The 57,671-nt window shown below is 72.8% G+C and carries 49 protein-coding genes (1 of these 49 running past the window's edge); 38 read left to right on the top strand and 11 right to left on the bottom strand.

Going from position 1 to position 57,671, the window contains the following annotated elements; all coding sequences use genetic code 11:
• From guaB to ABD106_RS06550, 16 genes are all read left to right on the top strand, one after another.
• On the top strand, positions 1-232 hold the final stretch of the coding sequence (guaB, locus tag ABD106_RS06625) for an IMP dehydrogenase (protein WP_343918623.1). 1,277 nt of this gene lie to the left of the window's left edge; 232 of the gene's 1,509 nt are visible here — the last part of the coding sequence; its start codon lies off the left edge, out of view; it ends in the stop codon at positions 230-232.
• A gap of 351 nt (positions 233-583) precedes the next feature.
• On the top strand, positions 584-1,450 hold the full coding sequence (locus ABD106_RS06620) for a DUF4097 family beta strand repeat-containing protein (protein ID WP_343918621.1): 867 nt from the start codon (positions 584-586) through the stop codon (positions 1,448-1,450).
• Entirely contained in the window at positions 1,447-2,157 is a 711-nt protein-coding gene (locus tag ABD106_RS06615; protein WP_343918619.1) for a PadR family transcriptional regulator, read from the top strand. Before ABD106_RS06620 ends, ABD106_RS06615 begins: the two co-directional genes overlap by 4 nt.
• A 34-nt stretch (positions 2,158-2,191) precedes the next feature.
• Positions 2,192-3,316: a GuaB3 family IMP dehydrogenase-related protein gene (locus ABD106_RS06610; RefSeq protein WP_343918617.1), complete on the top strand. Its 1,125-nt coding sequence runs from the start codon at positions 2,192-2,194 to the stop codon at positions 3,314-3,316.
• A 36-nt stretch (positions 3,317-3,352) separates the two neighbouring features.
• Positions 3,353-5,140, top strand: a complete 1,788-nt coding sequence (locus ABD106_RS06605; protein ID WP_343918615.1) for a glycerol-3-phosphate dehydrogenase/oxidase — start codon at positions 3,353-3,355, stop codon at positions 5,138-5,140.
• Positions 5,141-5,181: 41 nt separating this feature from the next.
• Positions 5,182-6,024: an SURF1 family cytochrome oxidase biogenesis protein gene (locus ABD106_RS06600; RefSeq protein ID WP_343918613.1), complete on the top strand. Its 843-nt coding sequence runs from the start codon at positions 5,182-5,184 to the stop codon at positions 6,022-6,024.
• Positions 6,025-6,033: 9 nt separating this feature from the next.
• On the top strand, positions 6,034-6,555 hold the full coding sequence (locus tag ABD106_RS06595) for a DUF3817 domain-containing protein (protein ID WP_343918611.1): 522 nt from the start codon (positions 6,034-6,036) through the stop codon (positions 6,553-6,555).
• A complete protein-coding gene (gene guaA, locus ABD106_RS06590) occupies positions 6,555-8,126 on the top strand; it encodes a glutamine-hydrolyzing GMP synthase (RefSeq protein WP_343918609.1) in 1,572 nt (523 codons plus the stop codon). Before ABD106_RS06595 ends, guaA begins: the two co-directional genes overlap by 1 nt.
• 48 nt (positions 8,127-8,174) lie before the next feature.
• Entirely contained in the window at positions 8,175-8,882 is a 708-nt protein-coding gene (locus ABD106_RS06585) for a hypothetical protein (RefSeq protein WP_343918607.1), read from the top strand.
• A 42-nt stretch (positions 8,883-8,924) separates the two neighbouring features.
• Positions 8,925-9,353, top strand: a complete 429-nt coding sequence (locus tag ABD106_RS06580; protein ID WP_343918605.1) for a YciI family protein — start codon at positions 8,925-8,927, stop codon at positions 9,351-9,353.
• Positions 9,350-9,748 carry a YciI family protein gene (locus ABD106_RS06575; RefSeq protein ID WP_343918603.1) on the top strand — a complete coding sequence of 133 codons (399 nt, stop codon included), beginning with the start codon at positions 9,350-9,352 and terminating at the stop codon, positions 9,746-9,748. The genes ABD106_RS06580 and ABD106_RS06575 overlap by 4 nt, the downstream gene beginning before the upstream one ends.
• A gap of 34 nt (positions 9,749-9,782) precedes the next feature.
• Entirely contained in the window at positions 9,783-11,003 is a 1,221-nt protein-coding gene (locus ABD106_RS06570) for an RNA polymerase sigma factor (RefSeq protein ID WP_343918601.1), read from the top strand.
• Between the two features lie 111 nt (positions 11,004-11,114).
• Positions 11,115-12,407 carry a SufS family cysteine desulfurase gene (locus ABD106_RS06565; RefSeq protein ID WP_343918599.1) on the top strand — a complete coding sequence of 431 codons (1,293 nt, stop codon included), beginning with the start codon at positions 11,115-11,117 and terminating at the stop codon, positions 12,405-12,407.
• Positions 12,404-12,859, top strand: a complete 456-nt coding sequence (gene sufU, locus ABD106_RS06560) for a Fe-S cluster assembly sulfur transfer protein SufU (RefSeq protein WP_343918597.1) — start codon at positions 12,404-12,406, stop codon at positions 12,857-12,859. Before ABD106_RS06565 ends, sufU begins: the two co-directional genes overlap by 4 nt.
• 72 nt (positions 12,860-12,931) lie before the next feature.
• A complete protein-coding gene (locus ABD106_RS06555) occupies positions 12,932-13,921 on the top strand; it encodes a bile acid:sodium symporter family protein (RefSeq protein WP_343918595.1) in 990 nt (329 codons plus the stop codon).
• A 74-nt stretch (positions 13,922-13,995) separates the two neighbouring features.
• Positions 13,996-14,394 (top strand): VOC family protein, encoded by a 399-nt coding sequence (locus tag ABD106_RS06550; protein WP_343918593.1) that lies wholly within the window; start codon positions 13,996-13,998, stop codon positions 14,392-14,394.
• A 62-nt stretch (positions 14,395-14,456) separates the two neighbouring features.
• On the opposite strand, the gene ABD106_RS06545 is transcribed toward ABD106_RS06550, so the two are convergent.
• Positions 14,457-15,425, bottom strand: coding sequence for a Bax inhibitor-1/YccA family protein (locus ABD106_RS06545; protein ID WP_343918591.1), 969 nt, complete (start codon positions 15,423-15,425; stop codon positions 14,457-14,459).
• A 134-nt stretch (positions 15,426-15,559) separates the two neighbouring features.
• Here ABD106_RS06545 and ABD106_RS06540 point away from each other — a divergent pair, with 134 nt between their 5' ends.
• From ABD106_RS06540 to ABD106_RS06525, 4 genes are all read left to right on the top strand, one after another.
• Positions 15,560-16,582, top strand: coding sequence for a glycerophosphodiester phosphodiesterase family protein (locus tag ABD106_RS06540; protein ID WP_343918589.1), 1,023 nt, complete (start codon positions 15,560-15,562; stop codon positions 16,580-16,582).
• 10 nt (positions 16,583-16,592) lie between these two features.
• The gene (locus tag ABD106_RS06535; protein WP_343918587.1) at positions 16,593-18,986 is read left to right on the top strand and encodes an ATP-dependent helicase; all 2,394 of its coding nucleotides are present in this window, start codon (positions 16,593-16,595) and stop codon (positions 18,984-18,986) included.
• Between the two features lie 76 nt (positions 18,987-19,062).
• Positions 19,063-19,518: an LpqB family beta-propeller domain-containing protein gene (locus ABD106_RS06530; protein ID WP_343918585.1), complete on the top strand. Its 456-nt coding sequence runs from the start codon at positions 19,063-19,065 to the stop codon at positions 19,516-19,518.
• The gene (locus ABD106_RS06525) at positions 19,515-21,125 is read left to right on the top strand and encodes a DUF5671 domain-containing protein (protein WP_343918583.1); all 1,611 of its coding nucleotides are present in this window, start codon (positions 19,515-19,517) and stop codon (positions 21,123-21,125) included. The genes ABD106_RS06530 and ABD106_RS06525 overlap by 4 nt, the downstream gene beginning before the upstream one ends.
• A 13-nt stretch (positions 21,126-21,138) precedes the next feature.
• Here the strand turns inward: ABD106_RS06525 and ABD106_RS06520 are convergent, their stop codons facing one another.
• From ABD106_RS06520 to ABD106_RS06505, 4 genes are all read right to left on the bottom strand, one after another.
• Positions 21,139-21,327, bottom strand: a complete 189-nt coding sequence (locus ABD106_RS06520) for a hypothetical protein (RefSeq protein WP_343918581.1) — start codon at positions 21,325-21,327, stop codon at positions 21,139-21,141.
• A gap of 218 nt (positions 21,328-21,545) precedes the next feature.
• Positions 21,546-23,216: a tripartite tricarboxylate transporter permease gene (locus ABD106_RS06515; protein WP_343918579.1), complete on the bottom strand. Its 1,671-nt coding sequence runs from the start codon at positions 23,214-23,216 to the stop codon at positions 21,546-21,548.
• The gene (locus ABD106_RS06510; protein ID WP_343918577.1) at positions 23,216-23,767 is read right to left on the bottom strand and encodes a tripartite tricarboxylate transporter TctB family protein; all 552 of its coding nucleotides are present in this window, start codon (positions 23,765-23,767) and stop codon (positions 23,216-23,218) included. Before ABD106_RS06510 ends, ABD106_RS06515 begins: the two co-directional genes overlap by 1 nt.
• Positions 23,764-24,774 (bottom strand): Bug family tripartite tricarboxylate transporter substrate binding protein, encoded by a 1,011-nt coding sequence (locus ABD106_RS06505; protein ID WP_343918575.1) that lies wholly within the window; start codon positions 24,772-24,774, stop codon positions 23,764-23,766. The genes ABD106_RS06510 and ABD106_RS06505 overlap by 4 nt, the downstream gene beginning before the upstream one ends.
• Before the next feature lie 191 nt (positions 24,775-24,965).
• On the opposite strand from ABD106_RS06505, the gene ABD106_RS06500 reads away from it, so the two are divergent.
• Both ABD106_RS06500 and ABD106_RS06495 read left to right on the top strand, forming a co-directional pair.
• Entirely contained in the window at positions 24,966-26,564 is a 1,599-nt protein-coding gene (locus ABD106_RS06500; RefSeq protein ID WP_343918573.1) for an ATP-binding protein, read from the top strand.
• Positions 26,561-27,235, top strand: a complete 675-nt coding sequence (locus ABD106_RS06495; RefSeq protein WP_343918571.1) for a response regulator — start codon at positions 26,561-26,563, stop codon at positions 27,233-27,235. The genes ABD106_RS06500 and ABD106_RS06495 overlap by 4 nt, the downstream gene beginning before the upstream one ends.
• Here the strand turns inward: ABD106_RS06495 and ABD106_RS06490 are convergent.
• A complete protein-coding gene (locus ABD106_RS06490) occupies positions 27,232-27,954 on the bottom strand; it encodes a VIT1/CCC1 transporter family protein (protein WP_343918569.1) in 723 nt (240 codons plus the stop codon). The two genes, ABD106_RS06495 and ABD106_RS06490, sit on opposite strands and share 4 nt — an antisense overlap.
• A 198-nt stretch (positions 27,955-28,152) precedes the next feature.
• Here ABD106_RS06490 and sucC point away from each other — a divergent pair, with 198 nt between their 5' ends.
• The 3 genes from sucC (at position 28,153) to ABD106_RS06475 (ending at position 30,548) form a co-directional block, all read left to right on the top strand.
• Positions 28,153-29,319 carry an ADP-forming succinate--CoA ligase subunit beta gene (gene sucC, locus ABD106_RS06485; protein ID WP_343918567.1) on the top strand — a complete coding sequence of 389 codons (1,167 nt, stop codon included), beginning with the start codon at positions 28,153-28,155 and terminating at the stop codon, positions 29,317-29,319.
• Positions 29,320-29,330: 11 nt separating this feature from the next.
• Entirely contained in the window at positions 29,331-30,230 is a 900-nt protein-coding gene (gene sucD, locus ABD106_RS06480; protein ID WP_343918565.1) for a succinate--CoA ligase subunit alpha, read from the top strand.
• Between the two features lie 126 nt (positions 30,231-30,356).
• Complete coding sequence (locus ABD106_RS06475) at positions 30,357-30,548, top strand: hypothetical protein (RefSeq protein ID WP_343918563.1); 192 nt, start codon at positions 30,357-30,359, stop codon at positions 30,546-30,548.
• 23 nt (positions 30,549-30,571) lie between these two features.
• On the opposite strand, the gene ABD106_RS06470 is transcribed toward ABD106_RS06475, so the two are convergent.
• A complete protein-coding gene (locus ABD106_RS06470) occupies positions 30,572-31,021 on the bottom strand; it encodes a nitroreductase family deazaflavin-dependent oxidoreductase (protein ID WP_343918561.1) in 450 nt (149 codons plus the stop codon).
• A gap of 89 nt (positions 31,022-31,110) precedes the next feature.
• On the opposite strand from ABD106_RS06470, the gene ABD106_RS06465 reads away from it, so the two are divergent.
• Positions 31,111-31,923 carry an MBL fold metallo-hydrolase gene (locus ABD106_RS06465; protein ID WP_343918559.1) on the top strand — a complete coding sequence of 271 codons (813 nt, stop codon included), beginning with the start codon at positions 31,111-31,113 and terminating at the stop codon, positions 31,921-31,923.
• A 58-nt stretch (positions 31,924-31,981) separates the two neighbouring features.
• Complete coding sequence (locus ABD106_RS06460) at positions 31,982-32,842, top strand: DUF559 domain-containing protein (protein ID WP_343918557.1); 861 nt, start codon at positions 31,982-31,984, stop codon at positions 32,840-32,842.
• Positions 32,843-33,334: 492 nt separating this feature from the next.
• Here the strand turns inward: ABD106_RS06460 and ABD106_RS06455 are convergent, their stop codons facing one another.
• The gene (locus ABD106_RS06455; protein ID WP_343918555.1) at positions 33,335-35,551 is read right to left on the bottom strand and encodes an NADP-dependent isocitrate dehydrogenase; all 2,217 of its coding nucleotides are present in this window, start codon (positions 35,549-35,551) and stop codon (positions 33,335-33,337) included.
• Positions 35,552-35,699: 148 nt separating this feature from the next.
• Between ABD106_RS06455 and ABD106_RS06450 the strand changes: the two genes are divergently transcribed.
• The 6 genes from ABD106_RS06450 to ABD106_RS06425 all read left to right on the top strand — a co-directional run bounded on the left by ABD106_RS06450 (position 35,700) and on the right by ABD106_RS06425 (position 44,317).
• Positions 35,700-37,286, top strand: a complete 1,587-nt coding sequence (locus ABD106_RS06450; protein WP_343918553.1) for a cell division protein PerM — start codon at positions 35,700-35,702, stop codon at positions 37,284-37,286.
• Between the two features lie 38 nt (positions 37,287-37,324).
• Positions 37,325-37,954 (top strand): phosphoribosylglycinamide formyltransferase, encoded by a 630-nt coding sequence (purN, locus tag ABD106_RS06445; RefSeq protein ID WP_343918551.1) that lies wholly within the window; start codon positions 37,325-37,327, stop codon positions 37,952-37,954.
• A complete protein-coding gene (purH, locus tag ABD106_RS06440; RefSeq protein ID WP_343918549.1) occupies positions 37,951-39,699 on the top strand; it encodes a bifunctional phosphoribosylaminoimidazolecarboxamide formyltransferase/IMP cyclohydrolase in 1,749 nt (582 codons plus the stop codon). The genes purN and purH overlap by 4 nt, the downstream gene beginning before the upstream one ends.
• 68 nt (positions 39,700-39,767) lie before the next feature.
• Positions 39,768-40,334, top strand: a complete 567-nt coding sequence (locus ABD106_RS06435) for a P-loop NTPase family protein (protein ID WP_343918547.1) — start codon at positions 39,768-39,770, stop codon at positions 40,332-40,334.
• A 294-nt stretch (positions 40,335-40,628) separates the two neighbouring features.
• The gene (locus ABD106_RS06430) at positions 40,629-42,512 is read left to right on the top strand and encodes an ABC transporter ATP-binding protein (protein WP_343918545.1); all 1,884 of its coding nucleotides are present in this window, start codon (positions 40,629-40,631) and stop codon (positions 42,510-42,512) included.
• Entirely contained in the window at positions 42,509-44,317 is a 1,809-nt protein-coding gene (locus ABD106_RS06425) for an ABC transporter ATP-binding protein (RefSeq protein WP_343918543.1), read from the top strand. Before ABD106_RS06430 ends, ABD106_RS06425 begins: the two co-directional genes overlap by 4 nt.
• 61 nt (positions 44,318-44,378) lie before the next feature.
• On the opposite strand, the gene ABD106_RS06420 is transcribed toward ABD106_RS06425, so the two are convergent.
• Complete coding sequence (locus ABD106_RS06420) at positions 44,379-44,825, bottom strand: GNAT family N-acetyltransferase (RefSeq protein WP_343918541.1); 447 nt, start codon at positions 44,823-44,825, stop codon at positions 44,379-44,381.
• A gap of 57 nt (positions 44,826-44,882) precedes the next feature.
• Entirely contained in the window at positions 44,883-45,848 is a 966-nt protein-coding gene (locus ABD106_RS06415) for a 1-phosphofructokinase family hexose kinase (protein ID WP_343918539.1), read from the bottom strand.
• 130 nt (positions 45,849-45,978) lie between these two features.
• Here ABD106_RS06415 and ABD106_RS06410 point away from each other — a divergent pair, with 130 nt between their 5' ends.
• The 5 genes from ABD106_RS06410 to ABD106_RS06390 all read left to right on the top strand — a co-directional run bounded on the left by ABD106_RS06410 (position 45,979) and on the right by ABD106_RS06390 (position 54,622).
• Positions 45,979-46,662 (top strand): hypothetical protein, encoded by a 684-nt coding sequence (locus tag ABD106_RS06410; protein WP_343918537.1) that lies wholly within the window; start codon positions 45,979-45,981, stop codon positions 46,660-46,662.
• 79 nt (positions 46,663-46,741) lie between these two features.
• Positions 46,742-47,842 (top strand): hypothetical protein, encoded by a 1,101-nt coding sequence (locus tag ABD106_RS06405; RefSeq protein ID WP_343918535.1) that lies wholly within the window; start codon positions 46,742-46,744, stop codon positions 47,840-47,842.
• Positions 47,843-47,926: 84 nt separating this feature from the next.
• Positions 47,927-49,372 (top strand): hypothetical protein, encoded by a 1,446-nt coding sequence (locus tag ABD106_RS06400; protein WP_343918533.1) that lies wholly within the window; start codon positions 47,927-47,929, stop codon positions 49,370-49,372.
• A 114-nt stretch (positions 49,373-49,486) separates the two neighbouring features.
• The gene (locus ABD106_RS06395) at positions 49,487-51,046 is read left to right on the top strand and encodes a DNA polymerase Y family protein (protein ID WP_343918531.1); all 1,560 of its coding nucleotides are present in this window, start codon (positions 49,487-49,489) and stop codon (positions 51,044-51,046) included.
• Between the two features lie 171 nt (positions 51,047-51,217).
• Positions 51,218-54,622 carry an error-prone DNA polymerase gene (locus ABD106_RS06390; RefSeq protein ID WP_343918529.1) on the top strand — a complete coding sequence of 1,135 codons (3,405 nt, stop codon included), beginning with the start codon at positions 51,218-51,220 and terminating at the stop codon, positions 54,620-54,622.
• Between the two features lie 158 nt (positions 54,623-54,780).
• On the opposite strand, the gene ABD106_RS06385 is transcribed toward ABD106_RS06390, so the two are convergent.
• On the bottom strand, positions 54,781-57,671 hold a 2,891-nt coding region (locus tag ABD106_RS06385), incomplete at its 5' end, for an ExeM/NucH family extracellular endonuclease (RefSeq protein WP_343918527.1).

Below are 57,671 nucleotides of genomic sequence, written 5' to 3'. Positions count from 1 at the left end.
GCAGCTCATCGCCGAGGGCATCGAGGGGCAGGTGCCCTACCGCGGCCCGCTCGGCACCGTCGCGTACCAGCTCGTCGGCGGTCTGCGGCAGTCGATGTTCTACACCGGCGCGCGCACGATCGACGAGCTGCAGGCGAAGGGCCGCTTCGTGCAGATCACCGCGGCAGGCCTCAAGGAGTCGCACCCGCACGACATCCAGATGGTCGTCGAGGCGCCGAACTACCGCCGCTAGGCATCGCGGCCCCGGCGCGGCCGCTCCGTTCGGTCCTCCTCTGCAGGAGCGGTTCGCGCATCCCGCCGATCGGGCAGGGACGCGAAGTTCCCCGCGCCCCGGTACGGATCTGCGGGTCCTGTCGGGCGGAACCCGCAGGGCGGTACCAGCAGCCCGGACGCTGAGCGCGCCCTGGTACCGATCTGCGGGTGCTGCGTTCAGCGGCCCGCAAGCCGGTACCGGAAACCTGCCCGCGCCTCGCTCCCTGCGTCCTTCCCCTCACCAGAGGGGGTTGCAAGCGCGCGAAGACGCGATATATCGTGTCTCGCAAGACGCGATATATCGCGAGTGGACCAGCAAGGGAGCGGAACCATGGACCAGCAGCACGAGACGGGCGACACCAAGCCGCGCAGCGCATCGGGCGCCGCGGCATCGGGCGCCGATGCCATCACCGAGCGCTGGGTCATCGGCGAGGGGCAGACCCGGGTGATCGACCTGGACGCCGTCACCGCGCTGCGCGTGGGGATCGTCGCGGGCAGCGTCGACATCGTCGCGCACGACGAGCCGACCGCTCGCGTCGAGGTGCACCGCGTCGAGGGCCGCGACCTCACGGTCACGCTCGAGCAGGGGCGGCTGTCGATCTCGCACCCCCGCATGAGCTGGGACGACGTGTGGCAGTCGGTCAAGGCGCTCGTCGGCGTGCGCGCGAAGGTCGAGCTGAGCATCCTCGTGCCGCGCGACGTCGCGCTGTCGCTCGGCCAGGTGAGCGCATCCGCGCTCGTCACGGGCCTCGGCTCGAGCGCGACGCTCAGCACGGTCTCGGGGCCGATCCAGGTCGCGTCGCAGCGCGGCGACCTCGAGCTCAACACCGTCTCGGGCGACATCGAGGTCTCGGGCGGCGCTGGCCGGCTCTCGGTGCACGGCGTCTCGGCGAGCGTGACGGCCTCGGGCGAGCTCACCGAGATCGGGATCGACACCGTGAGCGGCGAGGTGCTGCTCGACGTGCACGGCTCGCCGCGCAGCATCACGGTGAACGCGGTCTCGGCCGACGTCACGGTGCGGCTCGACGCCGGCCAGGGCGTGCGCGCCACGACGCGCACCGTCTCGGGGCGCGGCACCGTCGTCGGCCGGGCGCTGCCGAAGCGCGGCGGTGCCGAGGCGATCGACGGGACCAACACGTTCAGCCTCGTCGCCAACACCGTCTCGGGCGACGTCACCGTGGTGCGGCGGGACGCATGAGCCCCGTCTTCGGCCACGGCGCGCTGCGCCTCTACCTGCTGAGCCTGCTCGCCGAGGCGCCGCGGCACGGCTACGAGCTCATGCAGGCGCTGAGCGACCGCTTCGGCGGCACGTACTCGCCGAGCGCCGGCACCATCTATCCGCGGCTCTCGAAGCTCGAGGAGGAGGGGCTGCTGACCAAGTCGGTCGACGGCCGCAAGACCACCTACGAGATCACCGACGCCGGCCGCGCCGAGCTCGCCGCGCGCGAGAGCGAGCTCCGCGGGCTCGAGAGCGAGATCAACGACTCCGTGCGGCGGATGGCCTCGGACGTGCGCGCCGGCGTGAAGAGCGCGATGCAGGCGCTGCGGGCCGACCTCGCCGCGGCCGAGCGCGACGCCCGTAACGCGCCGCGCCCGCCGTCCGCTCCGTACGCCGACGCGTCCGCGCCGCAGCCGCCGGAAGCATCCGCGCCCGTCACCGATCCGCTGCCGCACGCGGAACCGCCTCGCCCGCGTGACCAGGCGGATGCATCGCACACCGCCGTGCAAGCGGCCGCCCGCATGGCGATCCACGACATCGATCTCGCCCTCACCGACTTCCGGCAGCAGGTGCGCGACGCGGCGCGAGCCGAGCGGGGCGAGCGCATGAGCACGGCGAAGGCTGCCTCGGTGCGGCTCGAGCTCGAGGCAGCGCTGCTGCGCATCAAGAGCGTGCTCGGTTCCTGAGCAGCGCCCGTCGGCCGCGGGATAGGCTGGGCGGGTGACGGAGATCGAGATCGGCCGCAGCAAGCGTGCCCGCACCGGGTACGGGTTCGACGACATCAGCATCGTGCCGTCGCGCCGCACGCGGGACAGCGACCTCGTCTCGCTGCAGTGGCAGATCGACGCCTTCCGCTTCGAGATGCCGGTCATGGGAGCGCCCACCGACTCCGTCATGAGCCCGGCCACCGCGATCGCCCTCGGCAGAGCCGGCGGACTGGGCGTGCTCAACCTCGAGGGCGTCTGGACGCGCTACGACGACCCCGAGCCGCTGCTCGCCGAGATCGCGGGGCTGCCCGGCGACCTCGCGACGAGCCGCATGCGCGAGATCTACGCCGAGCCGATCAAGCCCGAGCTCATCCGCGACCGGCTCGCGCAGATCCGCGACGCCGGCGTGCCGGTCTCCGGTAGCCTCAGCCCGCAGGCCGTGCAGCAGCACTACGAGACGGTGCTCGCCGCCGGCGTCGAGCTCATGGTCATCCGCGGCGCGACGGTGAGCGCCGAGCACGTCTCCGCCGAGAGCGGCGCGCCCCTCAACCTCAAGCAGTTCATCTACGAGCTCGACGTGCCGGTCGTGGTCGGCGGCGTCGTCACGTACACGGCCGCGCTGCACCTCATGCGCACCGGCGCCGCGGGCGTGCTCGTCGGCTTCGGCGGCGGCGCCGCCTCCACGAGCGAGAAGGTCCTCGGCGTCGCGGCGCCCATGGCGACCGCCGTGAGCGACGTCGCGGCGGCGCGCCGCGACTACCTCGACGAGTCGGGCGGCCGCTACGTGCACGTCATCGCCGACGGCTCGCTCGGCACCTCCGGCCAGGTCGTCAAGGCGCTCGCGTGCGGCGCCGACGGCGTCATGCTCGGCACCGCGCTCGCCCGCGCCACGGACGCTCCCGGTCGCGGCTGGCACTGGGGCCCGGAGGCGCACAACCAGAAGCTGCCTCGCGGCAATCGCGTGCAGGTCGACCAGGTCGGCCCGCTCGACGTCGTGCTCAACGGACCCTCACCGGTCGCGGACGGCACGGCGAACATCATGGGCGCTCTGCGCAAGGCCATGTCGACCACCGGCTACAAGGATCTCAAGGAGTTCCAGCGGATCGACGTGGTCGTCGAGAGCACCCCACCGCGCTGAACCGCCCGACCCGGGCGCCGCATCCAAGGAGGATCCATGGCTGAGACCACCAACAGCGTGAGTCGGTCGAGGAAGCTCGGCCCGGAGGAGCGCGCGGCCGCGATCGCGTCGATGCGCGACCACGAGGTCGACGTGCTCGTGATCGGCGGCGGCATCGTCGGCACCGGCGCGGCGCTCGACGCCGTCACCCGCGGCCTGCGCGTCGGCCTCATCGAGGCGCGCGACTTCGCGTCGGGCACGTCGAGCCGATCGTCGAAGCTCATCCACGGCGGCATCCGCTACCTCGAGCAGCTGAACTTCGGCCTCGTGCGCGAAGCGCTCATCGAGCGCGGGCTGCTGCTGCAGCGCATCGCGCCGCACCTCGCGAAGCCCGTGCGCTTCCTCTACCCGCTCGACAAGCCCATCATCGAGCGCGCCTACATCGGCGCCGGCATGGCGCTCTACGACGCGTTCAGCTACACGGGCTTCATGAAGCCCGGCGTGCCCATGCACCGGCACCTGACGAAGAAGCAGGTGCTCAAGCAGATCCCCTCGCTCGACCCCGACTCCATCGTCGGCGGGCTCACGTACTACGACGCGCAGGTGGACGACGCCCGCTACGTCGCCGAGCTCGCGCGCACCGCATCGTTCTACGGCGCCCACGTCGCGAGCCGCGTGCGCGCTGAGGGGTTCCTCAAGGTCGGCGAGCGCGTCGTCGGCGTGCAGGCGCACGACTACGAGACCGGCGAGCAGTTCGAGATCCGCGCGAAGCAGGTCGTCAACGCGACGGGCGTGTGGACGGGCGAGACGCAGGCGATGGTCGGCCACCGCGTCGAGTTCAAGGTGCGCGCCTCGAAGGGCGTGCACCTCGTCGTGCCGCGCGACCGGTTCCACTCCGAGATGGGCCTGCTGCTGCGCACCGACAAGAGCGTGCTCTTCGTCATCCCGTGGGGCCGGCACTGGATCCTCGGCACGACCGACACCGACTGGAACCTCGACAAGGCGCACCCGGCGGCGACGGCCGCCGACATCGACTACATCCTCGACCAGGTCAACCGGGTGCTCGCGACCAAGCTCACCCGCAGCGACGTCGAGGGCGTCTACGCGGGCCTCCGACCGCTGCTCGCCGCCGCGAGCGAGGGCAAGTCGACCGCGAACCTCTCGCGCGAGCACCACGTCTCGCACCCCGTGCCGGGCCTCGTGCTCATCGCGGGCGGCAAGTGGACGACCTACCGGATCATGGCGAAGGACGCGATCGACGAGGCGACGAGCGCGATGGACGGCAAGGTGCCCCAGTCGTGCACCGACCAGATCCCGCTGCTCGGCGCCGTCGGCTACCGGGCCGCGTGGAACAAGCGCGCGAGGATCGCGCGCGCGTTCGGCGTGCACAAGCACCGCATCGAGCACCTGCTCAACCGCTACGGCACGCTCACCGACGAGCTGCTCGACATCATCCGGCTGCAGCCGGAGCTCGCCGAGCCGCTGCCCGGCGCCGACGACTACCTCGGCGCGGAGGTGCGCTACGCGTGCACGCACGAGGGCGCGCTGCACCTCGACGACGTGCTCGCGCGGCGCACGCGCATCTCGATCGAGGCGTGGGACCGCGGCGTCTCGGCCGCTCCGGTCGCGGCCCGGATCATGGCGGATGCGCTGGGCTGGGACGACGCGCGGGTCGAGAAGGAGATCAACACCTACAACAAGCGCGTCGCTGCCGAGCTCGCGAGCCAGGAGCTGCCCGACGACGAGTCGGCCGACCGGGCGCGCACCGAGGCGCCGGAGATCGTGCCGCTCAGCGCGCTGCCGACGGTGAGCACCGTCGGCACCCGCCCGGAGCCCGCGGCCTGAGCGGTCGGTAGGCGCCTGCGGGCGGTAGGATGGGGGTGCCTATGAGCACCCCCATCCCCACCTTCCGGCAGGTCGCGACGCGGCCCCGCTGGATCGCCGTGCTCCTCGCATGCCTCGCTGTGGCCGCGGTCTTCGCGCTGCTGGGCCAGTGGCAGATCGACCGGGCCGTCGAGCAGGGGCAGTCCGACGATCGCGACACCGAGACCGCGGTGCCGCTCCAGGATGTCGCCGAGCCGAGCTCGACCCTCACGACCGAGGCGGGCGGGCGCATGGTCGCCTTCTCGGGCACCTGGGTGCTCGAGGACTTCGACACGCTCAACGGCAGGTCGCAGGACGGCCGCACCGGCAGCTGGGTGATCGGGCGCGTGCTCGTGCCGCAGCCCGCCGGCGATCCGGTCTCGATGCCCGTCGCCGTCGCGTGGCTCGACGACGCCGCCGCGGCCGATGCGCTCGTCGCCGACCTCGAGGGCGGCTCGACCGAGACCGGCGACCTCGTCGGCCGGCTCATGCCGACCGAGGCGCCCACGCAGGGCGACATCCAGGGCGACGCGAAGGAGGCGATGAGCGTCGCCGCGCTCATCAACGAGTGGGAGGCGTTCGACGGCCGCGTCTACGGCTCGTACGCGATCCTCGACGCGGCGTCGGCCGACGCATCCGCCGCGCTCGTCGACGGCGCGGAGCCGATCGTCTCGATGCGGCCCGTCGTCGACACGCAGCTCAACTGGCTCAACATCTTCTACGCGGTCGAATGGGTCGCGTTCATGCTCTTCGCCTTCTACCTCTGGTACCGACTCGTGAAGGACGCGCTCGAGCGCGAGGTCGAGGCCATCGAGGACGCCGAGGCGGAGGCCGCAGCAGCGGGCAGCGACATGGCCCGCGGATAGGCTGGACCCGTGCCGAGACCCATCGAACAGCTGCCGCAGATCCGCTCTGCCATCACGTTCTACCGCGTGATGTCGTGGGTGACGGGCGTGTTCCTGCTGCTGCTCGTCGCCGAGATGGTGCTGAAGTACTCACCGACGCACGTCGAGCTCTTCGCGTTCGGCGCGAGCGGTCCGCTCGCGCTCGAGGCGGTCGTCCCCGGCGCGGGCTGCCAGTGGTACTCGCTCTTCGTCCCGGGCGGCATGGGCTGCGAGATCACCTCGCTCGGCGAGGGCTTCAACATCTCGCTCACCATCCTGATCGTGCACGGCTGGATCTACGTCGTCTACCTGCTCGCGTCGTTCCGCCTCTGGAGCCTGCTCCGCTGGCCGTTCAAGCGCCTGTTCGCGATGGCGCTCGGCGGCGTCGTGCCGTTCCTCTCCTTCTTCGTCGAGCGCCCGCTGCACCGCGCGGCGCTCGCCGACCTCGCCCGACTCGAGGCCCAGAAGGCCGCGAGGTCGACCGCCGCAGCGCCCGCTCCTCAGGAGGCATGATGTCCGACACCGCTCAGCGCCCCGTGCTCGTGATCGACTTCGGCGCGCAGTACGCGCAGCTCATCGCGCGCCGCGTGCGCGAGGCCGACGTCTACAGCGAGATCGTGCCCTCCAGCATCTCGGCCGAGGAGGTGCGCGCCAAGGATCCCGCGGCGATCGTGCTCTCCGGCGGCCCCTCGAGCGTCTACTCGGAAGGGGCGCCGCGCCTCGACGAGGGCATCCTCGAGCTCGGGGTGCCCACGTTCGGCATCTGCTACGGCTTCCAGGTGATGGCGGCGCAGCTCGGCGGCACCGTCGCGAAGACGGGCAACCGCGAGTACGGCTCCACCTCGATGACGGTCGACGGCGGCGGCGCGCTCCTGCACAACCAGCCTGGCGCCCAGACCGTGTGGATGAGCCACGGCGACTCGGTCGCGGAGGCGCCGGCCGGCTTCACCGTGCTCGCCGCGACCGCCGACACGCCCGTCGCAGCCTTCGAGGACCGCGAGCGGCGGATGGCCGGGGTGCAGTGGCACCCCGAGGTGCGGCACTCCGAGCACGGCCAGCGCGTGCTCGAGTCGTTCCTGCACGACATCGCGGGGCTCCCCGGCGACTGGAAGACCGGCAACGTCATCGAGGAGCAGGTCGCGCGCATCCGCGAGCAGGTCGGCACCGGCCGCGCGCTGTGCGGGCTCTCCGGCGGCGTCGACTCCGCGGTCGCGGCCGCCCTCGTGCACGAGGCGATCGGCGACCAGCTCATCTGCGTCTTCGTCGACCACGGGCTGCTGCGGCAGGACGAGCGCCGGCAGGTCGAAGAGGACTACGTCGCCTCGACCGGCGTGCGGCTCGTGACCGTCGACGCGCGCGAGCGGTTCATGGCTGCGCTGCAGGGCGTGACCGATCCCGAGGAGAAGCGCAAGATCATCGGGCGCGAGTTCATCCGCGCGTTCGAGCAGGCCGAGCGCGACCTCGCGGCCGAGGCGGCCGCCGACGGCGAGCCCATCCGATGGCTCGTGCAGGGCACGCTCTACCCGGACGTCGTCGAGTCGGGCGGTGGCAGTGGCACCGCGAACATCAAGAGCCACCACAACGTCGGCGGCCTGCCCGACGACCTGCAGTTCGAGCTCATCGAGCCGCTGCGGGCGCTGTTCAAGGACGAGGTGCGCGCGATCGGCCGCGAGCTCGGCCTGCCGGAGGCGATCGTCTCGCGCCAGCCCTTCCCCGGACCGGGCCTCGGCATCCGCATCATCGGCGAGGTCACCGAGGATCGGCTCGACACGCTGCGCCGCGCCGACGCGATCGCGCGCGCCGAGCTGACGGCCGCGGGCCTCGATCAGGAGATCTGGCAGTGCCCGGTCGTGCTGCTCGCCGACGTGCGCTCCGTGGGCGTACAGGGCGACGGCCGCACCTACGGCCACCCGATCGTGCTGCGCCCCGTCTCGAGCGAGGACGCCATGACGGCCGACTGGACGCGCCTGCCGTACGACGTGCTCGCCCGCATCTCGAACCGCATCACGAACGAGGTGCCGGAGGTCAACCGGGTCGTGCTCGACGTCACGTCGAAGCCGCCGGGCACCATCGAGTGGGAGTAGCCGCCCGCGCCCTCGCCGCGCACATGCGCGGGGAGTAGCGTCGCGGGTGTGGTGACCACCCAGCGCGGACGCGAGCGTGCTGCCCGCGCCGCCGCGCTCTGGCTGCTCGTGATCGGCTTCGTCGCGAGCTCGGTGCTCGCCCTCGCGCCCGCGAGCTGGCTGCAGCAGCGGCTGCGCTTCGGCTGCGAGCTCGTCGCCGACGACTGGGTCTGCGACGACCAGGCAGTGGTCCTGTGGCCCGCGATCGGCGGCGTCGTGCTCGCCGCGCTCTCGCTCGGCGCGGTCGCGCTGCTCATCCGCGCGACGTGGGACCGCGCTCGGCTGCGCGCCGAGTGGCTCGCCTACACCGCGGTCATCGGCGTGCTGCCGTCGCTCCTCCTGTGCGGACTGCTGCTCGTGGACGCCGCCGTGCACGACGCATCCGGGGTCGCGGTCGACGACAGCCGGGTCGCGATGTGGGCGGAGCGCGCGATGCTCTCGGCGCTCGCCTCGGCGGTCGCCGGCGCGGTGGCGGCCTCGGGGCTGCGGATGCGCGCCCGCGGCCGCGCACCGCGGATCGCGTTCATCCACCTGCCGGCCGCCATGCTGCTGCTGCTGCTCTCGGCCGCGATGTCGTCGCTCGGCACCCTGCCGTCGGGCGTCGTCGCGGCGGCTGCGATCGGCGCCGGCTGGTACATCGCTGCAGGGGCCTGGCCGACGCATCGGAACGATCCTGGCGGAGATGTCGATCCGGCCCGTTCCCGATCGACGCCTTGAGTGAGAGGGTCGAGCGACGACCCCCGACGAGGAGGAACCACCATGCAGTACATGCTGATCATGCGCTCGAACGACGAGGCCGTCGAGGCGTACCGGGAGCTGCCCTTCGAGCAGGTCATCGAGGCGATGGGCAAGTACAACGAGTCGATGATGGAGGCCGGCGTCATGATCGGCGGCGAGGGCCTGAGCGACGCGAGCGAGGGCTTCGTCGTCGACTTCTCCGCCGATCCGCCGCTCGTCACCGACGGGCCCTACGGCGAGACGAAGGAGCTGTTCAACGGCTTCTGGATCCTCGACGTCGCCTCGAAGGAGGAGGCCGCGGAGTGGGCGAAGCGCTGCCCCCTCGGTCCCGGCTCGAAGCTCGAGGTGCGCCGCGTGCAGGGCGTCGACGACTTCCCGGCCGACAACGAGTGGATCCATAAGGAGGAGGGCTGGCGCGAGGAGCAGGCCGCCAGGAAGGCCGGGGCATGACGGCGTCGGGCGGTCGCGGGGCGGCTCCGACCGAGCGGTACCTGCTCATCATGCGCGATGAGGATGCCGCGGCCGTCGAGCGTCGCGACGCGCCGTTCGCGGAGATGCTCGAGCGGATGGGCCGCTACAACGCCGCGATGGCGGACGCGGGGGTGCTCGTCTCGGCCCAGGGGCTCGCGAGCCCGGAGCACGGCGTCGTCGTCGACTTCGCGGCGGAGCCGCCGCTCGTGACCGACGGCCCGTACGGCGAGACGAAGGAGTTGTTCAACGGCTTCTGGTGCATCGAGGTCGCATCGAGGGAGGACGCGATCGCGTGGGCCGCCAAGGCCCCCCTGGGGCCCGGCACGAAGCTCGAGCTGCGCAGGGTGCACGGCGAGGCGGACCTGCGGCGATGACCGCAGGCGTCGCGNNNNCCCCCCCGTCGTCGCCGTGTGGCGCATCGAGTCGGCACGCATCGTCGCGACGCTCACGCGCTGCACGGGCGACTTCTCGCTCGCCGAGGACCTCGCGCAGGAGGCGCTCGCCGACGCGCTCGCCCAGTGGCCATCGAGAGGCGTGCCGCGCAACGGCGCGGCATGGCTGACCGCTGTCGCGAAGCGGAAGGCGATCGACCACTGGCGCCGCCGCGAGCGGTTCGACGACCGGGTCGCCGCCCTCGCGCTCGACCTGGAGCGCCAGCAGGAGGAGTCCGCGGAGGCGCTGCCGTGGGATCCCGACGAGATCGACGACGACGTGCTGCGGCTCGTCTTCACGGCCTGCCACCCGCTGCTGAGCGAGCAGGCGCGCGTCGCGCTCACGCTGCGCGTCGTCGCGGGGCTCGAGACCGCGGAGATCGCGCGGGCGTTCCTCGTGCCGGTCGCGACGGTGCAGCAGCGGATCGTGCGAGCGAAGCGGGCGCTCGCCGACGCCGGAGTGCCGTTCGAGACCCCGCCCCGTGCCGAGCGCGTGCGGAGGCTCGGCGCGGTGCTCGGGGTGCTCTACCTGATCTTCACCGAGGGGCACGCCGCGACCGCGGGCGAGGACTGGATGCGCCCCGACCTCGCGCGGGAGGCCGTGCGCCTCGCGCGCATCCTCGCCGCGCTGCAGCCCGACGAGCCGGAGGTGCACGGACTGCTCGCGCTGCTCGAGCTCACCGCGGCACGCTTCCCGGCCCGGGTCGACGCGCACGGCGAGCCCGTGCTGCTCGCCGACCAGGATCGCCGGCGCTGGGATCGCGGCGCGATCCGGCGCGGCCGGGCCGCGCTCGCCCGTGCGGAGGGCTTCGGCCGCGGCCTCGGCCCGTACGCGCTGCAGGCGGCGATCGCCGAGTGCCATGCGACCGCATCCGACGTCGACTCGACGGACTGGGCGCGCATCGAAGCCCTCTACGCGGGGCTCGAGCGGGTCGCGCCGTCACCGGTGGTGTCGCTGAACCGGGCGGTCGCGGTCTCGATGTCGGAGGGGCCGGCAGCGGCGCTCGCGATCGTGGACTCGCTCACGGGCGAGCGGGCGCTCGCGATCGGCCACCTGCTGCCGTCGGTGCGCGGCGAGCTGCTGTCGAGGCTCGGCCGCGACGACGAGGCGCGCGAGGCGTTCGCCCTCGCGGCCGAGCGCACCGAGAACGCCCGCGAGCGCGCGGTGCTGCTCGCGAGGGCGGCCGCGGGCCGCTGACCGCATCGGAGCCCACCATGACGTCATGGCTGTCACGGCCGCCAGGAGCGGAAACCCGGCGCTCACAGCCGGCCATATGGGGGTGATCGCGTCGGCTACTACCCTGGAGGGGTGACCACGACGCGAGCCGAGACGACCCTGACCGAGGAGCGGATCGAGCGACTGCGCGACGACTTCCCCATCCTCGCCGAGCAGCCGGCGGGGGTGCCGCTCGTCTACCTCGACTCCGGCGCGACGAGCCAGCAGCCGCGCCAGGTGCTCGACGCCGAGTGGGCCTTCCGCACGCAGCGCAACGCCGCGGTGCACCGCGGCGCGCACACGCTCGCGGCGCTCGCGACCGACGACTACGAGGTCGCCCGCGACCGCATCGCGCGCTTCGTCGGTGCACGGCCGACCGAGATCTCGTGGGCGATGAACGCGACGGACGCCCTCAACACCGTCGCGCTCTCGCTCGCCGAGGCCAATCGCGGCGCGCAGGTCGACCCGACCCTGCGCATCCGCGAGGGCGACGAGATCCTCGTGACCGAGGCCGAGCACCACGCCAACCTGCTGCCGTGGCAGCGGCTCGCCGACGAGACCGGCGCGACGCTGCGCTGGATCGAGGTCGACGACGACGGCGTGTGGACGGCGGATGCCGCCCTCGCGGCGATCACGGAGCGCACGCGCGTCATCGCGGTCGCGCACGTGTCGAACGTCACGGGCCTCATCGCGCCGGTCGAGCAGCTCGTCGCGGCAGCGCGGGCGGTCGGTGCGCTCGTCGTGCTCGACGCCTGCCAGTCGGTGCCGCACCGCCCCGTCGACCTGCGCGAGCTCGGCGTCGACGCGGCAGCCTTCAGCGGCCACAAGATGCTCGGGCCCGGGGGCATCGGCGTGCTCTACCTCGCCGAGGCGCTCGGCGCCGCGCTGCCGCCGGCGCGCGTGGGCGGCTCGATGATCACGACCGTCACGATGACCGAGCGCGAGTTCCTGCCCGCGCCGCAGCGGTTCGAGGCGGGCACCCAGCCGGTGTCGGCGATCGTCGGCCTCGCCGCCGCGGTCGACTACCTCGAGCGGGTCGGGATGTCGGCCATCGAGGCGCACGAGCTCGCGCTCGGCGAGCGGCTCGCAGCGGGGACCGCGTCGATCGAGGGCGTGCGCCTCATCGGCCCCCGGCCAGGCATCGAGCGCGCGGGGCTCGCGAGCGTCATCGTCGACGGCGTGCACGCCCACGACGTCGGTCAGGTGCTCGACGCGCAGGGCATCGCGGCGCGCGTCGGCCACCACTGCGCGCAGCCCCTGCACCGCCGGCTCGGCGTCGCGGCCACGACCCGCGCATCCGCCTACCTCTACACGACCGAGGACGAGGTCGACCGCTTCCTCGACGCCCTCTCGGGCGTGCGCGCCTACTTCAAGGCCGGCCGATGACCGACCCGCTCGCCGGCCTCTACCAGGAGCTCATCCTCGAGCACGCGAAGCGGCGCGAGGGGGAGGGGCAGCTCGAGCCGTTCGACGCCGAGCGGTTCCTGCGCAACCCGACGTGCGGCGACGAGATCCGGCTGCGGGTCCGCCTCACCGGCACGGAGGATGACCGGCGCGTGGATGCGCTCGGCTGGGAGGGGCAGGGGTGCTCCATCTCGCAGGCCTCCGCCTCGGTGCTCGCGGAGCAGGCGCCCGGGCTGTCGGTCGCCGACGCGCGCGAGCGCATCGAGGCCATGCGAGCGCTGCTGCGCTCGCGCGGCGCGGTCGAGCCCGACGAGGAGCTGCTCGGCGATGCCGTCGCCTTCGCGGGCGTCGCGCGCTTCCCCATGCGCGTGAAGTGCGCGATGCTCGCGTGGGTCGCGCTCGAGGAGGCGCTCATGGAGATCGACCTGCGCTGAGGCGATGCCCCATGCGGACGGCGGCGGCATGCGGGCTGTGATGGGATGAGGGGTCCCCACAGGAGGTCTGATATGTCCAGCACCACACCCGTCGGCGAGCGCGTCGGGCGCCTCGCAGGCACCTGGTTCCCGCTCGTCGTGCTCATCGCGGCAGCCGTCGCCATCCTCGTGCCGCAGGTGTTCCTGCCCATCGGGCCGTGGATCAACACGCTCCTCGGCATCATCATGCTCGGCATGGGGCTGACCCTGCAGCCGGTCGACTTCACCGTGATCGCGAAGAAGCCGAAGGCGTTCGTCGTGGGCGTCCTCGCGCAGTACGTCGTCATGCCGCTCGCGGCGATCGCCCTCGCGCTCGCGTTCCAGCTCCCGCCCGAGCTGCTCGTCGGCGTCGTGCTCGTGGGCTCGGCGCCCGGCGGCACCGCGTCGAACGTCATGGTCTACCTCGCGAAGGGCGACACCGCGCTCTCGGTCGCGATGACCACGGCGTCGACGCTGCTCGCGCCCGTGCTCACGCCGCTGCTCGTGCTGTGGCTCGCCGGCTCGTACCTGCCGGTCGACGCGTGGGGCCTGTTCCAGACCATCATCTTCATCGTGCTGCTGCCGGTGATCGCGGGCGTGCTGCTGCGGATGCTGCTGCCGAAGGTCGTGCGAGCGATCCTGCCCTGGCTGCCGCTCGTCTCCGTCATCGGCATCACCCTCGTCGTGCTCGCGGTCGTCGCGGGCTCCGCTGCGACGATCCTCTCCGTCGGGCTCCTCGTCGCGCTCGTCGTCATCCTGCACAACGGCGTGGGCTACGGCCTCGGCTTCCTCGCGGCGAAGGCCGTCGGGCTCGACGAGAGCGCCCGCCGCGCCGTCGCGATCGAGGTCGGCATGCAGAACTCCGGCCTCGCAGCCGGGCTCGCGCGCACGCACTTCACGCCCGAGTCGGCGCTGCCCGCCGCCATCTTCTCCGTCTGGCACAACGTGTCGGGCTCGCTGCTCGCCTCGTACTGGTCGCGCCGCCCGCCGAAGGCCGCGCCGGCCACCGAGGGCGCGCGCGACGACCAGCCCGCCGCGAGCTGATCGAGGCCCACGCCCCGCCGCCCGTCGTGGGCGGCGGGGCGTAGCCTTGCGCGCATCCGACAGAGGAGGCCGCGATGGCGCTGCGCTGGTATTCGAACGTGATCGAGTCGACCGACCCCGGGCGGCTCGCCCGCTGGTGGGGCGAGGTGCTCGATTGGCAGGTCGTCTACGAGGATGCCGACGAGGTCGTCATCATCCCGAAGTGGGCGCAGGAGCTGCGGCCGAAGCTGACGTTCGAGCAGGTGCCGCCCGGGCTGACCTTCGTGCGCGTCGACCACGAGAAGCGGTCGAAGAACCGCATCCACATGGACCTCGCGCCGCCCACGAGCGACGACCGCGACGCCGAGATCGCGCGGCTCGAGTCGCTCGGCGCGCACCGCATCGACGTCGGGCAGGGGCCGGATGTGTCGTGGACGGTGCTCGCCGACGTCGACGGCAACGAGTTCTGCGTGCTGTCGAGCCGCGACGAGTAGCCGCTCGCGACGACGAAGGCCCCGGCGCGAGCCGGGGCCTTCGTGTCGATCAGCGGGGGACGCTAGTTGTTGCCTCGGACGATCGCGATGATGCGGAGGATCTCGACGTAGAGCCAGATGATCGTCATCGTCAGGCCGAACGCAGCCGACCAGCCGTACTTCTTGTGCACGCCGCGCTTGACGCCCAGCTCGATGCCCTCGAAGTCCATGACGAGCGAGTACGCGCCGAGCAGCACCGCGAGGCCGCCGAGCAGCACGCCCCACGGGATGCCGAAGAGCGGGCTCGGAGCCGAGCGCATGCCGAACGCGAGGTCGCCCGTCGCGCCGAAGAGCATCATGCCGAAGTTCACGAGCGAGAACAGGCCGTAGCCGATCAGCACGATGAAGAAGATCTTGTTCATGCGCGGCGACGTGCGCACGATGCGGAAGGCGTAGAGCGCGAGCGTCGCGGCGATCACGCAGGCGGTGGCGAGCAGCGCCTGGAAGATGATGCCGTCGAGGCCCATGCCGAACTCGAGCAGGCCCGAGAACCCACCGAGGAACAGGCCCTGCGCGGCGGCGTACGCCAGGATGAGCGCGGGGCTCGGCTCCTTCTTGAAGATGTTCACGAGCGCGAGCACGAAGCCCACGAGCGCGCCGCCGTACGTCAGCACGAAGAACGCTCCGGACGTGCCGGTGAGCAGCAGCATGCCGAGGGTGACGATGAAGCCGACCGCGGTCACGCCGAGCGTGAGCACCGTCTTCATGATCACGCCGTCGTACGTGAGTCGCTCGGTCTCGATCGGGCCCGCCGCCGGACGGTTGAACTGCTGGTTCAGCTGCTCGGGCGTCGGGACGCCCTGCTGCTGGCCGTAGGGCGCGCTGCCGTAGGGCGCGGGCTGCCCGAACTGCTGGGGCTGCTGTCCGTACGGCGCCTGGCCATACGGTGCCTGGCCGTAGGGCGCCTGCTGGCCGCCGGGGACAGCCTGCGAGGCGCGCTGCGCGTTCTCGGTGAACGCGGGCGAGTTGCGGAACGCCGGGTTGCCTGCCAAGGGATGTGCTCCTGTCGGGAAGTACTGAGGTGACCGCCTGGGAGGGCGGACCCGTTCAGACTAGCCGCCGATGCCAAGCATTGCCTGTGGGGCGCGGCCGGTTCGCCGAGGGCGCACGCGGCTAGCCTGGCGCGGTGCAAGCCACTCGCGTCATCGCCCACCGCGGCGCCTCCGGCTGGGCGCCCGAGCACACCGAGACGGCCGTGCGGCTCGCCGCGACGCTCGGCGCCGACGCCGTGGAGCCCGACCTCGTCGCGACACGCGACGGCGTGCTCGTCGTGCGGCACGACAACGAGCTGAGCGGCACGACCGACATCGCCGACCGGCCGGCGCTCGCCGACCGCCGCCGAACGCAGACGATCGACGGCGAGCAGCTCTCCGGCTGGTTCGTCGAGGACCTCACGTGGGCTGAGGTCGCGACGCTCCGGGCTCGCGAGCGGGTGCCCGAGCTGCGGCCGCTCGGCGCGCGGCGCGACGGACTCGACCGAATCCTCCGCTTCACGGATCTGCTCGTGATCGCCGACGAGATTGAGCTCGACGTCGTCGCCGAGCTCAAGCACGCCACGCACCACGCGGCGATGGGCCTGCCGCTCGACGCGATGCTGGCGGAAGCGGTGGCCGGCACCCACTGGTCCTCGAGCGGGCGCCTCACGGTCGAGAGCTTCGAGGAGTCCGCGCTGCACGCCGTGCGGGATCGCGGCGTCGAGGCGCGGCTCGTCTACCTCATGGACGAGCACGGCACCGCGGCCGATCTCGTGCCGGTCGCCGGCGCATCCGCCCCGACCTACGCCGAGCAGCGCACCGATGCGGCGCTCGCGCAGCTCGCGCGGCGGGTCGATGCGATCAGCGTCGCGAAGTCGGTGCTCTTCGATCGCCGCTCGGGCGGGCTCGCGACGAGCGACCTCGTGGAGCGCGCGAGCGCCGCGGGGCTCGGCACGATCGCCTGGACCCTGCGACCGGAGAACCGGTTCCTCGAGCCGGAGCATCGTCTCGGTGAGCACGACGCCGCCTGGGGCGACTGGGCGACCGAGTGGGGGATGCTCGCGGCGCTCGGGCTCGAGGCGGTCTTCGTCGACCATCCCGACCTCTGGCGCCGCCTCGCGACCGAGCCCCCAGCGACCCGCTCGCGCCACGCCGACGTCAGTGGAGGCTCGTAGACTCGATCCGATGAGCGACTTGTGGGGGCTGGGCGACGACGCCACGGGAAGTGGGCACCGTGGAGATGTGCAGCGGCCGTCGCCGATCGGACCCCGCGGCGACAGCATCCCCGAGCACCTGCTCGAGGGGCTGAACCCGCAGCAGCGCGAGGCGGTGCTGCACCGCGGCCCGGCGCTCCTCATCGTCGCCGGTGCCGGCTCCGGCAAGACGAAGGTGCTCACGCACCGCATCGCGGGCCTGCTCGCCACGCGCGAGGCGTGGCCGAGCCAGATCCTCGCCATCACCTTCACGAACAAGGCCGCCGCCGAGATGCGCGAGCGCGTCGGCAGCCTCGTCGGCGAGGAGTCGCGCGGCATGTGGATCCGCACGTTCCACTCCGCGTGCGTGCGCATCCTGCGCCGCGAGGCCGAGGAGTTCGGCTTCCAGCAGTCGTTCACGATCTACGACTCCGGCGACGTGCGCGCGCTCATCAAGCGGCTCATCAAGCAGCGCGGCGCCGACATCCAGGGGCTCACGCCCGGCGGCGTCTCGTCGCGCATCTCGATGGCGAAGAACGAGCTGCACGACGTCGACTCCTGGGCGCGCACCGCGAACCTCGAGAACCCGCTCGACGCCGCCTTCCTCGAGCTGTGGCGCGACTACGACAACGAGCTGCGACGCGCGAACGCCTTCGACTTCGACGACCTCATCTCGCAGACCGTCTTCCTCTTCCGCGCCTTCCCGCATGTCGCCGCGCAGTACCGCAAGCGCTTCCGGCACGTGCTCGTCGATGAGTACCAGGACACCAACGCGGCGCAGTACGCCCTCATCCGCGAGCTGACGCAGCCCGTCACGCGCGCCGACCTGCCCGACCTCCGCGCCGACCTGCCGGGCGCATCCCTCACGGTCGTCGGCGACTCCGACCAGTCGATCTACGCGTTCCGCGGCGCCGACATCCGCAACATCACCGACTTCGAGCGCGACTTCGCCGGTGCCCGCGCGATCCTGCTCGAGCAGAACTACCGCTCGACGCAGAACATCCTGTCGGCCGCGAACGCGGTGATCGGCAACAACTTCGACCGCCGCGAGAAGCGCCTCTGGACCGACTCGGGCGACGGCGCGAAGATCGTCGGCTACACCGGCCACTCGGGCTACGACGAGGCGCAGTTCGTCGCCGACGAGATCGTCGAGCTGACCTCCGGCGGCATGGCCTACAGCGACATCGCCGTGTTCTATCGCACGAACGCGCAGACGCGCGCGCTCGAGGAGGTGCTGATCCGCACCGCCATCCCGTACAGGGTGATCGGCGGCACGAAGTTCTACGAGCGCGCCGAGATCAAGGATGCGATGGCGTACCTGATCACGGTCGCGAACCCCGCCGATCCGCTCAGCCTGCGCCGCATCATGAACGTGCCGAAGCGCGGCATCGGCCCCGCGACCGAGGCGGCGCTGCAGGCGTTCGCCGACGAGCACCAGATCACGCTGCGGGATGCGATGCGGCGCGTCGACGAGATCGCCCTCGGCCCGAAGGTGGCAGCCGCCATCAAGGACCTCGCGGCGCTGCTCGACGAGTGGAGCGCGCGACCCGAGGCCGACCCGGGCGAGCTGCTGCGCGACATCCTGAGCCGCTCCGGCTACACCGACCAGCTGCGCCGCTCGACCGACCCGCAGGACGCCGCTCGGCTCGAGAACGTCGAGGAGCTCGTCGCCGTGACGCGCGAGTACCGACGCCAGAACCCCGCGGGCACCCTCATCGACTTCCTCACCGAGACGGCGCTCGTCGCAGCCGCCGACGAGCTCGACGACTCGGGCGGGCAGGTGTCGCTCATGACCCTGCACACGGCGAAGGGCCTCGAGTTCGACGCGGTGTTCATCACCGGCGTCGAGGAGGACCTGCTGCCGCACCGCATCTCCGCGAACGAGCCGGGTGGGCAGGCGGAGGAGCGACGGCTCTTCTACGTCGGCATCACTCGCGCGCGGCAGCGGCTGCACATCTCGCTCGCGATGACGCGGGCGCAGTTCGGCGAGGTGAACCCGGCGGTGCCGAGCCGGTTCCTCGAGGAGATCCCGAGCGAGCTCATCGACTGGCGCACGCCGCCGTCGACGATGCGCCCGTCGCCGCAGCGGGCGGTCGCCGGCCGCTGGCGCGACGAGCCGCGCGAGCAGTTCGTCACGGGCTTCCGCGACCCGAAGCCGCTGCCCAAGGCGCCGCTCAAGCAGTTCGCGAACACGATCACCGAGGTGCGCGACAACTCGGGGCTCGAGCTGGCGCCGGGCGACCGCATCCGCCACAAGGACTTCGGCGAGGGGCGCGTGCAGGGCGTGACGGGTGCGGGCGCGAAGCGCATCGCCGAGGTGCTCTTCGATGCCGCGGGCCGCAAGCGCCTGCTCATCAAGATCGCGCCGATCGAGAAGCTGGACTGAGCCCGGGAAGGCGCTCGTGCACCCGTCGCGGGCTGGAGCCTCTGGCGAGCGGGTGGATTCCAGGCCACAATGAGCCATGGACCCCGCTTCCGGCCGCCCCGATCGCTCCCTGCTGGTCGCGATCATCGCCGTGGCAGCGCTCGTGGCGGTCGCGCTGATCGTCGTGCTCACCCGTAGCGGCGCGGCGCCGATCGATGAGGCGTCGCCCGCCGGCGTCGTGCAGCGCTACACCGAGGCGGTCATCGCCGGCGACGAGCAGGCGGCGCGCGCCTACCTCGTCGAGGACGTGCGGAACGACTGCGATCGCATCGAGGCCGGGATGCTCGAGGACGTGCGCGTGACGCTCACATCGACCACCGAGCGGGAGGACAGCGCCGACATCGACGTCTCGATCGTCACGACCAGCGGTGGCCTGCTCGGCCCCTCGGAGTACCGCGAGGACGCGAGCTTCGACCTGGTGCGCGAGGGCTCGGACTGGGTCATCGAGACCACGCCCTGGCAGTTCACCATCTGCGCGCAGGCGTCACCGTGAGCGCGCTCCTCACCCCCTTCGCACCCTCGCGCGGTGCGCAGGGCACGGTGCGGCGGCTGATCGTCTACAGCATCCTGTTCGTGCTGGTCGCGATCGCCGCGACGGGCGTGAGCGGACTGCTCGGGCGCTTGCTCGAGACTCGGCCCGACGTCGCCGAGGGTCCCGGCGGGCTGGCGCTGTCGCTCGCCTTCGCCCTGATCGCCGGCCCGCTCGCGGTCGTGCTCTGGTGGTTCCAGTGGCGACGCCTCGACGGCCCGGACCGCTCGTCGGTGGCCTGGGGCCTCTACCTCAGCGCGATCTCCTTCGTCTCGCTCGTCACCCTCACGATCGGGCTGCTGGGGATGGCGGCCGACCTGATCGGCGGCAACTGGTCGCCCGAGGCGTTCGCGATCGGCATCACCTGGCTCGTCGTCTGGGTGCTGCACCGCGCGATGTGGGGAAGCGGCCGGAAGGGGCCGCTGCGCTTGCGGACCGTGCCGCTCGTGCTCGGTGCCGTCTACGGGCTGGTGGTCACGGCCACCGGGGCGATCCGCACGCTGCAGCCCGTGTTCGACCAAGCGCTGCTGGCCGCGGATGCGCAGATCGGCTCCCCCTGGTGGTCGAGCGTGCTGCAGGCGTTCGTCTGGGCGGTCGGCGGCGCCGTCATCTGGTGGTGGCACTGGGTGCGGGAGCGTGCGCGGGCGCTGCGAGACGGCTTCGCCTCGGTCGCGCTCGTGGTCGTCGGCGTGCTCGCCGCGGCCGCCGTCGCGCTGGGCGGGCTCGGCGCCGCGCTCTTGGTCGCGCTCCGCGCTGCGTTCGACCGCAGCGACCCCTGGCGCGTGCTGCTCGAGGCACTGCCCCTCGCCGTCGCGGCAGCCGCGGTGGGCGGGATCGTCTGGCTGTACCACGGCCGGATCGCGCAGGAGCGCTCCGATGCGGTCCGCAGCGCCGCGCGGCTCGTGGAGGCGGGCATCGGGCTGATCGCTGCGGCGTCCGGCATCGGTGTCGTCGTCAACGCGCTGCTGGCCTCGATCACCGCACCGCTGGCCGGCGACGACGCGCGCACGCTGCTGCTCGGTGGGATCGCCGCGATCATCGTCGGCGCCCCGATCTGGTGGGTCGCGTGGCAGCCGCTACGGGTCGCGGCGGATGCCGGCACGACCGCGCGTCGGGTCTACCTGGTCGCCGTGTTCGGCGTGAGTGCCGTGGTCGCGATCGTCGCCCTGCTCGTCGTCGGCTACCGGATCTTCGAGGTCGTGCTGGCCGGCGGCGGAGGGGGCTTGATCGAGCGCATCAGGGCGCCGTTCGGTCTGCTGCTCGCGACCGCGCTGGTCGCGAGCTATCACTTCGCCGTCTGGCGGCACGACCGTGACACGGCGCCGGCGGTGGCTCGCGCCCGCACGATCGATCGCGTCATCCTCGTCAGCGCCGGCGACGCCGGAGCGCTCGCCGAGGCGATCGCGTCGGCCACGGGCGCGTCCGTCACCCGCTGGACGCGTGCAGGTGATGAGGGGTCCGCTGCTGCGCCCGAGCGCGTGGTCGAGGCGCTCGCGGGTGTGGCCGGGCGACGCGTGCTCGTCGTGCTCGGGCCCGGCGAGCGGATCGACGTCATCCCGCTCGCGGAGTGAGTCGCCGCGAGGGTTACAGGCCCGGCGTCACGAGCAGCACCATCGCCACGAGCGTGACCGCGCCGACGAGCCAGATGATCGGCTGCAGGCGACGCCGCATCGTGCGCGGCGGCCGCTCGTCGTCGAAGCGCTCGAAGTACGGGTCGAGCTCCGCGGGGATGCGGTCGTGCTCTCGTGCTCGCTCGTCCCGCTGCTCCTGCATGCTCACCAGCCTGGCACAGGCTGCACGTCTGCGCGCCGGTCGGTATCGCTCACCGGCGCGAAGATCAGCTCGATGCGGTGCTGCCTGGAGCGCTGCCATCGTCGGGCGCGCTGCGCGTGACGCTGCGCCGCACCGCGCATGGCGGGCGCAGACGACGGATGCCGCCCGGGGCGTCCGGACGGCATCCGTCGTGCGGCCGCGCCTTCGGCCGGGCTGCCTCAGCGGGGAGGGGGCGGGTCGTCGAGGTCGTCGCTCTCGTCGGTGCGCCGCTGCGTCGGCAGCGTCGTCGTGGACAGCCGACCGCGGTCGAGCTCGGGGTGCGGCTCCTGCGACTCGATCTCCTCGTCGAGCGTCGCGATCGCCACCGTGTCGGCGGCCGGGAGCGATGCCTCGAAGCGCGCGCGGCGGCGCTTGAGCCACAGCGCGAGCGCGATGATGAGCGCCATCGCGACGTACGCGACGATCGAGAACGGGCTCTGCACGAGGTAGGACGGGTCGCCCTGCCCGATCTGCATCGCCTTGCGCAGCTGCTCCTCCGCCATCGGGCCGAGGATCGCCCCGACGACGAGCGGCGCGATCGGGAAGCCGAGCCGACGCATGAAGAAGCCGAGCACGCCGAGCACGAGCAGCACGCCGATGTCGAACACCGTGAAGTTCGCGGCAAACGCGCCGAGCCCGGCGAACACGAGGATGCCCGCGTAGAGGTAGGGCCGCGGGATCTGCAGCAGCTTCACCCACATGCCGACGAGCGGCAGGTTGAGCACCAGCAGCAGCGTGTTGCCGATGAAGAGGCTCGCGATGAGCGCCCACACGAGCTCCGACTGCGTCTCGAACAGCCGCGGACCGGGCTGGATGCCGTAGGTCTGGAAGGCGCTGAGGATGATCGCCGCCGTCGCCGTCGTCGGGATGCCGAGCGTCAGCAGCGGCACGAGCACGCCGGCCGCCGCCGCGTTGTTCGCCGACTCCGGTCCGGCGACGCCCTCGATGGCGCCCTTGCCGAACTGCTCGCGGTACTCGGGCTTGGCGACGCTGCGCTCGGTCGCGTAGGAGAGGAACGTCGCGACGTCGGCGCCACCGGCGGGGATCGAGCCGATCGGGAAGCCGATCGCCGCGCCGCGCAGCCACGGCTTCCATGAGCGCGCCCAGTCGGAGCGGCGCATCCAGGTGCGCCAGCCGCGCGTGATCGGGATGATCGGGATCGTGCCGCCGCGCAGCCTCGAGCCGACGTAGAGGGCCTCGCCGAGCGCGAAGAGCCCGACCGCCACGAGCACGACGTCGATGCCGTCGCCCAGCTGGGGGATGCCGAACGTGAACCGCGACTGCCCGGTGAGCGTGTCGACGCCGATGAGGCCGATGAAGAGGCCCACCGAGAGCGAGACCATCCCGCGCCAGGCGCTGTCGCCGAGCAGAGCACCCACCGTCAGGAACGCGATCACCATGAGGGCGAAGTAGTCGGCCGGGCCGAGGCTGACCGCGAAGCGGGCGACCGTGGGCGCGAGCAGGGTCAGCAGCAGCGTCGCGATCGTGCCGGCGACGAACGAGCCGATCGCGGCGGTCGCGAGCGCCGCGGCGCCGCGGCCCGCGCGGGCCATCTTGTTGCCCTCGAGCGCCGTGACGATCGACGCGGATTCGCCGGGGGTGTTGAGCAGGATCGACGTGGTCGAGCCGCCGTACATGCCGCCGTAGTAGATGCCGGCGAACACGATGAAGGCCGCGGTCGGCTCGAGCGCGTACGTGATCGGCAGCAGCAGCGCGACCGTCATGGCGGGGCCGATGCCCGGCAGCACGCCCACGGCGGTGCCGAGCAGCACGCCGAGCAGCGCGTAGAGCAGGTAGATCGGCTGCAGGGCGGTGGCGAAGCCCTCGAGCAGCAGGGTCCAGGTGTCCATCAGAGGCCGATCCAGGAGGTGAGGCTGCCGGTGGGCGGCAGCGAGAGGCCCAGGAGCGAGCCGAAGACGAACTGGGTGATGACGCCGAGCGCGAGGCCGATGAGCACGGCGACCCACCAGCGCTTCGCGCCGAGGGCGAGCGATGCGCCCGCGAACAGGATCGTGACGCCGAGCGGCCAGCCCAGCAGCGGGATCGTGGCCATGAGCGAGAGGAAGCTCACCACGACGATGCCCGTCGGGATCCAGGCGGTGCCGTGCTCGAGGTCGATGTCCTCGCCGGCCTCGGCGTGGCCGTAGTTGCCGCGCAGCTGCCCGATCAGGACGGCGAGCGACGACAGCAGCAGCAGCGCGCCGACGGCGTAGGGCACGACGCGGGCGCCGAGCGTGCTCGACGAGCCGGGAGGCTCGCGGATGGTGGTGGTGGTGATGATCACCGCGACGGAGAGCACGACGAGCAGCCCGATGAAGATCATCGCCTCGATGCGCGCTGCCCGCGCTCGCGCCGCGGCCGACGCGCCCTCGAGGGGTGCGTCGGCCGTGGCGTCGCTCATTCGATCAGGCCGATCGTGCGGAGCGTCTCCTGCGTGAGGGTGATGTCCTCGGCGAGGAACGCGTCGAACTCGTCGCCGGTCATGAACGCATCCGTCCAGCCCTTGGTCGAGAGCGCCTCGGTCCAGGCCTCCTGGTCGTGCAGCTCGGTGACGAGGTCGATGAGCGCCGTGCGCTCCTCGTCCGAGATGTCGCCCGGTGCGATGACGCCGCGCCAGTTCGTGACGGTGACGTCGATGCCCTCGTCCTGGATGGTGGGCACGTCGGGGAGCGCCTCGGCCGGCTCCTCGCTCGAGACGGCCAGCGCGCGCAGGTCGCCCGCGAGCACCGACTCGGAGAACTCGCCGACGCCGGAGATGCCGGCCTGCACGGTGCCGCCCAGCAGCATCGTGAGCGCCTCGCCGCCGCCGGAGTTGGCGATGTAGTTGAGCGTCGTCGGCACCTCGGCCGCCTCGACGCCGCCCTCGGTGAGCAGCAGGCCGGCGAGGATGTGGTCGATGCCGCCCGCGGAGCCGCCGGTGACGGCGACGCCCTGGCCCTCGGCGACGATCGCGTCGAGCAGGTCCTGCAGCGACTCGTACTCGGAGTCGGCGGGCACGACGATGACGAGCGGCTCCTCGGTGAGCTTCGCGATCGGCGTCATGTCCTCGATGCGGTTCTCCGAGGCGTTCGTCTCGACGGCGCCGACCATCACCGAGCCCATGACCATGAGCGTGCTCGCGTCGGTCTCGGTCGCGAGGCTCGCGAGGCCGACGGTGCCGCCGGCGCCGCCGATGTTCTCGACCGGTGCCGAGCCGACCAGGCCGCTCTCGGTGAGCACCCTGCTGACCTCGCGAGCGGTCTGGTCCCAACCGCCGCCCGGGTCTGCCGGAGCGATGACGCTCACGTCGGTGATGGCCGCGGCCTCACCGTCCGCCGGCTCGGAACCGCTCGGGGTGCCGCCCGTCGAGCAGGCGGCGAGCGTGAAGACGGCCGCCCCGGCGATGCCGGCGCGGACGATGGTGGTCATGCGCGTGCTGCGCGCGGTGCTTCGGTGCATGGATCGCACGTCTCCTCCTTGAGCGCTCGGCACCGATGCCGAGTCACGATCTGGAGCGACGGTAGCCCGGGCGGATGCGCTGCGTGCCGTTGTGGTCGAAAGGTGCGTTTCGGTCGTTCTGGTCACTGACCGCGCGGGAACCGGCGGCCTAGCATGGGGTCGTGAGACGGGCGATGAGGCTGCGCACCCAACTGGTGCTGCTGCAGAGCGCCATCATGCTCGTCGTCATCCTCGGCTCCGGCATCGCCGCCGCCTGGCTGCAGGAGCGCTCGCTCCGCGAGGCCTACCTCGACCGCATGATCGGCGTCGCCTACTCCGTCGCGCAGCTGCCGTCGGTCGTCGAGGCGTTCGACGATCCCGACCCGTCGATCGTGATCCAGCCGATCGCCGAGACCGTCAGGGAGGCATCCGAGGTCACGTACGTCGTCGTCTCCGACGTCCAGGGCGTTCGCTACTCGCACCCGAACGCCGATCGCATCGGCGAGCTCGTCTCGACGCCGCCCGACGCCGCGACGAGCGGTGAGCTCTTCGTCGACACGCAGACCGGCACGCTCGGCACCTCGTGGCGCGCCAAGGTGCCGGTCTTCAGCGCCGACGGCACCGTGATCGGGCAGGTCTCGGTGGGCATCCTCGAGTCGGAGCTGCAGAGCGACTGGCTCGGCACCGTCTGGATCCTGGGCGTGTGCCTCGCGGCCGCGGCGATCGTCGGCGTCGTGCTCGCCTCGTGGGCCGCCTCCCTCGTGCGCCGCCGCATCTACGGCGTCGAGCCCGAGGAGATCAAGTCGATGCTCGAGACGCGCAACGCCACCCTGCACGGCATCGGCGACGGGCTCGTCGTGCTCGACGAGCAGGGCGCGATCGTGCTGTGCAACGACGCGGCGCTGCGGCTGCTCGGCCGCGAGCCGGGCGCCGACCTCGCGGGCACGCCGGTCGCCGAGGTGCTCGACGCCCCGATCGACCCGCTGCTCGCCGATCCTGGCGAGCAGCAGCTCGTGCTCGCGGGCGAGCGGATGCTCGTGGCGCGCGTCGACCGGGTCGTGGTCGACGATCGCGCCGTCGGCACGGTGCTCATCCTGCGCGACCGCACCGAGCTCGACGCGGCGCTGCGGGACCTCGCGGGCGCCCAGGGCATGACCGAGACGCTCCGCGCGCAGCAGCACGAGTTCGCCAACACGCTGCACACGCTCGGCGGGCTGCTCGAGCTCGGCGAGACCGAGGCGGCGATGGGCGTCATCGGGCGCGCCGGTGCCGGCGGCGCGCTCGCGTCGCTCGAGCCGGCCTCCGGCATCCTCGAGCTCGAGGTCGCCGCGCTCCTGCTCGCGAAGCGGGCGCAGGCGCGCGAGCAGGGCGTCGAGCTCGTCGTGCGGCCCGGCTCGACGCTCCGACAGGGCGCTGCCGCGAGCGACGCGGGCGATTGGCTGACCGTGCTCGGCAACCTCGTCGACAACGCGATGGATGCGTCGCCGAGCGGCCGCGTGGAGGTGGGCCTCGACGACGTCGACACCGACACGGGCCGGGTCGTGACGATCGTCGTCGACGACGACGGGCCGGGCGTGCCCGTCGCGCGGCGGGCCGCCATCTTCGACATCGACGTCTCGACGAAGTCGCACCCCGCGGGGCTCGCGCGCGGTTACGGCCTCACGCTCGTGCGGCGCGTCGCCGAGCGGCTCGGCGGCTCGGCGCACGTCGACGACTCGCCGCTCGGGGGAGCGCGCTTCGTCGCGCGACTGCCCGTCGCCGAGAGCCGGGTGCGCGCGTGAGGCCGCTCAGAGCCCTCATCGTCGAGGACGACAAGGCGGTCGCGATCGTCACGCGCGGCTTCGTCGAGCGGCACGGGGCGTTCGTCGTCGCGGGCGAGGCCAGCACGGGCCGTGCCGCGCTCGAGGCGATCGAGGCGATCCGCCCGGATCTCGTGCTGCTCGACGTGCACCTGCCCGACGCATCCGGCATCGAGGTGCTGCGGGTCGCTCGAGCGCGCGGCTTCGCGGGGGAGGTCGTCGCCGTGACGGCCGCTCGCGACCTCGAGACCGTGCGCGCCGCGCGCGCGTTCGGCGTGCGGCACTACCTCGTCAAGCCGTTCGGGCTCGAGGCGATGCGGGAGCGGCTCGAGGCGATCCGTGCCGAGCTCGAGCAGGCCGAGTCGCTCGGGCTGCGGGTGCTCGACCAGCGGGCGGTGGACGCGATGCTGCAGCCGTCCGACCGCCAGCGGCCCGCGCCGGCGGGTTCGCAGCTGACGCTCGACCGCGTCGCGGCGCTGCTCGAGACGCTCGACGGCACCTCGAGCGCGACCGAGATCGGCGAGAGCCTCGGCATGTCGCGCGTGAGCGCCCGCCGCTACCTCGAGCGGCTCGTGCTCGAGGGCAGGGCGGAGGTGGCGCCGCGCTACGGCGGCACCGGCCGGCCCGAGCTGCGCTACAGCGCGCGTCGCTAGTGGACGGGGGCGCCCAGCAGGGTGCCGATGCACCAGGTGGCGGCGAGCGCGACGATGCCGCCGACGAGCACTCGCACCATCCCGCGGCGCTTCCCGGAGCCGCCGACGCGGGCCGAGACGCCGCCCGTCACGACCAGCGCGATGACCGTCGCGACCACGATCGGCCACGGCATCCACGTGGCCGGCGTGACGACCGCCGCGAGCAGCGGCACGAGCGAGCCGAGCGTGAAGGCGACCGCCGAGGAGGCGGCCGCGGCCCACGGGTCGTTGAGATCATCTGGGTCGAGCTTGTACTCGACGTCGAGGTGGGCGCGCAGCGGGTCGGAGGCGGTCAGCTCGACCGCGACGAGGTGGGCCGTCTCCGGGGAGAGACCGCGCTGCTCGTACATGTGGGCGAGCTGGTCGATCTGCCCCTCGGGGTCCTCGTCGAGCTCGCGCAGCTCGCGGCGGATGGCAGCGCGCTCGCTGTCGCGCTGGGAGGAGACCGACACGTACTCGCCGACCGCCATCGAGAAGGCGCCGGCAACGAGCGCCGCGACACCGGCGGTGAGGATGCCGGCGAGCGACGTGCCCGCGCCCGCGACGCCCACCATGAGCGCCGACGTGGACACGATGCCGTCGTTCGCGCCGAGCACGCCGGCGCGCAGCCAGTTGAGCTTCGACGTCATCGATTCGACCGGCGGCGGCAGGTCGGGTCGGCGCTGGAGCGCAGGGTCCATGGTGTCCTCCAGCTGTCCATGGTCCGGCGTCGGCGGGGCGCGCGCAAGGAAGGCGAGGCTCCTCCGAAACCGGCAAGAAAGCCGAATCTTCGCGGTTCGGCGGCCCGAAAGCGTCGGGGGACCAACAGGGGACAGGGCTAGGCTTGCGGAGGCGAATCCCCACCAGACTCTGCCCACAGAACATTGATTGGATGACGCGTGGATCTTTATGAGTACCAGGCACGGGACCTGTTCGAGCAGCACGGCGTCCCCGTGCTGCGAGGCATCACCGCCGACACCCCCGACGAGGCCCTGGCAGCAGCCACGGAGCTCGGCGGCGGTGTCGTCGTCGTGAAGGCACAGGTCAAGACGGGCGGACGTGGCAAGGCGGGCGGCGTGAAGCTGGCCAAGAGCCCCGCCGAGACGAAGGCGGCCGCCGAGGCGATCCTCGGCCTCGACATCAAGGGGCACACCGTGCACCGCGTGATGGTCGCCGAGGGCGCGGCCATCAAGGAGGAGTACTACTTCTCGGTGCTGCTCGACCGCTCGAACCGCTCGTACCTCGCCATGTGCTCGTACGAGGGCGGCATGGAGATCGAGCAGCTCGCCGAGGAGCGCCCCGAGGCGCTCGCCAAGGTCGAGGTCGACCCGGCCGTCGGCATCGACGCCGCGAAGGCCGAGGAGATCGTGCGCGCCGCGAGCTTCCCCGACGAGCTCGTCGCCAAGGTCGCGCCCGTGCTCGTGAAGCTCTACGACGTCTTCACGAAGGAGGACGCGACGCTCGTCGAGGTCAACCCGCTCGTGCTCACCGAGGCTGGCGACATCATCGCGCTCGACGGCAAGATCACGCTCGACGAGAACGCCGACTTCCGCCAGCCCGGCCATGCCGAGCTCGAGGACAAGGCCGCGACGAACCCGCTCGAGGCGAAGGCCAAGGAGTCCGACCTCAACTACGTCAAGCTCGAGGGCCAGGTCGGCATCATCGGCAACGGCGCAGGTCTCGTCATGTCGACGCTCGACGTCGTCGCGTACGCCGGCGAGCAGTTCGGCGGCGTGAAGCCCGCCAACTTCCTCGACATCGGTGGTGGCGCATCCGCCGAGGTCATGGCTGCCGGTCTCGACGTCATCCTGAACGACCACGACGTGAAGAGCGTGTTCGTCAACGTCTTCGGCGGCATCACCGCGTGCGACGAGGTCGCGAACGGCATCGTCAAGGCGCTCGAGATCCTCGGCGACGAGGCTTCGAAGCCGCTCGTCGTGCGACTCGACGGCAACAACGTCGACGAGGGCCGACGCATCCTCGCCGACGCGAACCACCCGCTGGTGACCGTCGTCGCCACCATGGACGAGGCAGCGGCCAAGGCCGCCGAGCTGGCTGCGGCCTAGGAGAGCAGAAGATGTCGATCTATCTCAACAAGGACAGCAAGGTCATCGTCCAGGGCATCACCGGCGGCGAGGGCTCGAAGCACACCGCGCGCATGCTCGCGGCCGGCACGCAGGTGCTCGGCGGCGTGAACGCCCGCAAGGCCGGCACGACCGTGTCGCACACGGCGCAGGACGGCTCCGCCGTCGAGCTGCCCGTCTTCGGCTCGGTCTCCGAGGCGATGGCTGCCACGGGCGCCGACGTCTCGATCGTCTTCGTGCCGCCGGCGTTCGCGAAGGACGCCGTCATCGAGGCCATCGACGCGGGCATCGGCCTGCTCGTGGTCATCACCGAGGGCATCCCCGTGCAGGACTCCGCCGAGTTCTGGGCGCACGCGAAGGCCGCGGGCACGACCCGCATCATCGGCCCGAACTGCCCCGGCATCATCACGCCGGGCGAGTCGCTCGTCGGCATCACGCCCGCGAACATCACGGGCAAGGGACCGATCGGCCTCGTCTCGAAGTCGGGCACCCTGACCTACCAGATGATGTTCGAGCTGCGCGACCTCGGCTTCTCGACCGCCATCGGCATCGGCGGCGACCCCATCATCGGCACGACGCACATCGACGCCCTCGAGGCGTTCGAGGCCGACCCTGAGACGAAGGCGATCGTCATGATCGGCGAGATCGGCGGCGACGCCGAGGAGCGCGCTGCCGACTACATCAAGGCACACGTGACGAAGCCGGTCGTCGGCTACGTCGCGGGCTTCACCGCACCCGAGGGCAAGACGATGGGCCACGCCGGCGCGATCGTCTCGGGCTCGTCGGGCACGGCCGAGGCGAAGCAGGCGGCGCTCGAGGCTGCCGGCGTCAAGGTCGGCAAGACGCCGTCCGAGGCTGCCCGCCTCATGCGCGAGATCATCGAGTCGCTCTGAGCTGACCGACACCGCGTCGACCGACACCGCGAAGGGCCCCGGCTTCAGCCGGGGCCCTTCGCCGTTCCCCGGCGCTCCGGAGGATGCGGGGCTAGGGTGGGCGCACCACGCGAGGGAGAGGCAGACATGGACCACCACGACGGCTCTGCGCACGACGAATCCGGGCACGAGCACCAGGACGAGGGCACGACGAAGCCCGGCGGCCTCGGCGAGGACGGCACCATCCCCAACGACCCCGACGGGCTCGGGGCGACCACCACCGACGAGGCCTCGACGTTCGAGCCCGAGGAGGACGAGGCGGCGCCCGACGAGGGCTAGCAGCTCACCCTGGCGCGGCCGGCTCAGTCGATCCGCTCGATCGCGAAGACGGGGTGCTGGGCCGCGATCGCCTCGAAGGCGTCGAGCGCGTCGCTGGGCCCGGCCGCGACGTGCGGACGCACGATCGAGATGCGACGCACGTACTCGCGGAGCACCGGTGCTGCTTCCGCGGCGGGCAGCTCGATCGCCCGCACGCGCATCGGCGCGCCGCCGCGCTCGACGGTCGCCTCGCCCGCCGCGCGCAGGTCCTTGACCCATCCGACCACGCCGTAGGGCGCGACGAGGTGCACGCGGCCGCCGAGCGGGAGCGGCGTGACCGGCAGCGTCCGCGGCTCGCCGCTGCGCCGCCCGATGACGGTCAGCGCGATCGCGCCGCCCGGCGCCGCCCCGCGGCGGGCGAGGCCGGCCATCAGCCGGTCGACGATGCGGCGGACGGCGCCTCGACGGAATGAGGGGTTGCGCGAAGCGGTCATGGGGTCAGCGTAGGGTGGGCGATCCCGCGCCGATCCCGCGCCGCGCATCCGCCTCGACGCGGAGTCGCTCGCGGGTGCAGGCTGGGGCCATGACGATCCTGTGCGCGACGTGCGGCGTCGAGACCGCCGAGCCCCTGCCCGAGACGTGCCGCATCTGCGCCGACGAGCGGCAGTGGGTGCCGCTGCACGGGCAGATCTGGACGAGCACCGAGCAGCACGTCGCCGACGAGATGCACATCGACGTCGTCGAGCTCGAGACGGGCGCGTGGGGGCTGACGTCCGACCCGGCCGTCGGCATCGGGCAGCGATCGATCCTCGTGCAGACGGCCGAGGGCAACCTGCTGTGGGATCCGCTCGGCACGATCACCGACGCAGCGGTCGAAGAGGTGCGCGGGCTCGGCGGGCTCGCCTTCGTCGCGGCCAGCCACCCGCACATGTTCGGCGTGCAGTGCGCGTGGGCGGATGCGCTGGACGCGCGCGTGCTCGTCAACGCCCGCGACGCATCCTGGATCGCCCGGCCGCATGAGCGCATCGAGCTGTGGGACAACGAGACGGAGCCGCTGCCGGGGGTGCGGCTCATCCGCTTCGGCGGGCACTTCCCGGGCGCGGGCGTCGCGCTGTGGGCGGCGGGCAGCGAGGGGGAGGGGTCGCTGCTCGCCGGCGACACGATGCAGCCGAAGCCCGACCGCGCGAGCCTCGGCTTCATGCGCTCGTACCCGAACAACATCCCGCTGTCAGCCCGCGTCGTCCGGCGGCTCGCCGACCAGGCGGCCGCGCTCGCGTTCCGCCGCATCTACGGCAACATCCCCGGCCAGGTCGTCGAGGACGGCCCGGCCGCGGTCGCCCGCAGCGCCGAGCGCCACATCGCCTGGGTGACGGGCGAGCACGACGATCTGACGTAGTCCACAGATCCGCGGCGCGCGACCGCGCGCAGCGTGCCGCGCGTGGCACCTTCCCCGCATGGTGGATCCGCTGCTGCTCCAACTGGGCGTGCTGACCGCAGCGCAGCTGCTGCAGCTCGGGTGGACGAAGGCGCAGGTCGCCAGGGCGGTGCGGGACGGCACGCTCGTGCGGCTGCGCTCGGGGTGGCTCGCCACGCCGGGCGCCGACCAGCATGTCAGCGCTGCCGTCGGCAGCGGAGGGTGTGTCGCATGCGCGAGCGCCCTGCGGTTGCGAGGCGTCTGGGTGCCCGAGCGGCTCGAGCAGGAACACATCCGCTACCCGAAGCGAGCGGGCAAGACCGGCTGCACCCGCTTCGGTGGGCTCGCCCCGGTGAGGCAGGCGGTCGACGACCTGCGGTTGGCGTTCGAGTGCCTGCTGCGCTGCGGCACGGCGGAGGACGTGATCGTGGTGGCCGACTCGCTGCTGCATCTCGGACTCGCGACGGAAGCGGAGCTCGAGCGGTGGTGCGAGGCCGCGCCGATCCGCATCCGGAACCTGCTCGACAGGGTCGATCGAGCCGAGTCCGGCACCGAGACCATGGTGCGGCTCCGCTTGCGGTCGCTCGGCATCGCGGTGCGACCCCAGGTCTCCATCTGGGAGGGGATGCGCGTCGACCTGCTCATCGGCGACCGGCTGGTCGTCGAGTGCGACAGCGAGCAGCACCATGCGAGTTGGGCGCAGCAGCAGGCCGACCGCGCCCGCGACCGGGAGCTCACGGCAAGGGGCTACCGTCCGATCAGGCTCACCTACCGGCAGATCCACGACGACTGGCCAGCGATCGAGCGCGACCTCCTGGCGATCGTGCGCGCCGGCGACCACCGATGGCCGCGCTCGGCAGATGTTCGCCGGAGCGCGGTGCCGGCTGCGTATCGCGACTGATTCGCCGGTCGGCGGAACATCTGCCGAGAGGCGGCCCGATGCCGGCGCGCGAGCCAAGACCGGCGCGGGCAGGGTCGGCGCAGTCGGAGCCAGACCGGACCGGCCGCGATCGCGCGCCTGCGCACGAGGCTGGCCGCCCGGCAGATGTTCGTTGGAGCGGCGGGCCGGCCGCATATTGCGGCTGACGCGCCGGTCGGTGGAACATCTGCCGAGCAACGTTCGAGGGGCCGGCATGAGGCGGACTGGCCGAGCCGGCCCGGGCGGAGCCCCCCGGGCCGGGGCAGGGCCGCCGTCAGGCCGGGCGGGGCGGGAGCGGGACCTGCTGCGATCGTGCGCCCCTGCGCACGAGGCTGGCCGCCCGGCAGATGTTCGTTGGAGCGGCGGGCCGACCGCATATTGCGACTGACGCGGCGGTCGGTGGAACATCTGCCGAGCAACGGCGAAGGGCCCGGCCGGAGCCGGACCCTTCGGCGCGTCGAGCGAAGTCGCGAGTCAGCGCAGCGGCGCGAGGATCGCGTTCAGCGACGTGCTCGGGCGCATCGCGGCGTCGGCCAGGTCGGGGTCGACCCGGTAGTAGCCGGCCAGGTCGACCGGGCTGCCCTGCACGGCCAGCAGCTCCCGCTCGATCGTCTCGGTCTGCGCGACCATCGCCTCGGCGACCGGTGCGAACGTCGCCGCGAGGTCGGCATCGTCGGTCTGGCGGCTGAGCTCCTCGGCCCAGTACCGCGCGAGCCAGAAGTGGCTGCCGCGGTTGTCGATCTCGCCGGTCTTGCGCGACGGCGACTTGTTCTCGTTCAGGAACGAGCCCGTCGCCGCGTCGAGCGTCTCGGCCAGCACGCCCGCGCGGGCGTTGCCGGTCGACTCCGAGAGGTGCCGGAACGACTCCGCGAGCGCCATGAACTCGCCGAGCGAGTCCCACCGCAGGTGGTTCTCCTCGACGAGCTGCTGCACGTGCTTGGGCGCCGAGCCGCCGGCGCCGGTCTCGAACAGGCCGCCGCCGTTCAGCAGCGGCACCACCGACAGCATCTTCGCGCTCGTGCCGAGCTCGAGGATGGGGAACAGGTCGGTGTTGTAGTCGCGCAGCACGTTGCCCGTCACCGAGATGGTGTCGAGGCCCTGGCGGATGCGGTCGATCGCGTGCTTCGTCGCGTCGACCGGGCTGAGGATGGTGATCTCGAGGCCCTCGGTGTCGTGCTTCCCGAGCTCCTCCTCCACCTTCTTGATGAGCTCCGCGTCGTGCGCGCGGCCCTTGTCGAGCCAGAACACCGCGGGGGTGTCGGATGCGCGGGCGCGCGTGACCGCGAGCTTCACCCAGTCGCGCACCGGCACATCCTTGGTCTGGCACGCGCGCCAGATGTCGCCGGCCTCGACGTCGTGCGCCATCAGCACGTCGCCGGCGCCGTTGACGACCTCGACGCGGCCGGCGCGCTCGATGCGGAACGTCTTGTCGTGCGAGCCGTACTCCTCGGCCTTCTGGGCCATGAGGCCGACGTTGGGCACGGAGCCCATCGTGGTCGGGTCGAAGGCGCCGTTGGCCTGGCAGTCCTCGATGACGACCTGGTAGATGCCGGCGTAGGAGGAGTCGGGGATGACCGCGAGCGTGTCGGCCTCCTCGCCGTCCGGGCCCCACATGTGGCCGGACTGGCGGATCATGGCCGGCATCGACGCATCCACGATCACGTCGGACGGCACGTGCAGGTTCGTGATGCCGCGGTCGGAGTTGACCATCGCGAGGCGCGGGCCGTCGGCGAGGCCGTCCTCGATCGCCTGGCGCACGCCGGCTGCGGTCGACTCGTCGAGCTCGCCGAGGCCGGAGAGGATGGCGGCGAGGCCGTTCTCGGGCGAGAGGCCTGCTTCGTCGAGCTGCGCGCCGTAGCGCTCGAAGAGCGTCGGCAGGAACGCGCGCACGACGTGGCCGAAGATGATCGGATCGGAGACCTTCATCATCGTGGCCTTGAGGTGGGCCGAGAAGAGCACGTGCTCGTCGCGGGCCCGCTGCACCTGGGCGGCGAGGAAGGCGTCGAGCGCCTTCGCGCTCATGAAGGTCGCGTCGACGATCTCGCCAGCGAGCACCTTCAGGCCGTCCTTGAGCACGGTCGTCTCGCCGTCGGCGACGAAGCGGATCTGCAGCGTGTCGTCCGCCGGCATCGTGACCGACTGCTCGTTGGCGCGGAAGTCGCCCTCGCTCATGGTGGCGACCGCGGTCTTCGAGTCGGGCAGCCAGGCGCCCATCGAGTGCGGGTGCTTGCGCGCGTACTCCTTGACGGAGCGCGGTGCGCGGCGGTCGGAGTTGCCCTCGCGGAGCACGGGGTTGACGGCCGAGCCCTTGATCGCGTCGTAGCGGGCGCGGATGTCGCGCTGCTCGTCGGTCTCGACCTCATCGGGGTAGTCGGGGAGCGCGATGCCCTTCTCCTGCAGCTCCTTGATGGCGGCCTTCAGCTGCGGCACGGAGGCGGAGATGTTGGGGAGCTTGATGATGTTCGCCTCGGGCGACTTCGCGAGCTCGCCGAGCTCGCCGAGCGCATCCGGCTCCTGCTGGTCGGCGGGCAGGAGGTCGGCGAACGACGCGACGATGCGGCCGGCGAGCGAGATGTCGCGGCTCTCGACCTCGACGTCGGCCGCTGCGGCGAACGCGCGGACGATCGGGAGGAGCGAGTGCGTCGCGAGCATCGGCGCCTCGTCGGTGTACGTGTAGATGATCTTGGCCATGCGGCTCGAACCCCTCGCAGTCTGTGTGGGACGGCGGCCGCGCGTGCGCAGGCCGCGCCATGCGCCTCCAACCTATCGCGGCCGGGCTCGAGCGGCGCGCGGCGGGGGAGTCGGACGACGGGCGGATGCGTCGGTAGGGTTGCCAGCCGTGCGTCGCGTGTGGGCCGGGATCGGCCAGGCTGTCGAGTCCGCCGCCATCGCGGCGGTCGGACTCGTGCTGTGCGCGCTCGTGCTGCTCGCCGTCTGGGGCCTCGATCAGGGCTTCGGCGGCGACCCGCTGCTGCAGTGGCGCATCGCGGTCGACGCGTGGATGCTCGGCCACGGCGTCGACGTCGGCATCACGCTCGCGCCCGAGGCGGTCGCCGCGATCGGCCTCGAGTCGGCGGGCGGCTCGTTCGTCGTGACGCTCGGCGCGTGGGGCATCGGCGCGATCACGCTCTGGCTGCACTGGCGCAGCGGCCGCCGCCTGGCGGAGCTGCCGCTCGCCGAGCTCGTGATCGCCGCGCTCGCGGGCGCCGTCGCCACGGGTCTCGTCGGCCTGCTCGCCGGCGTGAGCGCGCAGCACCCGACGGCCGCGCCGAACCTCGGTCAGGCGTTCGCGTTCCCCGCGCTCATCGCGCTCGTCGGCATGGCAGGCGCCGTGCTCGCCGCGCGCGGGCAGGACTGGCTGCAGGCGCTCGCCCGCGCCCTGACGATCGAGGACCCGTGGCTGCGCCCCGTGCGCGCGGCCCTGGCGTCGGGCCTCGGCGGCGCGGTCGCCGTGCTCGGCATCGGCGCGCTCGTCGTCGGTGCTGGACTGCTGCTGCGCTTCACCGACGGGCTGCTGCTCATGGAGTCGCTCGAGGTGACGCACGTGGGCGTCGCCGTGCTGTTCCTGCTGCAGCTCGCGCTCGCGCCCGTCGCGATCGTGTGGGGCGCGGCCTGGGCGATCGGCCCGGGCTTCATGGTTGGCCGCGGCTCGAACGTGTCGCCGCTCGACACCGACCTCGGCCCCGTGCCGGCGCTGCCGCTGCTCTCGGCGATCGACCCGGCGGCGCAGCCGTGGATGCTCGTCGTCGTCGCGCTGCCCGTGCTCGCGGCCGTCGTGGTTGGCGCGCTCGCGCGCCAGTCGACGCTCGCCGGCAGCGCTGACCGCCCCGTGCACTGGTGGGAGCTCGCGGTCGCCGGCGTCGGCGGCGGACTGCTCGCGGGCGGACTGCTCGGGATCGCCGCGATGCTCTCGACGGGCGCCGCCGGTCCCGGTCGGCTGTCCGAGACCGGCCCCGACGCCGTGCTCGTCGCGGGCTGGGGAGCGATCGAGGTGACCGTCGGGCTGCTCATCGGCCTGGTCGCGGGCGGCCGCGCCCCCGTCGGGCTCGCGGGCGGCGCCGCGCTGCCGCTCGCGGCCCAGCGCGAGGGCACGTCGATGCGCGACGTCTTCGGCTTCGGTCGCAGCAGCGGCGAGCCGCTCGACGACGAGTCGCTCGGCGAGACGACGGGCGACGAGCCGATCGACGACGACTCGACCGGCGGCGATGCCGACCGCGATGCGGATGCGTCCGACCCGCGGCCGCACGCGTCGCCGCTGCCGCTCGCCGAGGCCGAGACGCAGGTCGTCGAACCCGTCGCGCAGCCCGGGCCCTCCGCAGTCGACGACGCGGCGGAGGCGGCGGGAGACCGCGCGGCGGAGGCCGATGACGCGGCTGGGTCGAAGCATCCGGCGCCCGCGCCCCAGGACGACCGCCCTACCCCGTAGTCCCGACGCCGCAGTCGCGACGCCGTAGGATGGAGCGCGTGCTGCGCCTCGTCGTCCTGGTCTCCGGCAGCGGCACCAACTTCGCCGATCTGCTCGAGCGGACCCGCGCCGGCCGCGTGCCGGCCGAGATCATCGCCGTCGGCGCCGACCGCGAGTGCGGCGGCATCGAGATCGCCCGCGCCGCCGGCATCCCCACCTTCGTCGAGCCGTTCGAGGCGCCGCGCGACGCGTGGTCGGAGCGGATCGCCGACCGCATCGAGGCCTTCGAGCCCGACGTCATCGTGCTCTCGGGCTTCATGCGGCTGCTCTCCGCGGGCGTCGTCGCGCGCTTCGAGCCGGCGATCCTCAACACGCACCCGGCCTTCCTGCCCGAGTTCCCCGGCGCGCACGGCGTGCGCGACGCGCTCGCGGCGGGCGCGACCCAGACCGGCGCATCCGTGATCATCGTCGACAGCGGCGTCGACACCGGTCCGGTGCTCGCGCAGGAGCGGGTGCCCGTGCTGCCCGACGACACCCAGGACACCCTGCACGACCGCATCAAGCTCGTCGAGCGGGAGCTGCTCGCGAGCGTCATCGCCGACATCGCCGACGGCACGTGCGACCTCGCCGACCACGGGCTCGAGCAGCGCCTTCGAGCACAGCCGACCGACACGGAGGAACGACAGTGAGCGGACCCCAGCACGACCAGAGCCTCTACCGCGACCGCGACGTCGTGCCCTTCCGGCGCGCGCTGCTGTCGGTGAGCGACAAGACCGGCGTCGTCGAGCTCGGCCGTGCGCTGGTCGAGGCGGGCGTCGAGCTCGTCTCCACCGGCTCGACCGCGAAGATGCTGGCGGATGCGGGACTCCCGGTCACCGAGGTCGCACACGTCACCGGCTTCCAGGAGGCGCTCGACGGGCGCGTGAAGACGCTGCACCCGGCGATCCACGCGGGGCTGCTCGCCGACCTGCGGCTCGAGCACCACGAGGCGCAGCTCGCCGACCTCGGCATCGCGCCGTTCGAGCTCGTCGTCGTGAACCTCTACCCGTTCGTCGAGACGGTGCGCTCGGGCGCGGCCGACGCCGACGTCATCGAGCAGATCGACATCGGCGGGCCCGCCATGGTGCGCGCCTCGGCGAAGAACCACGCCAACGTCGCGATCGTCACCGACCCGCGCATCTACCCGCTCATCGCGAAGGCGGCCGGCTCGGGGCTCAACCTGCTGCAGCGGCGCGCACTCGCCCGCGACGCGTTCGCGCACACCGCCGCCTACGACACCGCGGTCGCCCGCTGGTTCGCGGGGGAGCCGGTCGAGCAGCCCGCGGCGGCAGCGGCGGCCGCACCGGCAGCGGCCGCACCGGCACCGGCGGCACCGGCGCAGGCGGCGCCCGCGCAGGCCGCGCCCGCAGCACCCGCGCGGGCCGCGGCCCCCGCGCCCGCAGCGGCGGACGCATCCGTGCCCGACACGTCGAGCGCGACCGGCCTGCTGAAGGCGGTCGGGGCGGCGACGCTCGTCTCCGGACTCCGCTACGGCGAGAACAGCCACCAGCAGGCGGGCATCTTCGCGCTGCCCGGCGGCGCCGGCATCACGCAGGCCGAGCTGCTGCACGGCAAGCCGATGTCGTTCAACAACTACGTCGACGCCGACGCGGCCCTCCGAGCCGCGTTCGACTTCAGCGAGCCGGCGGTCGCCATCATCAAGCACGCGAACCCGTGCGGCATCGCGATCGCCGACCCCCGCGCCGCCGACCCCATCGCGTCGGCGCACGAGCGCGCCCACGCGTGCGACCCGATCTCGGCGTTCGGCGGCGTGATCGCCGCGAACCGCACCGTCACGCGCGCGATGGCCGAGACGGTCAAGGACATCTTCACCGAGGTCGTCGTCGCGCCCGACTTCGAGCCCGAGGCGCTCGAGCTGCTCACGGCGAAGAAGAGCATCCGCCTGCTGCGCCTGCCGGAGGGCTACGCCCGCGAGGGCTCCGAGCTGCGGCAGGTCTCGGGCGGCGTGCTCGTGCAGCAGCCCGACACGTTCGAGGGCTTCTCGTCGCACACGTGGCGCCGGGTGAGCGGTTCGCACGTCTCCGACGCGGTGCTCGCCGACCTCGAGTTCGCGTGGCGCGCCTGCCGGTCGGTGAAGTCGAACGCGATCCTGCTCGCGTCGGGGCTCGCATCCGTCGGCGTCGGCATGGGCCAGGTCAACCGGGTCGACTCGTGCAAGCTCGCGGTCGAGCGCGCCGGTGAGCGCGCCGCGGGCTCGGTCGCGGCGTCGGATGCGTTCTTCCCGTTCGCGGACGGCCTCCAGATCCTGCTCGACGCGGGCGTCGTCGCCGTCGTGCAGCCGGGGGGCTCCGTGCGCGACGAGGAGGTCATCGCCGCGGCGACCGCCGCGGGCATCACGATGTACTTCACGGGCGAGCGCCACTTCGCGCACTGAGTCCGGAGCGCACCTCCCCGCCCGAGCCCGACCGCGGCGATGTCCGTCGTCGAGGTAGCCTCCCTCGCATGAGTGCCGGCACCATCGACGACGTCCGCCGCGCCCGCCGCGTGCTGTGCTTCGGCGTCACCGGCTCCGGGAAATCGACGATGGCGCTCGCGCTGGGGGAGCGGCTCGGCCTGCCCGTCACGCTCATGGACGAGCTGTGCTGGCAGCCCGGCTGGGTGCAGCGCTCGCGCGAGGAGATCGACGCGAGCGTGCTGCCGATCCTCGCGAGCGACGCGTACGTGCTCGACACCGTCTACGGCTTCCACAACCAGCAGGCGCTCGAGCACGTCGACGTGATCATCGGGCTCGACTACCCGCGCGCGGTCTCGCTCGCCCGGCTCGTCCGCCGCACGTGGCGACGCATCCGCACCCGGGAGCTCGTGTGCAACGGCAACGTCGAGACGCTCCGGCTGGCGCTCGCGAAGGACTCCGTCATCGTCTGGCACTTCCGCTCCTGGCGGTCGAAGCGCGAGCGGATGCGCGCCTGGCACGCGGACACGTCGGCGCCGCCGGTGCTGCTGCTCTCGCGGCCCGCCGATGCGGACCGGCTGCTCCGCGACCTGCGCGGATCGACGAGTCGGGGGTAGACGCGCCCGGCGGAGCCTGCTTAGAATCGAAGGCTGTCCGCGCCACCCGCCGCGGCGACTGAGGAGGATGCCATGAGCACGACGACGAACGCTCCGATCGCTGCCGCCCGCGCCCTCCTCGTCCGCCCCCGCGTCGCCGGACGTCGGTAGCAGGAGGGCCTCGCAGCCCCGTCGCGAGCTCGCCTCGCCTCGCCGTCCCGGCCGCCCAGCCGGTGACGCAGCACCACCATCGCGACGCAGTCGTCGCATCAGCACCGCGCGGACACGCTCGTCCGCGACTTCGAAGGATCCCTCATGGCCCCGACGCCCTCGCCCGAGACCACCGACACCGTAGGTCACCTGCGCGCGCTCGGCAGGCTCCTGCCGTTCCTGCGCCCGGTGCTGCCGCGGCTCATCCTCGGCACGATCGCTGCCCTCATCTCGGCGCTGCTGAGCCTCGCGACGCCCATCGCGATGCGCGCGCTCGTCGACGGCCCGCTCGCGGAGTCGGACGCATCCGCCGTGTGGCCGGTCGCGCTCGCGATCCTCGCGCTCGCGCTCGGTGAGGCGTTCTTCGTCTACATGCGCCGCTTCCTCGTGACGCTGCCCTCGACGCAGATCGAGGCGTCGATGCGCCGCTCGCTCTACGGCCAGCTGCAGGCGCTGCCCGTCGCGTTCCACGACCGCTGGCAGTCGGGGCAGCTGCTGAGCCGCGCCGTGCAGGACCTCGGCATGATCCGCCGCTTCATCGCCTTCGGTGCGCCGCTGCTGGCCGTGAACGCGATCACGCTCGTCGTCGGCATCGTCATCCTGTTCTTCTGGAGCCCGCTGCTCGCGGGCGCCTTCGTGGTGCTCTCGGCGCCGATCGTCTTCGTCGCGCTGCGCTTCGAGCGCCGCTACTTCACGATCTCGCGCTCGGCGCAGGACCAGGCGGGCGACCTCGCGACCACGGTCGAGCAGTCGATCCACGGCATCCGCGTGCTCAAGGCGTTCGGCCGTGGCCGTCACGCGCTCGAGGGCTTCACCGACCAGGCGTCGACGCTGCGCGAGACCGAGATCGACAAGGCCCGCATGGACGGGCACCTGTGGATGTGGCTGACGATCGTGCCGTACGTCTCGTACGCCGTCTGCCTCTTCCTCGGCGTCTGGCTCGCGGCGACCGGGCAGCTCTCGGTCGGCACGCTCTTCGCGTTCTTCGCCGTCGCGATGGTGCTCAACTGGCCCATCGAGTCGATCGGCTTCCTCTTCGCGTTCCTCATCGACGCCTCGAACGCCTCGCGCCGCTTCCACGAGATCGTCGACAGCGAGAACACGATCGTCGACCCCGAGGAGCCGAAGACGATCGCGGTGCCGCGCGGGCGGCTCGAGTTCGAGGACGTGCACTTCCGCTACCAGGACGCGCAGCCGCACGAGCGCGACCTCGTCGACGGCGCGACGCTCACGCTCGAGCCCGGCGAGACGATGGCGCTCATCGGCATCACCGGCTCCGGCAAGACGACCCTCACGGCGCTGCCCGCGCGCCTCTACGACGTCACGGGCGGCCGAGTGCTGCTCGACGGCGTCGACGTGCGCGACCTGACGCTCGCCGAGCTGCGCACGCACGTCGCGATGGCGTTCGAGGACGCGACGCTGTTCTCGGCGACCGTGCGCGAGAACGTGCTCATGGGCGCGCCGGATGCGTCGGAAGAGGCGCTCGACCGCGCGCTCGCGATCGCGCAGGCCGGCTTCGCCCGCGACCTGCCGAAGGGCCTCGACACCGAGATCGGCGAGGAGGGGCTCTCGCTCTCCGGCGGCCAGCGCCAGCGCCTCGCGCTCGCGCGCGCGGTCGCGGCCGACCCCGCGGTGCTCGTGCTCGACGACCCGCTCTCGGCGCTCGACGTCGAGACGGAGGCGCAGGTCGAGGAGGCGCTGCGCGGCGTGCTCGACCGCACGACCGCGCTCATCGTCGCCCACCGCCCGAGCACGGTGCAGCTCGCCGACCGCGTCGCGCTCATGCGCGACGGCAGGATCGCCGACGTCGGCACGCACTCGGAGCTGCTCGCCCGCAGCGAGCACTACCGCTACGTGATCTCGAGCCTCGAGGAGGCCGAGCTCGACCGCAAGAGCATCGACGCCGTCACCGGCTCGATGCAGACGATCGATGTGGATGCGCTCGAGCGCCAGCTCGAGCAGGAGCAGGACGAGGAGGTGTCGCGATGAGCGTCTACGGCGTGCAGGGCGAGGACCGCACCGACTACACGAAGGCCGAGTCGAAGGCCATCCGCGCGCGCTCGCGGAAGCTGCTCGGGTCGCTGCTGCGACCGCACCTCGGACGCGTGATCGTCACGATGGTGCTCGTCGTCATCGCCGTCGCGGCGAACATCGCGGGGCCGATGCTCATCGCCTACGGCATCGACACGGGCCTGCCGTCGATCATGGAGCGGGCCGACTGGATGCCGCTGTGGGTCGCGACGATCGTCTACATCGTCGCCGCGGTGCTCGCCGGCGTGCTCATGTACCTCTACACGGTCGGCATCGCGCGCATCAGCCAGACGGTGCTGTTCGACCTGCGACGGCGGCTCTTCGGCCACGCGCAGCGGCTGAGCCTCGAGTTCCACGAGTCCTACACGTCGGGCCGCATCATCGCGCGCCAGACGAGCGACCTCGAGTCGATCCGCGACCTGCTCGACCAGGGGCTCAACGAGCTCGTCCGCGGCGTGCTGTTCATGGCGTTCACGGGCGTCGCGATGACGATCCTCGACCCGCTGTCGGGCCTCATCATCGGCATCGCGCTCATCCCGGCGATCATCCTCACGCGCTGGTTCCAGGTGCGCTCGACGGTGCTCTTCCGCGAGACGCGCACGACGAGCGCGCGCATGATCGTGCACTTCGTCGAGACGATGACGGGCATCCGGGCCGTGAAGGCGTTCCGCAAGGAGCCGGCGAACCAGCGCGAGTTCGACGAGCGCGTCGACGACTACCGCGACGCGAACTTCCGCACGATCAACATCTTCGGCATCTACGAGCCGGGCATCATGGCGATCGGCGCGGTCACGATCGCGACGCTCGTGCTCGTCGGCGGCCTGCGGGTCGTCGAGGGCTCGCTGCAGATCGGCGTGCTGCTCGCGATCGCGCTCTACGCGCGCAACTTCTTCCAGCCCATCCAGGGCATCGGCATGTTCTTCAACGGCTACCAGTCGGCGTCGGCGGCGCTCGAGAAGATCTCCGGCATGCTCGAGGAGGAGCCGACCGTGCGCGAGCCGGCGGCGCCGAAGTCGCTGCCCGAGTCGCGCGGGCAGATCGACTTCGACCGGGTCGAGTTCGCCTACAGCAGCGGCAAGGTCGTGCTGCCCGACTTCGACCTGCACATCCCCTCGGGGCAGACGATCGCGCTCGTCGGCACGACGGGCGCCGGCAAGTCGACGCTCGCGAAGCTCATCTCGCGGTTCTACGACCCCTCTGACGGCTCGGTGAAGCTCGACGGCGTCGACCTTCGCGAGCTCGCGAACGACGACCTGCGACGGGCGGTCGTGATGGTGACGCAGGAGGCGTACCTGTTCTCGGGCACCGTCGCCGACAACATCGCGCTCGGCAAGCCGGGCGCGAGCGACGAGGAGATCGAGGCGGCCGCGCGGGCGGTCGGCGCGCACGAGTTCATCACGGCGCTGCCCGACGGCTACGACACCGACGTGAACAAGCGCGGCGGTCGCGTGAGCGCCGGCCAGCGGCAGCTGCTCTCGTTCGCCCGGGCGTTCCTCGCCGACCCGCGCGTGCTGATCCTCGACGAGGCGACGGCGTCGCTCGACATCCCGTCGGAGCGGCTCGTGCAGGAGGGCCTCACGACGCTGCTCCACGACCGCACGGCGATCATCATCGCCCACCGGCTCTCGACCGTCGCGATCGCCGACCGCGTGCTCGTCATGGAGCACGGCCGCATCATCGAGGACGGCTCGCCCGACGAGCTCATCGCCGCGGGCGGCAAGTTCGCGTCGCTGCACCGCGCTTGGCGGGAGTCGCTCGTCTGACTCGAGCGGTCGCTCAACGGGCGCGGCCGGTGCTCGGCCGGCAAACGCGCAGGTCAGGCGGTCAGAGGCTCTTGCGCCCGATGACCTCGCCGTACTCGTTCTCGCCGATCGGCTCGAAGCCGACGGCCTGGAAGAACTTGCCGGGCCCGAGGTCGCCTTCCTCCCAGACGGCGTAGAGGCTGTCGAAGCCCTGGCGACGCGCCTCGTCGGCGACCTGCTCGACGGTGTAGCTGCCGACGCCGCGACGCTGCGCGCTGCCGGCCACGTACATCCGCAGCACGCTCGAGCGGTACTCCTCGCGATCGACCTCCGGGTCGAAGTTCGCCATCACGAAGGCCACGGGCTCGTCGCCGTCGAAGACGACGCGCTGCCAGGCGCTCTGCGTGTTGACGAACTCCTCGAGCCGGGCGTTCGCGGCGAGGAACGCCTCCTGGCCCCGCTTGAGGGTCATGCCGTTGGCGGCGACGATGTTCGCCGCGGACAGCTCTTCGAGGCGCAGAGTCTCCATGGCGACACCGTACCAGCGGCATGGCGGAGGCCAAACGACGGGCGGATGAACGGCTGCTCAGCCGATCGGCGTGATGCGGATGCGTCCGCCCAGGTCGTCCGGGTCGGCGATCGTGCCCGCCTGGGCGGCGAGCACGGCGGCGGCCGACCAGGCCGTCGCCCGAGCGAGCTGCTCCTCGAGCGTCGCGCCCTGGGCGATCGCCTGCGCGATCGCGGCGATCGCGGCGTCGCCCGCGCCGGTCGGGTTGCCGTCGAGCACGTGGTCGAGCGCGGCGTGCCAGGCGCGGCCGTCGGGCAGCACCGCGAGCATCCCCTCGACGTCGAGGGAGGCGAACACCGTGCCGGTGCCGAGCGCGGCGAGCCGGCGTGCGGCGTCGAGCGGGTCGGTGCCGCCCATGGCGTCGAACAGCTCGTGCCGGTTGGGCTTGACGGCGGTGGCGCCGGCGGCGACGGCGTGGCGCAGCTGCTGGCCTCCGACGTCGATGAGCACGGGCGTGCCGGACGCCTTCGCGATCTCGACGACGCTCGCGCAGAAGCCTTCGGGCGTGTCGGGCGGCAGCGAGCCGGAGGAGACGATGAGGCGCGCACCCGGCGCCTCCTCGCGCACGATGTCGAGCAGCTGATCCCAGCTCGCGGCGTCGATCGGCGCGCCGTGCTCGTTGAGGTTGGTGGTGCCGGCGGGCGTGACGATCGCGGTCGTGCGGCGGGTGTGCGCGTCGACCTCGATGAGGCGATGCGGGATGCCGGCGAGGTCGAGGTCGTGCACGAAGATCGCGTGCACCGGGCCACCGATCGGGGCGATGACGACGGCGGTCTCGTGCTGCTGGTGCAGCACGCGGGCGACGTTGACGCCCTTGCCGCCGGCGCGGGCGAGGCCCGTCGGCACGCGGTGGCTCGTGCCGATCCGCAGCTCGTCGATCGTGTACGTGATGTCGATCGCGGGGTTCGTCGTCACGCAGAGGATGGGGGCGTCCGGGGTCGCGTCAGCGGTGGATGCGACGCTTCGGGCATCGGCGCTGCTCACGTGTCGTGCCTCCTCTGCGGGGTCGATCCCGCTCGATCTGGACGGGTCGATCATCGCATGCGAGGCATCCGTCGACACGCCGCGAGGGCTTGCTTCATTCGAACAGAGGTTCGAAGATGGGAGGATGGGGATGGCATCGACGAGGCTCGAGCGACGGGCGGGCGACGACCGCACGGCGACGGTCGACGCGCTCCGCGAGCGGCTGCGGAGCATGCAGCAGTCGGCCGCCCAGCACACCGCGCCGGCGCCGGTCGAGCCCGTCTCGGCGGGCCTCGACGAGGTGGTGCGGCGGCTCCGCTCGGGTGCCGCGCACAGCATCGAGTCGCGCAGCCTCGCGCTCGCGTGCCTCGGGGCGGCGATGCCGCGCGGCGCGTGGGGCGCGATCGTCGGGATGCCCGACCTGGGGCTCGAGGCCGCCCGCGACCTGGGCGTGCCGATGGACCGCGTCGCGCTCGTGCCGCATCCGGGGCGATCGTGGCTCGATGTGGTCGCGAGCCTCGCCGAGGCGATGCCGGTCGTGCTCGCCGTCTCGCCCGGCAGGGTGGCGCCCGCCGACGCGGCGCGGCTCGCGGCGCGGCTGCGGCAGGCGTCGTCGACGCTGCTCGTCGAGGGGCCGTGGCCGAACGCCGCGACGGTCGTGCGGCAGGTGCGCGCCGAGTGGCAGGGGCTCGCCGCCGGCGACGGGAGGATCGCCGCGGGGAGCCTCGTCGTCGAGACGGCGTCCGGGGGCGCCTCGCGGCTGGCGAGGATCCCGATCGCCGGCGACGCGCTCCCGGAGCGCGAGCCGGAGCTCGAGGAGCAGCCCGCGGCCTGAGAAGGCCCTGTGAATCGTTGCGGTTCTTGCATCCCTGCGCATACGGTCATGAGAGAAGGTCACGACTTCGGAGGCAGCGATGCGAGCGATGAGCGGCGAGACGCCCTCCCGCTGGCTGCGCTTGGGCCTCACCGCCGGTGCCGCATCGATCGGCGCCGTCTCCCTCTCCCTCCTCCTCGGCGGCTCGGCAGCGAGCGCCGCGGAGGACCGCGATCCCGGCCGACTCGGTGGCCTCGTCCAGCAGCTCGGCAGCTCGGTCGGCGGCGTCGTCGAGACCGTGACCGACCCGCTCGACGCAGCGGTCGGCGGGCTCGGAGCGGTGCTCGCTCCCGTCGAGCAGCTCGTGCAGCCCATCACCTCGCCGGTCGTCGACCAGCTCGCGCCCGTCGTGCAGCCGGTCGTGCAGGCCCCGCCCGTCGCGGTCGAGACCGTCCGCGACCTCGTCGCGCCGGTCACCGGGACGCTCGCGCCGGTGCTGCAGCCGCTCTCGCCGATCGTCGACCCGATCGTCGCACCCGTCGATCACGTCGTCCGCGGTGCCGTGGGCGATGTCATCGCCCCCGTCGTCACCCCGATCGTCGGCACCGTCGACGGCGCGCTCGGCGCCGTGCCGGTCGTCGACGGGCTGCTCGGCGAGCAGCCGGTCGCAGGAATCGTCGACCCGGTGCTCGACCTCGATCCGGGCGAGCTGCTCCCGACACCCGCTCCGGGGACGGAGCCCTCGCCGGCGCCGGTCCCCGTGCCGGAGGTCGAGGGGGAGCCCGCGACACCGGTCGTCGTCGCTCCCGTGGTCGACGCATCCGCCACGACTGCGACCTCTGCGACCGCTGGCGCGACCCCGGCACTGCAGGCCGACGAGCGCGGCATCGAGGCAGCGCTGCGCGCCCTCGAGGCTGCGGCGGCTGCGGCGGCTCCCGCCGGTGCAGCCGCGACGACCGCCGATGCCCCGATGGTCGCCGTGGAGCCGCGCCCGGGCGGCCGCGACGTGGCACCCCTCTCGCCGGCACTCGACGGCATCGTGCCCTCCGGCGCGACCGGCAGCGCCGGCGCCCACGCATCGCCGTCGGCGATCATCCAGGACCACCTGCTGCCCGCGCTCCCGGTCGGTCAGGTCAGCGCGCTCGAGCACGACCGCGCCCCCTCCTCGCTCGCCGAGGAGCACACCGCCAGCCCTGATTGAGCGATCCGAGGCCGCGCACTCGCGCGGCACGCAGCCGTCCCGGCGCGGGACGGCAGATCACTCCGATCAGGGAAGGCAAGAACCATGAACAAGCTCGCGAAGCGAGCGCTGTGGACCGCAGCGCTCACGGGCGGCCTCTGGGCCGCGGGTGCTGGCGTGGCCAGCGCCGCAGGGACCGACGGCTCGGAAGGCCTCGGCTCCGGCAATGACGCAGTGGTGTCGCTCTCGGCACCCATCACCCTGGGCGGCAACGCCCTCGGGATCCTCGGCGACGCCGAGTCCACCGGATCGTCGGCGACGACCGCTCCCGCGGTGCCGTCGGTCGACATCAGCACATCGGGCATCGGGGGCGCGCTGTCGGGCAACGCGGCCCTCCTGGCGCTCGACGTGCCCGTGACGGTGGCGGGCAACGCGATCGGCATCCTCGGCGACGCATCGAGCGACGGCTCGACCGCGACGACGACGACCGCTGCGTCGTCGGCCGCCGGCGCGACGACCTCCGGCGACGACGGGCTGCTCTCGGGCCTGCTCGGCGTCGTGGACGTCACGGTGCCGGTCACGGTCGGCGGCAACGCCGTCGCGGTGCTCGGCGACGCGACGTCGGAGGACTCGACAGTCGACTCGTCGGCGACGACCGGTGGTTCGGACGGCGCCGCGACGAGCGGTGACGACGGCCTGCTGTCGGGCGACCAGCTCATCGCGGATGTGCTCGCGCCGATCACGATCGGCGGCAACGCCGTCGGCGTGCTGGGCGACGCGACGTCGGAGGGCTCGACGGTCGACTCGTCGGCGACGACGGGTGGTTCGGACGGCGCCGTGACGAGCGGTGACGACGGGCTGCTGTCGGGCGACCAGCTCATCGCGGATGTGCTCGCGCCGATCACGATCGGCGGCAACGCCGTCGCGGTGCTCGGTGACGCGACGAGCACGGGCTCCACGGTGACGTCGGAGACCGGCGGCTCGACGGATGCACCCGGCACGTCGGGTGACGGCGGGCTGCTCTCGGGCTCGATCCTCGACCTCGACATCCTCGCTCCCATCACGGTCGGCGGCAACGCGATCGGCGTGATCGGCGACGCGACGAGCGAGGGCTCGACGGTGACGACGCCGACGGCTCCCAGTGAGCCGACGGTGCCGACCGACCCGACCGACCCAACCGACCCGACGGACCCGACGGACCCGACCGACCCGGCCGACCCGACGGACCCAACCGACCCGACCGACCCGACGGACCCGACGATCCCGGGCGACCCGACGATCCCCGGTGACCCGACGGATCCCGGCATGCCGGGCGACGACGGAGACAGCAAGGACCCGGTGCTGCCGGGCGATGAGACGACCGTGGACGGCGGCGACAGCCGAGTGGACCTGCCGCGATCGGCCGCATCGACCGACGTGGCGACGGCCGCCGCCGGCCAGCTGCCGCGCACCGGGCTCGACCAGCCGGGCATCCTGCCGATCGGCCTGCTCATGCTCGCGCTCGGCCTGCTGCTGCTCGTCGGCGCTCGCCGAGTCCGCTCGATGCGGTAGCCCCCGCGATGCCCAGCGGTGCGGGACGTGCCATGCGCGTCCCGCACCGCGGCATGCCAGCGCGACGCGCCGCATCCGCTTGACGTCGCTCGAACGTATGTTCGATCATGGGGTGTGGCCAACGAGACGACGACCAGCGCGGCAGCGCCGCAGGCAGTGCGCCTGCGCGCGAGCCGCATCGGGGTGCTGCGGGTGCCTGACTGGCCGATCGTCGTCGCGCGGCAGACAGGGGCGCTGCCCGGCGGCGGCGAGCACGGCGCACCCGGTGCGGTCGTGCACGCGATGCGGATCGTCGCGTGCGACGACGACGCCCGCGCCGACGGCGTGCGGGTGGGCATGCGCATCCGCGACGCCCAGGCCGCATCGCCGCTGCTCGCGCTCGCGCCCGCCGACCCGGTGGGGGAGGCGCTCGCCTTCGAGCGGGTCGTGCGCGCGGTGCTCGCGGTCGTGCCGGCGGCGCAGCCCATCGGCGACGGCGCGCTCGCGTTCCGGATGCGGGGCGCGAGCCGGTTCTACGGGTCGGAGTCGCGGGCGATCGAGGCCGTGCGCGGGGCGCTCGCGCCGATGGGGCTGGCGCCGAGCGTGGGCGTCGCCGACGACCGGTTCTCGGCCGAGCTCGCGGCGGCGGCCCCGGGCGAGACGATCGTGCCGCCCGGCCGCAGCCGCGAGTTCCTGGAGCGGCTCCCCGTGGGCGTGCTCGGCGACGACGAGCTGCCGGGGATGCTGCACCGGCTCGGGGTGCACACGCTCGGCGGCTTCACCCGGCTGCCCGACGACAGCATCCGCGACCGCTTCGGCGAGACGGGGCTCATCGCGCTCGCGCGTGCCCGCGGCGAGGACGACCGACGCGTCGACGCCGACGGGCTCGGCGAGGAGCGCGTGCTGCGGCTCGCGTTCGAGCCGGGCATCGAGGGCGTGCAGGAGCTCGCGCTCGCGGTGCGGGAGCCGGTCGAGCGCTTCGTGCGCCAGCTGGCCGAGCAGCGGCTCGTGTGCAGCGAGATCCGCATCGTGCTGCGCGGCGAGGAGGGGCACGTGAGCGAGCGGCTCTGGCGCCAGCCGGGCTTCCTGCGCGCGGGCGACATCGTCGACCGGATGCGCTGGCAGCTGACCGAGAGCGAGCTCGGCTCGCCGCTCGTCGAGGTGCTCGCGGCGCCCGCGCGCCGCGACGCCGACACCGAGCACATGCCGGGGCTGTGGGGCGGCGGCGACATCGACGACCGCACGAAGCACGCGCTCGAGCGGCTGCAGGGGATGCTCGGCCGCGAGGCGGTGCTGACGGCCGCGCCAGGCGGTGGCCGGCTGCTCGCCGAGCGGGGCGTGCTGACGCCGTGGGGCGACGCGGCGCCCGCGCCGGCCGCCGGTCCGTGGCCCGGCGCGCTGCCGCCGCCCCGACCCTCGGTGGTGTTCCGGCCGCCGCTGCCGGTGCGGCTGCTCGACGAGGCGGGCGCACCGGTCGAGGCAGCGGCGCTCGACGTGCGCGAGGGGTCGCCCGCGTCGTTCTCGCCGCCCGCATCCGCCCGCCGCCGGGTGGTCGCGTGGGCCGGTCCGTGGCCCATCCGCCGCCGCGATCTCGGCGACGTCGTGCACCGGGTGCAGATCCTCGACGGCGAGGGCGAGGCATGGGTGCTGCTGCACGCCGACGGCCTCTGGCTCGCGGAGGGCCGCTATGCGTAGCGAGGTGGTCTCGACTCGCTCAGCGCGCTGCGCGCGCGGAGCGGCTCGACCAGCGATGGGGACTCGCTCAGCGCGCTGCGCGCGCGGAGCGGCTCGACCAGCGATGGGGACTCGCTCAGCGCGCTGCGCGCGCGGAGCGGCTCGACCAGCGATGGAGCAGGTGGCCTAACGATGGCGGGATGGAACAACCCGGCGATGCCGTGGCGCGAGCTCGAGGGCATCCTCTCGGACCGCGACGCCGGCAGCAGCAGCGGCCGCCGCCACCCGGCAGAGCTCGACGAGGCTCGCCGCCCGCGCATCGGCGTGCCTGCGCCGGAAGCGACGACGCCCTACGCCGAGCTGCACGCGCACTCGCACTACTCGTTCCTCGACGGTGCCTCGAGCCCTGCGGAGCTCGTCAACGAGGCCCGCGCGCTCGGGCTCGAGGCGCTCGCGCTCGTCGACCACGACGGGCTCTACGGGGCGGTGCGGTTCGCCGAGGCGGCCGCCGAGGCCGGGCTGCCGACGGTGTTCGGCACCGAGTTCACGCTCGGCCTCGAGGCGCCCCAGAACGGCATCCCCGATCCCGACGGCAGCCACCTCGTGGCGCTCGCGACCGGACCGGCCGGCTACACGGCGCTCGCGACCGCGCTCACCGACGGCTACCTCACGACCGACGCGCACGGCGTGCCGGGCGAGAAGGGCAGGCCGGTCTTCGAGCTCGAGAGGCTCGCCGAGACGGCCGGCGGCGAGTGGCTCGTGCTCTCGGGCTGCCGCAAGGGCGGCGTGCGGCAGGCGCTCGAGCGGCACGGCTCGGCGGCGCAAGGGGCGGATGCGGCGGGTCTCGAGCTCGACCGGCTCACGTCGCTCTTCGGTCGCGACCGCGTCGCGGTCGAGCTGAGCGACATCGGCGACCCGCGCGACTTCGAGCGCAACCGGGTGCTCGCCGACCTCGCCGAGCGCCGCGACCTGCCGGTGATCGCGACCACGAACGCGCACATCGCGAGCCCGTCGCGGCAGCGGCTCGGTGACGCCGTCGCCGCCGTGCGCGCGCGCCGCTCCATCGACGAGCTCGACGCCTGGCTGCCGGCCGGCGGCGTGCCGTCGCTGCGCTCGGGCGCCGTGATGGCCCGCCGCTTCCGCGCCTTCCCCGGCGCGGTCGACACGGCCGCCGCGCTGGGCCGCGCCCTCGCGTTCGACCTGCGCGCCGCATCCCCCCGGCTGCCCGACTTCCCGGTGCCCGAGGGCCACTCGCCGATGAGCTGGCTGCGCGCGCTCGTCGACGAGCGGCTGCCGCGCATCTACGACACGAACGCCGACGGCCGCCCGAGCCCCGAGGTCGCCGCGCGGCTCGAGCACGAGCTGGGTCTCATCGACCAGAAGGGCTTCGCCGGCTACTTCCTCATCGTCTTCGAGATCGCTGACTTCGCCCACCGCAACGGCATCCTCTGCCAGGGCCGCGGCTCGGCGGTCGCGAGCGCGATCTGCTTCATCCTCGGCATCACCGCCGTCGACCCCATCCGCTACCGGCTGCCGTTCGAGCGCTTCATCTCGATGATGCGCGAGGAGGAGCCCGACATCGACATCGACTTCGACGCCGGCCGCCGCGAGGAGGTCATCCAGCACGTCTACGAGCGCTACGGCCGCCGCAACGCCGCGCAGGTCGCGAACGTCATCACCTATCGCCCGAAGTCGGCGGTGCGCGACGCGGCGAAGGCGCTCGGCTACGCCGTGGGCCAGCAGAACGCGTGGTCGAAGTCGGTCGAGTCGTACTCGAGACCCGACGCCCCAGGCATCCCGGATGCCGTCACCGAGCTCGCGGGCGAGTTCCTGCACGCGCCGCGCCACCTGGGCATCCACTCGGGCGGCATGGTGCTCACCCAGGAGCCGGTCGGCTCGGTCTGCCCGATCGAGCCCGCCCGCATGGAGAACCGCACGGTGCTGCAGTGGGACAAGGACGACTGCGAGTGGATGGGCCTCGTGAAGTTCGACCTGCTGGGCCTCGGCATGCTCGGCGCGCTCTCGCACACGATGCAGCTCGCCGCCGAGCACACGGGGGAGTCGTGGACGCTCGCGTCGATCCCCGCGGAGGAGGCGGGCGTCTACGACATGCTGTGCGAGGGCGACGCGGTGGGGGTCTTCCAGGTCGAGTCGCGCGCCCAGATGGCGACCCTGCCGAGGCTCAAGCCGCGCTGCTTCTACGACCTCGTGGTCGAGATCGCGCTCATCCGCCCCGGCCCCATCCAGGGCGGTGCCGTGCACCCCTACATCCGCCGCCGCACGGGCGCCGAGGCGATCAGCTACCCGCACCCGCTGCTCATCCCGGTGCTCGAGCGCACGCTCGGGGTGCCGCTGTTCCAGGAGCAGCTCATGCAGATGTCGGTCGCGGTCGGCGGCTTCGACGCGGGCGAGGCCGATCAGCTGCGGCGCGCGATCGGCTCGAAGCGCTCGCTCGAGCGCATCGAGGCGCTCAAGGCCAAGCTCTTCGCGGGCATGGCGGCGAACGGCGTCGAGCCGGACGTCGCCGAGTCGATCTACCGCAAGATCGAGGCGTTCGCGGGCTTCGGCTTCGCCGAGTCGCACTCGCTCGCCTTCGCGAAGCTCGTCTACGCCTCGTCGTGGATGCGCCTGCACTACCCGGCCGCGTTCCTCGCGGGCCTCCTGCGCAGCCAGCCGATGGGGTTCTGGTCGCCGCAGACGCTCGTGGCGGATGCGCTGCGGCACGGCGTCGAGACGCTCCGTCCCGACGTGGTGCGGTCGGCCGTCGATGCGGGCCTCGAGCAGCACGGGTCGCCCGGCGGCGGGGACGACGCGTGCCTGGCGCGCGACCAGCCCCCGGTGCCGCCCGTCGCATCCGAGTCGCTCGCCATGCGCGGCAGGCACCGGCGCGACGGCGCCTTCTCGGTGCGGATGGGGCTGTCGAGCGTCACGGGCGTCGGGGCGGCGGCCGCCGGGCGGATCGTCGCCGCGCGCGAGGCGTCGCCGCTGCGCGACATCCACGACCTCGCGCGCCGCGCCGACCTCGACCGGGGCGAGCTCGAGGCGCTCGCGACCGCGGGTGCGCTCGAGGGGCTCGGCATCGGCCGCCGCGAGGGGCTGTGGCTCGCGGGGCCCGCGTCGACGGAGCGGGAGGACCAGCTCGAGGGCTCGCAGGTGAGCCTGCAGCCGCCGCTGCTGCCGATCCTGTCGGCGCAGGAGCAGGTGGCGCTCGACATCTGGTCGACCGGCGTCGCCCCCGACGACCACCCGGTGCGCTACGCGCGGGCGATGCTCGAGGAACGCGGCGTGCTGCCGATCGCCGGGCTCGCCGACGCCGAGCCGGGTCGACGCGTGCAGGCGGCGGGCATCGTCACGCACCGGCAGCGGCCGAGCACGGCGCAGGGCGTGACGTTCATGAACCTCGAGGACGAGACGGGGATGCTCAACGTCATCTGCTCGAAGGGGCTGTGGGCGCACTCGCGGCACGTGGCGCGGCACGCGCCGGCGCTCATCGTGCGGGGGATGCTGCAGCGCACCCCCGAGGGCGTGATCGCGCTGCTCGCCGACCGGCTCGACCGCTTCGACGTGCCGACGAGCGGCTCGCGCGACTTCCGATAGCCGCGGCGTCGCGCCGCCCGTTGAGCGTTCGCGTCCGGGTTGACCACAACTCGGACGCGAACCCTCGACAGCCGGGAGGGGCGGCGAGACCCGTCGAGGGTCTGCGTCCGAGTGCAGAGCGACTCGGGCGCAGACCCTCGACTGGTGGGCCGGCTACGTCAGCAGCCGGTGCGCCACGCGTTCGACGCGAGCGTCGGCAGACCGCCGACGTTGTAGACCGCAGTCGGCGCGATCATCGCGATGAGCTCCTCGACGTCGAGCGTCACGCACGTGCTCGCCGCCAGCACCACCGGCGCGCTGTGCACACCCGCCACCATCGACGCGGAGAGCGCGTCGGGGAAGTTGGTGCCGGAGGCCACGGCGATCGCCTGGATCTCGGACTGCCCCATGAAGCGCTCGACGAGCAGCGCGTTCGTCGCGTACCGGTCGGCACCCGCGACGCGCGGCACCGTGAAGCCCTCGGCGCGGTAGGCCCGCACCGTGGCGTCGGTGACGGTCGCGTTCGCGCCGAGCACCGTCGCCGTCTGGGCACCGAGCGCCTCGAGCGCGTCGACGGTGTGCTCGCTCGTGCGGGCGCGCGGGGTCAGCAGCACCGGCACGTCGCCGATGGCCGAGGCCACGCCGCTCGCCGAGACCGCGTCGGCGAACTGCTCGCCGCTCGCGAGCAGCACCTGGTCGGCGGTGCCGAAGTACCGCTCGGCGATGAGCGCCGCCGTCTGGTAGCGGTCGGCGCCGGCGATGCGGGAGACCGTCGCGTTCGGCACGACCTCCGTGATCTGGGCCGCGGTCGCGCTCGAGACCGACGGCGTGCCGCCGACGATCGTGACGCTGCCGGGCTGCAGGCGCTGGAGCTCGGCGATCGTCACCGGCATCAGGCCGTCGGTCGGCGTGAGCAGCAGGCTCGCGTCGGCCCGCGCTGCGGCCGGGCCGGCCGAGAGCGCGTCGGCGAAGACCTGCCCGGAGGCGATCAGCACGTCGGTGCCGGGGCCGAAGAGCGCCTCGGATGCCTCGACGTTCGTCTCGTAGCGGTCGTCGCCCGCGTAGACCTCGACGACGGTCTCGACCGGGGCGGCCGGCTCGAACGCGATGCCCACCACGACGGCGTCGTGGTCGCTCGCGCGGTACGGATCGGGCGCGAAGAGCGCGTCCTGCGCCGGCTGCTTGAACGCCATCGTGTAGTCGAAGATGCTCGGCTCGTCCGAGTTCGCGTGCCACGCCTCGGCACCGGCGACCGACGGCAGCAGCGCCGCGTCGGCGAGCCCGTAGTCGAGGTAGCCGAGCATGCCGTCGAAGACGTACGTGTAGGCATCCTCGCCCTGGAACTCCTCGAGCAGGTCGGTCCAGCCGGCCGCCTCGAGCGTCGTGATCGGGTCCTCGTGGTCGTACGAGTTCAGGTCGCCCAGGATGAGCGAGCCGTCGGCCTCGACGCCGGTCGGGTCCATCGCGAGCCAGTCGGCGAGCGCCGCGGCGGCCTGCGTGCGCACCTCGTTGCAGTTGCCCTGCTCGGGGGTGCCGGTGTCGCCGGCGCACGCGGAGCCCTTCGACTTCAGGTGGTTGACCGCGACGGTGAGGATTCGGTCGGTGCCGAGGTCGCGGAACGACTGCGCGAGCGCGGGCCGGTTCGCCGACGTGTCGAAGCGCGGGTCGATCGACGAGTCGAGCACGGCGTGGTCGCCCTCCGGCGCGACGAGCGCCGGCTGGTAGACGATCGCGGTCGTGATCTCGTCGGTGCCGAGCGTGCCGGTGTCGATGCCGGCCCAGCGCTGCGTGCCGGCCGCCTCGTTGAGCGCCGCGACGAGCGTGTCGAGCGCGACGCCGTCGTTGTTCTCGATCTCGAGCAGGCCGACGACGGCCGAGTCGAGCTCGTCGATCGCGGCGACGATCTTCGCCTCCTGACGGTCGAACTCCTCGGCGGTGACCGCGCCGCGGCTGTCGAGCGTCGTGAAGTAGTTCAGCACGTTGAACGCCGAGACCTCGAGCGTGGCGCCCTCGATCTCGGGTGCCGCCTCGCGGGGGTTGACCTGCGTGAACGTGCCGGCCTCGGTCGGCTGCACGCGCCAGAGGCTCTGGCGGTAGTCGAGCACACCGGTGATGCCGGTGATGGTGTCGCCGCCGCGGAAGCGGTTCTCGAGCGTGAGCGGCTGGAGGTTGCCCGGGTGGATGGCCGGGTCGGGGTTCTGGATGCTGCGGCCGTCGTCGATCGTGATGCGGTTCGCGAGGTTCGCGGCGCGCAGCTCGGCGGCCTCGGCCGAGCCGGGCGCGAAGACCGCGGTCGGCTGCATCTGTCGGTCGGTGCCGACGACGACCTCGCCGAAGCGGCCGAAGTTGAAGTACTCGAGGATCGCGAGCTCCTGCGTGAGCGTGACGAGCATCGACTCGGTGCGCTCGCCGTCGGCGATCGGCAGCGTGAGCGCGATGGGCGTCGGGAGGGTGCCCTCGCCGCAGTCGAGCAGCGTCGCGTTCGAGATGCGGGTCAGGCCCGAGCTCTCCTCGGCGGTGCCGGAGATCTGCACGCGGTCGCCCTCGACGACCTCAGCGGCGCCGGGAGCGAGCACGAAGATGCCGTCGCTCGTGGCGGCGTCGCCGTCGCCGGCGTCCTGGATCGTGAAGCCGTCGAAGCCGCCCTGCTGGAAGTCGCCGGTGACGACGCCCTCGACGGTGACGGGCTGCCCGGCCATGCCGGTCGCGGCGCCCGTGCCCTGCACGGCGCCGATCGCGATCACGGCGTCGGAGCCGCACTCCGCGTCGACCGGAGGCTCCTCGAGCTCGAAGACCTCGTTGGGGGCGCCGGGCGTGTTCCAGGCCTCGCCGGGGGCCGGGGTGCCGGTCCTGCCAGCGATGCCGGCGCCGCTGAACGCGTTGCGCACCCAGTCGGTGGCTGCATCGGTGTCGGTGCCGTCAGGGATGCGGCTCGCGCCGCCCGGGTCGAACGACGCGCCGTCGAAGCCGACGCCGAGGCGGGTGCCCCAGGTGAGGTCGTCGACGCCGCCGTCGTGCACGCCCACCGCGTCGACGACCGTGAAGCCGACGCCGGCGTCGATCGCGCCGT

Source organism: Agrococcus citreus (assembly GCF_039527715.1).
In the GTDB taxonomy this organism is placed as follows: Bacteria; Actinomycetota; Actinomycetes; order Actinomycetales; family Microbacteriaceae; genus Agrococcus; species Agrococcus citreus.
The sequence above is the reverse complement of the archived record's forward strand: the minus strand, read 5'-3'. Positions and strand labels throughout refer to the sequence as shown.

Bases quoted from the DNA above. Each gene is read 5' to 3' on its own strand.
- ABD106_RS06620 (WP_343918621.1), top strand. From the start codon at position 584: ATGGACCAGCAGCACGAGACGGGCGACACCAAGCCGCGCAGCGCATCG.
- ABD106_RS06615 (WP_343918619.1), top strand. From the start codon at position 1,447: ATGAGCCCCGTCTTCGGCCACGGCGCGCTGCGCCTCTACCTGCTGAGC.
- ABD106_RS06605 (WP_343918615.1), top strand. From the start codon at position 3,353: ATGGCTGAGACCACCAACAGCGTGAGTCGGTCGAGGAAGCTCGGCCCG.
- ABD106_RS06600 (WP_343918613.1), top strand. From the start codon at position 5,182: ATGAGCACCCCCATCCCCACCTTCCGGCAGGTCGCGACGCGGCCCCGC.
- guaA (WP_343918609.1), top strand. From the start codon at position 6,555: ATGTCCGACACCGCTCAGCGCCCCGTGCTCGTGATCGACTTCGGCGCG.
- ABD106_RS06580 (WP_343918605.1), top strand. From the start codon at position 8,925: ATGCAGTACATGCTGATCATGCGCTCGAACGACGAGGCCGTCGAGGCG.
- ABD106_RS06575 (WP_343918603.1), top strand. From the start codon at position 9,350: ATGACGGCGTCGGGCGGTCGCGGGGCGGCTCCGACCGAGCGGTACCTG.
- sufU (WP_343918597.1), top strand. From the start codon at position 12,404: ATGACCGACCCGCTCGCCGGCCTCTACCAGGAGCTCATCCTCGAGCAC.
- ABD106_RS06555 (WP_343918595.1), top strand. From the start codon at position 12,932: ATGTCCAGCACCACACCCGTCGGCGAGCGCGTCGGGCGCCTCGCAGGC.
- ABD106_RS06550 (WP_343918593.1), top strand. From the start codon at position 13,996: ATGGCGCTGCGCTGGTATTCGAACGTGATCGAGTCGACCGACCCCGGG.
- ABD106_RS06535 (WP_343918587.1), top strand. From the start codon at position 16,593: ATGAGCGACTTGTGGGGGCTGGGCGACGACGCCACGGGAAGTGGGCAC.
- ABD106_RS06530 (WP_343918585.1), top strand. From the start codon at position 19,063: ATGGACCCCGCTTCCGGCCGCCCCGATCGCTCCCTGCTGGTCGCGATC.
- ABD106_RS06520 (WP_343918581.1), bottom strand. From the start codon at position 21,327: ATGCAGGAGCAGCGGGACGAGCGAGCACGAGAGCACGACCGCATCCCC.
- ABD106_RS06515 (WP_343918579.1), bottom strand. From the start codon at position 23,216: ATGGACACCTGGACCCTGCTGCTCGAGGGCTTCGCCACCGCCCTGCAG.
- ABD106_RS06510 (WP_343918577.1), bottom strand. From the start codon at position 23,767: ATGAGCGACGCCACGGCCGACGCACCCCTCGAGGGCGCGTCGGCCGCG.
- ABD106_RS06505 (WP_343918575.1), bottom strand. From the start codon at position 24,774: ATGACCACCATCGTCCGCGCCGGCATCGCCGGGGCGGCCGTCTTCACG.
- ABD106_RS06490 (WP_343918569.1), bottom strand. From the start codon at position 27,954: ATGGACCCTGCGCTCCAGCGCCGACCCGACCTGCCGCCGCCGGTCGAA.
- sucD (WP_343918565.1), top strand. From the start codon at position 29,331: ATGTCGATCTATCTCAACAAGGACAGCAAGGTCATCGTCCAGGGCATC.
- ABD106_RS06475 (WP_343918563.1), top strand. From the start codon at position 30,357: ATGGACCACCACGACGGCTCTGCGCACGACGAATCCGGGCACGAGCAC.
- ABD106_RS06470 (WP_343918561.1), bottom strand. From the start codon at position 31,021: ATGACCGCTTCGCGCAACCCCTCATTCCGTCGAGGCGCCGTCCGCCGC.
- ABD106_RS06465 (WP_343918559.1), top strand. From the start codon at position 31,111: ATGACGATCCTGTGCGCGACGTGCGGCGTCGAGACCGCCGAGCCCCTG.
- ABD106_RS06460 (WP_343918557.1), top strand. From the start codon at position 31,982: ATGGTGGATCCGCTGCTGCTCCAACTGGGCGTGCTGACCGCAGCGCAG.
- ABD106_RS06455 (WP_343918555.1), bottom strand. From the start codon at position 35,551: ATGGCCAAGATCATCTACACGTACACCGACGAGGCGCCGATGCTCGCG.
- ABD106_RS06435 (WP_343918547.1), top strand. From the start codon at position 39,768: ATGAGTGCCGGCACCATCGACGACGTCCGCCGCGCCCGCCGCGTGCTG.
- ABD106_RS06430 (WP_343918545.1), top strand. From the start codon at position 40,629: ATGGCCCCGACGCCCTCGCCCGAGACCACCGACACCGTAGGTCACCTG.
- ABD106_RS06425 (WP_343918543.1), top strand. From the start codon at position 42,509: ATGAGCGTCTACGGCGTGCAGGGCGAGGACCGCACCGACTACACGAAG.
- ABD106_RS06420 (WP_343918541.1), bottom strand. From the start codon at position 44,825: ATGGAGACTCTGCGCCTCGAAGAGCTGTCCGCGGCGAACATCGTCGCC.
- ABD106_RS06410 (WP_343918537.1), top strand. From the start codon at position 45,979: ATGGCATCGACGAGGCTCGAGCGACGGGCGGGCGACGACCGCACGGCG.
- ABD106_RS06405 (WP_343918535.1), top strand. From the start codon at position 46,742: ATGCGAGCGATGAGCGGCGAGACGCCCTCCCGCTGGCTGCGCTTGGGC.
- ABD106_RS06400 (WP_343918533.1), top strand. From the start codon at position 47,927: ATGAACAAGCTCGCGAAGCGAGCGCTGTGGACCGCAGCGCTCACGGGC.
- ABD106_RS06390 (WP_343918529.1), top strand. From the start codon at position 51,218: ATGGCGGGATGGAACAACCCGGCGATGCCGTGGCGCGAGCTCGAGGGC.